Origin of the sequence: Plectonema cf. radiosum LEGE 06105, from assembly GCF_015207665.1 — a bacterium.
Taxonomy (GTDB): Bacteria; Cyanobacteriota; Cyanobacteriia; order Cyanobacteriales; family Nostocaceae; genus Rivularia; species Rivularia radiosa_A.
In genome coordinates this window covers 1-57,671 of record NZ_JADEWL010000026.1, presented here as the reverse complement: position 1 = coordinate 57,671, position 57,671 = coordinate 1, and the positions used below count along the sequence as shown (strand labels likewise).

Sequence of the window (57,671 nt, the reverse complement as noted above, 5' to 3'; positions counted from 1 at the left end):
TCTGCTCAAAGAAAAAATAATAGAATGCAGGAGAAATAAGTTATACATCTTGGCACTTGTAGGTATCGCTGGAACAACAGAAACTGGTGAAATCGATCCCTTATGGGAAATGGGCGATATAGCGCAGGAATTCGGCATTCATTTTCATGTGGATGCAGCTTGGGGTGGTGCGACGATATTTTCCGACAAGCACAAAGGGAAATTGAAAGGGATTGACAAAGCTGATTCTATAACTATTTGTGGACATAAACAGTTATACCTACCCCAGGGTATTAGTGTTTGTTTGTTTAAAGACCCACAGATGTTAAACTTTGCCGAAACCACAGCCCGTTACCAGGCTCAGCGAGATACATTCGATGTAGGACGCTTCACAATTGAGGGGTCACGCTCGGCGATTTCGTTATGCTTACACGGGGCACTTCATATTATCGGTAAAAAGGGATACGAGATTCTAATTAACAATGGCATAGAGAAAGCCCAATATTTTTCCAGATTTATTGAGCAATTAGAACCATTTGAACTGATAATGGAACCAGCCTTAAATATCGTTAATTATCGATATGTCCCTGAAGATTTAAGAGCAAAAGCAACACAAAAATCTTTGAGTGACTATGATATCCAAAGAATTAATCAACAAAATATACAAATACAAAAAGAACAGTTTGAACAAGGACTGACTTTTGTATCTAAGACTACTCTGATGGACAGTTCTTATGATAAAGACAAAGAAATCGTTGTATTTCGGGCTGTTTTATCCAATCCGAATACGACTGCTACAGATTTACAGAGTGTTCTTGAGGATCAATTAAGAATTGCCAATCAAATTGAAGCAAGAAATAAAGAAAAAGGTGATAATTATGCTGCTGCGGAGTATTTTGAAGCAATACATTTGCAGTTGGCAGACAATCTAAAAATAGATATGGGAGAAACTCTAAAAGAATATTTGAAAAAAAATACAATTCCCATTGGAAAACCGATTTCAAACACGCAAATTTATATCCTGGACAAATATGGCAGTCTTCTTCCCCCAGGTGTTACGGGTGAGCTATATGTAGGAGGAGATGGACTAGCACAAGGGTATTTGAATCTGCCCGAGTTAACCCAGGAAAAGTTTATCCCCAATCCGTTTACGAAGGACAATGATAAAACTAAAACGGCAGCAGAAGCAAGATTATATCGCACTGGCGACCTAGCTCGCTGGCTGCCGGATGGCAATATCGAATTTGTAGGGCGTATTGACCATCAAGTTAAAATTCGCGGTTTTCGCATCGAACTCGGAGAAATTGAAGCAGTTGTCAGCCAACACCCAGCAGTGCGAGAAGCTGTAGTACTAGTCAGGGAAGATAAGGTAGATTTTCAACGAATAGTAGCTTATATAGTTGCTCAAAAAGAGCAAACACTGACAATTACTGAACTACGAGAATTTTTAGCATCAAAGTTACCAAACTACATGATTCCAAATGTTTTGCTGACCTTAGAGGCATTACCACTAATGCCTAATGGGAAAGTTGACCGCAAAGCACTACCTATACCCGACCAAGTACGCCCTGAATTAGAAGCAAAATATCTACCACCTCAAACTGAAGTAGAAAAAACGATTGCTAATATTTGGCAAGAAGTTCTTCGTGTTGAAGAAGTTGGTATTCATGATAATTTCTTTGAACTAGGTGGTCATTCATTGCTTTTGGTTCAAGTTCATAGTAAGTTGCAAAAAATATTTCAGCAACTTTCATTAGTTGATATTTTTCAATATCCAACCATCAACTATTTGACCAAATATTTAACAGCTTTACAAAATAAACAACAATTTGTTCAAGAAAATACTCATCAAAACAAAAGTCACACAGCTTCAATGAATCGTCGGAAACAAGCTCGGCAAAATCATCGAACTACAAAGCATAAAGAATAAAGGCTATTCGTTCATTTTATGAAATCAACTGTTCTTAGACTATAAAAGCTCAAGCAAACTTCACAAAAAGGACTGTAAATGGAAAATAAAAATAATTTAATTAATAGCTTTAATGATAAAGATGAAATTGCTATCATCGGTATGTCAGGTCGTTTCCCGGATGCCAATAACATCGATAGTTTTTGGCAAAATCTGCAAAATGGTGTAGAATCAATTTGTTTTTTTACTGATGAAGAATTAGCATCTACAGGAGTAGACCCAGCATTATTGAGCAATCATCAATATGTGAAGGCGGGTACTGTATTAGAAAATATAGAGCTATTTGATGCTTCATTTTTTGGCTTCACCCCTAGAGACGCAGAAATTACAGATCCACAACACCGGATTTTCATAGAATGTGTTTGGGAAGCTTTAGAAAATGCTGGTTATGATTCGGAAACTTACACTGGTCAAATAGGTCTTTTTGCTGGTACTACTGTTAGTAATTACTTATTATCAAATTTATATCCCAATCATGATTTTATAAAATCAGCCGATACATTCCAACTTTTTATTGGCAATGATAAAGACCATTTACCTACACAAATTTCTTATAAGTTAAATCTTAAAGGACCAAGTATAAATATTCAGACCACCTGTTCTACATCACTAGTTGCAGTCCACTTAGCCTGCCAAAGTTTGTTAAATGGCGAAAGCGATATTACGCTTGCTGGTGGTGTTTCGATACAAGTTCCCCAAAAAACTGGTTATTTGTATACTGAAGGAGGGATTAATTCTCCTGACGGACATTGCCGAGCCTTTGATGCTCAAGCTCAAGGAACTATTTTCGGCAGCGGTTTGGGTGTTGTGGTCTTGAAGCGATTAGAGGACGCTGTTGCTGATGGTGACTGTATTCATGCGGTAATTAAAGCTTCAGCTATCAATAATGACGGTTCTTTGAAGGTTGGATATACAGCTCCGAGTGTTGATGGTCAAAGAGAGGTGATTTTAGAAGCACTAGCTTTAGCTGGAGTTGAACCAGAAACCATCAATTATATTGAAGCACATGGAACCGGAACCCCTTTAGGAGACCCGATTGAAATCACGGCTCTTACACAAGCATTCCGTACCAGTACAGATAAAAAAGGCTTCTGTGCCATTGGGTCAGTAAAAACGAATATCGGGCATTTAAATACAGCAGCGGGGGTAACGGGATTAATTAAAACTGTACTAGCACTAAAACACAAACAAATACCTCCGAGCTTACATTTTGAAAAACCCAACCCAGAAATAGATTTCGCCAATAGTCCCTTCTTTGTCAACACCAAATTATCAGAGTGGGAGACAAACGGTACTCCTCGTCGTGCGGGTGTAAGTTCTTTTGGTATTGGCGGGACCAATGCCCATGTAATCTTAGAAGAAGCTCCAAACATTGAAGCTTCAAGTCCTTCGCGTCCTTATCAATTATTATTACTCTCAGCCAAAACCAGTACAGCTTTAGACACTGCAACAGTAAAACTGAGCGATTATTTAGAGCAAAACCCCGATATTACCCTACCTGATGTAGCTTATACCTTACAAGTGGGTCGCCGAGAATTTGACTATCGCCGGGTGGTAATTTGCCAAGACCTAGATGATGCGGTAAAATCGCTTCACAGCCAAGACCCACAAACTATTTTGAGTCACCACTGCAAGCCAGGTCATACTCAGGTTATCTTCATGTTTTCGGGACAAGGCTCACAATATGCAAACATGGGTAGGGAACTATATGAAATAGAACCAATATTTAAACAACACGTAGATAGCTGTGCCGAAATTTTGCAACCACACCTTGGTCTTGATATCCGTTCTTTACTTTACCCCAAACAAGCAGAGATTGAAATTGCTTCAAATCAACTCCAACAAACATCTCTGACTCAACCTGCGTTATTTGTTACAGAATACGCCTTGGCTCAGTTATTAATGTCTTGGGGAGTCCGTCCAGAAGCGATGATTGGTCATAGTATTGGGGAATATGTTGCCGCAACAATTGCAGATGTATTTTCTTTAGAAGATGCCCTAAAAATTGTGGCAAAAAGGGGAGAGTTAATGCAACAAGTACCCACAGGAAGTATGCTGGCAATTAAGATGCCAGAAAAAGACGTACAACAACTGCTCGATGGAAATCAGTTGTATCAAGAATGCTTACAAATTGCAGTAATTAACAGCCCCGAATCCTGTGTAGTTTCCGGAACAAACGAAGCAGTTGCAGCCCTAGAAAAGCAATTATCTGATCAAGAAGTTGAATGTCGGGAGTTACATACGTCTCATGCGTTTCATTCTGTGATGATGGAACCCATCTTAGAAGCATTTAATGAAGTATTTAAAACAGTCAAACTGAATTCACCTTCTATAAGCTTTATTTCTAACGTAACTGGTAATTGGATTACCGAACAACAAGCTAAAAATCCAGATTACTGGTGCCAACATTTACGAAAAACTGTTAGATTCTCGGATGGAATATCGCAATTAATACAGCAATTTGAAGGTGTTTTTCTAGAGGTGGGACCGGGAAGAACTTTAAGCATGTTGACGAGACAGCATTTAGATAGAAATACTAAACAACAGGTATTAACTTCGTTACACCATGTAAAAGAGCAACAATCAGATGTTAAATTTTTATTACAAACATTAGGTCGGTTGTGGCTTGCAGGTATAGAAATAGATTGGTCGGAGTTTTATACGAAAGAGCATCGTCATCGTTTACCTTTACCAACTTATCCCTTTGAACGACAAAGGTACTGGATTGATGCCAAATCCCCTTCCCCTTCTATAAATCAAAAAATAACCATATTAGATAATAAACAAGATATTGCTGACTGGTTTTATGTGCCTTCATGGAAACGCTCTTTACTAGCGGGAGCATCCTCCACTCAAATAAAATCTAAACAAGAAAAATGGCTATTTTTTGTTGATGATTTGGGAATTGGCAAGCAATTAGTTGATGTATTTAAAAATCAAAATAAAAATGTCATTACTGTTCAAAAAGGAGAACAGTTTAGCAAATTAAGTGAAGACATTTATACAATTAATCCATTGCTCGGTGAAGACTATGATATATTGCTTAAAGAATTAGTATCGTTAGGTCAAAAACCGGAACAAATTGCTTATTTATGGAGCGTAAGTCATGATGAAATAAATCAACTAAGTAACTATTTAGAATTCAACAGTTTATTATTTTTAACGCAAAGTCTTAGTAAGCTACAAATTAGCAATAGTTTACAAGTTTGGGTTATATCAAATAATATTCAAGATGTTAATGGTAATGAAAAACTCGATCCAGAGAAAGCAGCAATATTAGGCTTATGTAAAGTCATTCCGCAAGAGTATCCTAATATTGGCTGTCGGTGTATTGATATTAATTTAAATAACCACAGAGACGCAGCGAAAAGTGTTCGTCTTGGGGGTTTCCCCCATGAACAACTTTTCAAGACAAAAGACACAAAGGAAAGACAGGAATATTATGAAAGCCATATTGTTGATAAACTTTTTGATGAGTTAACTTCTGTATCCTCAGATAACGTAGTTGCTTATCGCGATTGCTACCGTTGGGTACAAACATTTGAACCAGTTAGCTTGCAATCAGTAGCTGAAGACGATATACCTTTCAAAAAACAAGGTGTTTATCTGTTTTCTGGTGGATTAGAAAGTATTGAAGTTGTGCTTGCAGAGTATTTAGCAAAAACTTTTCAAGCAAAACTCATATTTATAGAGGATTCTACATTTCCAGAAAAAGATTATTTCTCACAATGGCTTGAAACTCATGCTACTGATGATGAAGTAAGTTGCAAAATTCAACAATTACTAGCATTCGAGAATAACGGTACAGAAGTTTTAATACTGCGTGCAGATAAAACTAATTATGAACAAATACATCAAATCATTACAGATGAACATATTGGACAAATTAACGGGGTTATTTGCTCAACTGGAATTAAGCGCGAACATACATTTGCTTCCATTCCAGAAATCACAAACATCGAATTAGAAAATATATTACAATTACAACATAGTCAAATTTCAGTATTAGAACAAGTCTTACAAAATGTAAGTTTAGATTTTTGTATAGTTTTTTCTTCTTTATCTTCTATTTTAGGAGGATTTGGATTAAGTTTATATTCAGCAAGCAATCAATTTATAGATACTTTTATTAACCGACATAACCGGAATAATTGTTTACCGTGGTATATTATCAATTGGGATAAATTAAAACTGAATGTAAACCAAGAACAAACAGCACTTGAGCAATTACCTGGGTCAGGATTAGCTATTACCCCAACAGAAACTGTAGAAGTATTTAAACGAATATTTTCTTTAAAGTCAGGTACTCAAATTATTCTTTCTACGGTAGATATAAATGTCCGAAAAAATCATATATTTAGTCTAAACAAGAATACAAATTCCCAATCTACTAATCAATTAAATTCATTATCACGTTATTCTCGACCTAGCCTTACTAATTCCTATGTTGAGCCGACAAATTATTTAGAAAAACAAATTACGGAAATATGGCAACAAATACTTGGAATTGCAGAAATTGGTATTTACGATAACTTCTATGAATTAGGAGGAGATTCCCTTAGTGCAACTCAATTAGTTTCTCGATTGCGAAAAAAATTCCCTGTGGACTTACCACTGCGCGAACTTTTATCCGAGGCAATGATACCAGCCAAACAAGCAGAAATGCTCGAGCAAATTCTGTTGTCAAAGATAGAAGAATTATCTGAAGAAGAAGTAGCGGTTCTATTAACTAATTCATAAAATATAAATAATTATTAGCTATGAATACAAAATATTCTAATTTATCACCAGCCAAAAAAGCCCTTTTAGAAAAATGGAAGGGAGGAAAGCTTCAAAATAATGTTATTCCCAAGCGTCAAGACACTCAAAATATTCCCTTATCTTTTTCTCAACAAAGATTGTGGTTTATTGACCAGCTTTATCATGGGAGTCCTTTCTATAATATTCCTATTGCTTTTCATATACAAGGACATCTCAATATTGCAGCATTAGAGCAAAGCTTGAATGAAATTATCAAACGTCATGAAGTTTTGCGGACAAATTTTACCCTTGTAAATGGAGAACCAGTACAACAAATTGCTCCCGAATTGACTTGGGATTTATCTATTATTAACCTGGAACATTTGTCTGGTGAAAATTGGGAATCGCACGTTAAAAAGTTTGCAGCATCCTCCGCGAAAGAACCCTTTAATTTAGCTAAAGGACTGCTAATTAGAGCTACTTTACTGCGATTGAGTCAAGAAGAACAGGTTTTGCTTGTGACCATGCACCACATTATCACAGATGGATGGTCTTGGGGTGTGTTTTTGCACGAACTATCAACGCTGTATGCTGCTTTCTCGACAAATCAACCTTCCCCATTACCCGAACTCCCAATTCAGTATGCAGATTTTTCAATTTGGCAGCGCGATCGCATCCAAGATGAATTTCTCGCAACCCAATTAAATTACTGGAAGCAACAACTCAAGGGTGAGTTACCTATACTCCAATTACCTACAGACCATCCGCGACCTAATGCTACTACTTTCATTGGTGCCAAGCAATACTTTAAATTTTCAGCATCCCTGACTACTGCACTCAGGCAATTAAGTCAGCGAGAAGATAGCACTCTCTTTATGAGTTTGCTGGCAGCATTTAACATATTACTATACCGCTACACAAACCAAGAAGACATCTTGATTGGTTCTCCAATAGCCAACCGCAACCGCGCAGAATTGGAAGGAATGTTGGGTTTGTTTGTTAATACTTTGGTGTTACGTAATAACCTAGATGGAAATCCTAGTTTCTGCGAACTTTTACATCGAGTACGTGAGGTGACTCTTGATGCTTATGCACATCAGGATTTACCTTTTGAGATGCTTGTAGAAGAATTACAACCCGAACGAGATTTAAGTCAAAATCCACTTTACGAGGTTATGTTTGTATTGCAAAATACTCCAACCTCCGTGCATGAAGTATCTGGATTAACCTTTCGTACTTTGGAGTTTGATAGCGGTACATCTCAATTAGATATTTTTCTATCAATGTCTGAATCCGAAGACGGATTAACGGGTTGTTTGGAATACAATACGGATATTTTTGATTCAACAACAATAACCCAATTTATCAACAATTTCCAAACTTTATTAGAAAATGTAGTTGTAAATCCACAACAGCGTCTGAGTGAATTGTCACTTAATACTGCTTCCGAGCAAGAAAAACTATTATTTAAATTTAATCAAACTCGTGCAGATTATCCTCAAGATGCAACTTTACATCAATTATTCGAGCAACAAGTCGAGCAAACTCCTGACTCTTTAGCATTAATTAGCGAATCTGAGGAACTAACTTATCGTCAGCTCAACCATAGAGTTAATCAACTCGCACATTACTTACAAAACCAGGGAGTAACGAAGGACACGCTGATTGCTCTATGCCTGGAACGCTCTATAGATATGGTAGTGGGAATTTTAGCTATTATCAAAACTGGTGGTGCATACATTCCCCTTGATTCCAGCTATCCAGAGTCACGTCTAAATTTCATGCTCGCTGATTCTCAAGCATCGCTGTTAATTACCAAGCATGAGATATTAGAAAAAATATCTTTATCTTCAGCTAAAACCATTTGTTTAGATATTCATAAAGAAAAGATTGCTCAAGAAAGTTTAGAAAACCCCATTAGTATCTCAGAAACTGATAATCTTGCCTATATTATCTATACTTCTGGTTCGACTGGAACACCTAAAGGCGTTCTTGGCACCCATCGCGGTACAGTAAACGGCTTACACTGGCTATGGAAAACATATCCTTTTAGCCAGGGAGAAGTTTGCTGTCAGAAAACAGCGATTAGCTTTGTCGATTCGGTTTGGGAAATTTTTGCTCCTTTACTTCAAGGAGTTCCTACAGTAATCATCAGCAATGCAACTGTACTAGACTTGCAACTATTTATAGAAACTTTAGCGCATCACAAAGTTACTCGTATCATACTTGTACCCTCATTACTGCGCTTACTTCTTGATAATTACAGTCATCTCCTACAGAAATTATCTCAGCTAAAACTTTGGATAACTAGCGGAGAAGCAATTTCTGTAAAATTAGTTCAAAGTTTCCAAGAATTGATGCCAGAAGTAAAGCTGATCAACCTTTACGGTTCATCGGAAGTTTCCGCTAATGCTACTCACTACGACACCAGTTTACTACAAAATCAAGCACACAGTGTTCCCATTGGTCACCCGATTGATAATACTCAAATTTATGTATTGAATCGCGATTTACAACCAACACCTGTAGGAGTTGTTGGTGAACTTTATGTTGGTGGTGATGGGTTAGCAAAAGGCTATTTACACCGTCGGGAATTAACTCAGGAAAGATTTATTAATAACCCCTTTATTCCGGGAAATAAGCTTTATAAAACAGGCGATTTAGTACGATATCTTAAAGATGGAAATCTTGAGTATTTTGGTCGCCATGATGAACAAGTAAAAATCAGAGGTTTTCGAGTAGAATTAGGTGAAATAGCCACAGTAATTACCCAACATCCTGATGTACAAGAATCGGTTGTCATTGCGAGAAATGATGTTCAACAAAATCAGTGTTTGATTGCCTATATTGTAACAAGTAAACAAGATATAGCTGCACAATTGTTGCCCTATTTGCAACATAAATTACTTAGCTATATGGTACCATCTGCTTTTGTTGTAATGGATGCACTCCCACTATCACCTAATGGCAAAGTAGACAAACGTGCGCTAGCCAATAATGAAATTATTCGACAAAATACGAATAAGTCATTTGTTGCTCCCCGAAACTTTACGGAATTAGCTTTAGTAAAAATTTGGGGGAATCTTCTTAATACTAACCCTATTGGAGTGACAGACAACTTTTTTGAGTTGGGTGGTCACTCATTTTTAGCTGTCCGGTTAATGGCTCAAATTCAAGACAGATTTGGGCATAACCTTCCACTATCTACTCTTTTTGAAAATCCCACAATTGAAAAACTAGCAACCATCGTCAGTCAGCCATCTCGTCAAAAATCTGGTTCTCCTCTAGTAGCAATTAACTCTTCTGGCTCCAAGATACCTTTCTTCTGTATACATGGTGCTGGTGGAGGTATTACTCACTACTTTAATTTGTCCAGAAGACTTGGTGAAGATTATCCATTTTATGCTTTGGAAGATAATGTAGAGCAAGACAAACCAGAAATTATTTCAGTAGAAGAAACAGCAACTCGCTATCTGCAAGAAATTCGTAAAGTACAACCAAATGATCCATTACTTTTAGGTGGTCATTGTTACGGTGGTGTACTTGCCTTTGAAATGGCGCAGCAACTACAAAAGCAGGGTCAAACAGTAGGTTTAGTAGTTGTCATCGATGCTATATTACCAGAAACAAGCATTGAACCTACCAATGATGACGATACAAAATTTTTACTCCGCATAGCTGAATCAATAAAAACCGATAATAATATAGACTTTTCAGTACCTTTTGAACAACTTCGAGATTTGCCATTAACTGAGCAACTTCATTTAATTAATCAAAAAGCAAACTTCATCTTTAGCGATGCCGAAATTCAAGATTTTCTCCGTTATTACAAACTTTTCAAAGCTCATGTTCAAGCGATGCGAAATTATGTTCCCCTCTGTTATCCTCAGCCGATAACTCTATTTCGAGCGTCGGAGAAAATAGTTCATGACTTTAATAATCCAGAATGGTATACTGACGACCCTTTATTAGGATGGGGTAAGTATTCTAGTCAACCGATTCAATTTATTGACATCCCTGGAGACCATTTCTCGATTTTCGTTGAACCTCATATTCAAGAATTAGCTAAACAACTGAGAATTTATATCGATAATGCTATGAGCAATTTAAATAAATCATGAAATGAGAGTAAAAATACTTATGAAACTACCCCCAGGACCGAAAACTGCTTGGTTAATACCTCTGCAATTCAATGCCGACCCCTTTGGCTATATGGATGCTATTTCCAAACGTTATGGTGATATAGTTACTTTAATGTCGGGTACTACACCAACAGTTTATGTCAGTAATCCTTTAGGAATAAAGGAGATTTTTACAAATACCAAAGAAATTTCAGCTAGTGGCAAATTAAACCGGGGTTTCGCCTTGATGACGGGAAAACAAGGAGTGCTTCAACTTGATGGTATACGCCACAAACATCGCCGCAAGCTTTTAATGCCTGCTTTTCACGGTGCGCGGATGCAAGCCCACGGAGAGCGAATTTGTGACCTTACACATAAGGTTATGCAACAGCAAGCAATCGGTAAACCTTTCATTGGCTATCCAACAATGGAAGATATCACTCTACGAGTGAGCATAGAAGTTGTGATGGGATGGTCAGAAGGAGAACGCTACAACAGACTCAAGCAACTGCTTTCTAGGGCTTTGAAACAGATGTTATCTCCATCGCTCAAAATTGCTCAAAATCTACCTTTTGGGAGACGAGATTTAGGTCGATGGAGTCCCCAAGGATACTTGCTTTACCTGCGGCGAGAACTTTTTGATTTGCTTTACACCGAAGTCCAAGAGCGTCGTCAGCAAACACAGGATTTAGGCACGGATATTCTCTCTGAACTAGTATTAGCTATTGATGAAGCAGGTAATCTGTTAACGGATGAGGAAATACGAGACTTATTAATCTCACCTCTTTTTGCAGCCCAGGATGCTTCATCAACAGCACTTGCTTGGTCTTTATACTGGATTCATCATTTACCTGATGTTCGCGATCGCCTGTTAAAAGAAATCGATAGTCTTGGTGAAAACCCAGACCCCATGAGCATTTTTGCACTACCGTACTTAAGTGCTGTTTGCAACGAAATTTTACGAATTTACCCTACGCAATTGTTTACGTTTCCCAGGTTGGTAGAATCGACCGTCAAGGTGATGGGCTATGAGTTGAACCCTGGTACAATACTTATTGGTAATATTTACTCAACACATCAGCATGAAGATTTGTACTCAGAGCCAAAAGAATTTCAGCCAGAGCGCTTTTTGAAAAAACAATATTCTTCCTACGAATTTCTACCTTTTGGTGGTGGTTCTCGCGTGTGTATTGGCGGAACTTTTGCCTTGTTTGAAATGAAACTCGTCTTAGCAACTATTCTTTCACATTATGAATTAGAGCTAGTCAGTAATCGCCCAGAACGCCCTAAATTTGGAGGTCTAATTTCTTACCCTGCTAGCGGTGTGAAGATGATTGTGCGTGCTATGCGTCAACATCAAGGACAGTCACAACCATCGGTTGTCGGCTCAGTTTAACTAATAAAGTTAGTTTTCTGTTTAATTAATTTCCTAGTATGAAAATAATACATACTTATGAAACTCAACTTCAAGATTGTCGTTTTTGTTCCTTAGTTTCTAAAGCTAACAAAGAAGACCCAATTGGTACAGCAGGTACTTGCGATTATTGGTTAATTATGGAAATTCCACAACCTTGGCCGCAAGAAATTTTTCAAGAAAATCCTACTATCAAATCATTGGTGGGTTTATTCCAAGAGTTAGTTTCTCAGCATGGGGTTAAGTTAAAACCGATACTAATTGCTCCCGACCGCGAGTATTCTAATCCCGGTTTTACCCGTGTCTTTTACTACTATCGTCCTGCAAAGCTATTTTCTCGATTTGAAAAGCAGGAATTTATTGTTCCAGAGAACAAAGTTGTTGCTCTAGTAACGGCAATATTCAAAAAGTTAATGCAACAACCCAATGATTTACCCGAATTTACACAATATCAACAACAAACCAGTCACATTCGCGAACTCATGGTTTGTACTCATACTCAAGTAGACCTTGCTTGTGGCAGATTTGGAACTCCTTTATATAGACAATTACGTAAAGAATATGCTCCTGCTTCTAATGGTAAATTAAGAATATGGCAAACAACTCACTTTGGTGGACATCAGTTTGCTCCTACATTAATTGATTTACCCCAAGGATGCTTATGGGGACATCTCTCGCGGGATGTATTGGATTTACTAGTACACCGAAATGGTTCAGTCTCAGGTTTACGTGAATACTACCGAGGTTGGACTGGTTTAAGCGAATTTGAGCAAATTGCCGAACGCGAAATTTGGATGGAGTTTGGCTGGAGTTGGCTTAACTACTTGAAAGTAGGCAAGGTACTTGCAATGGAAGAAGTCGCTGAAGGTCAGAAGGCTGACTGGGCAGAAGTACGGATTGATTTTGAGAAGACCGATGGTAGTAAAACAGGTGCTTATGAAGCCAAAGTTGAAGTTTGTGGTGAGGTTATAAGTGCATTTAACTCAGCAAAATATTTGGAATTAGAAGCAGTCAAGCAGTATCGCGTTAGTTGTTTAAACATGATTAAATAAACAGCATAAAAGCATTTTACTTTTCATCAAAAAATCTACCCGATCTAGTTGATTGATAATATTCACCCTAGTGTTAATGCCACATATAAAGTAATAATGTCTACAGCGCAGCAATCCCAACTTACAAATGAAATTCTCAATGGTAATCTTGTTACAATCATGTTCAAGTTATCAATTCCTGGCATCATAGGGATGCTGCTTGTTGGTTTAAACAGTTTCCTGGATGCATTATTTGCTGGTCAATTAATTGGACAAAATGCTTTAGCGGGTATTTCACTTGCACTGCCACTGACATCTATTGTAACTGGATGTGCCGTATCGATTGGGGTAGGCTCTGCTTCTGTTATGAGTAGAGCAATTGGTTCAGGAGATATAGAAACTGAGTCTCAAATTATAGGTAATTTAACAGTAATAAGTATAATCATTTCATTTTTCATTGCTGTAATAGGATATATATTTGGGAATGAATTAATTGCATTCATGGGTGGAGATGGAGAAGTAGCTAAATATGGAGTTGGCTATCTTAAAACATATATAATTGGTTCGATATTTTTCATTCCAGCAGTAGCTTCTAATACGCTTGTCAAATCTGAAGCTAAAATCAGACTTGCAACTGTCTTTTCTTTTATATTTGTAACGACTAACTTCTTTTTAAATATAATATTTGTTAAATTTCTAAACTTTGGTATTCAAGGTATAGCATTAGCGACTAATTTAGCAGCTTTAGCTCATTTTATTGTGAATTTTGCATATTTTATTTTTTATAGTAGAAGTTCAATTACGTCCAATTCTAGAAAGATTAATTTTGGGTTAGATTTAGTATCACCAATCTTATCCGTTGGTGCATCGGTCATGCTCATGCAATTAACGGGGATAATTCAGCAGATAATAATTTTTAAATCTATTGCTGACTACGGAACAGATAGTGACATTGCGTTTGCAGGAGCTACAGTCAGACTATATTTTTTGGTCATTACTCCTTTAAATGGTCTTGTGCAAGCACTACAGCCTGTAATTGGTATAAGTTACGGAGCAAGAAACTATAGAAGACTTAAAAAAGCTTACTTCATTTTTTGTCTTACCGGAACTATATTATTCATTCTGATTTGGCTGACTTTACAAGTGTCTCCAACATTCTTTCTTCGCTGGGTCATACCAAATTTGGATATTACTACAAATAACTCATTCAATTTTAGATTAATTACTTTTACACTTATTACGGCTCCTTTTTTGTCATGCAGCCTCACTTTATTTCAGTCCATAGGTAATGCAAAAATTGCCGCAGGTTTCATAATTTTTAAACAGATAGTTTTGTTTATTCCATTACTGTTATTATTAACTATGATGATTGGTGTCAATGGAGTTTATTATAGTTTTACTATTACAGAAATATTATCTAGCTTAATCATTGGGAGTTTTACATTGATAGAATTTATCAAAATAGAAAAAGTAATTAAAAAAGTATAATTTGGTAATGCATCAATAATTAAAAATAAAAAATTAAAATGAGGCTTATTATGGCAACAATGGGAAAATACTGCAAAGCTTATCCTTTAAATAGGCTACGGAAATTTCATCAATGGAACGAGTACAGTGAAAATACCAGAAAAAAGGTTATCGATACAGATGAAGTTGAGATAAATCGTGAGTTAACTGATGATGACTTTCTTTATCTTCAAGAAAACTATGTAGTTACAGATGGAATTTTCAAAGACGAAAATATAATCTTTGATAATATAACTCCCGAATGGTTAGATTTTTGCAAAAATACGCTTTTATTTGAGGTTCCAGTTTATGAACCTGTGAAGGTAGAAGTATCTGGGATTCAAGACAATGGTGATTCGTAAATATTTAACTCGAAAAACACTTATAAATAAGGAAGTTGCATTATGAATGAGCTTGTACAAAGATTATCACAAAGCGAACACCTCGTTGAAGCCAGCTTGCGACCTTCAGCAACAGCCACTGCACTAATAGAGGTTATGTTCATATTAAATTTACACAGACAAAGAGAGGTGCTGATTTAGGTGTAAAGCTTGATAAAGAACTAAGCTGCTACGCATTTAATTTGTATAGTACTAGCGGGCTGTCCGGCCCGCACTACAAAAACTTGATATTTTTGCTTTATACAATTTAGCTGCACATCAGCTTATCAAGTTTGAACGAAGCTGACTTTGATAATCAAGAAGGTCATGCCTATTTAGTTCGATATCTAACATTAAATTACGTAAAAGTTCGATGTATTGCTGACATTAACCTTGAAAGGTCAAGGACACCTCGAACCAATAGAAGCGTGAAGTTTATTTATGTTAGTGCAAAGTTTACCTAGCCCCTCGGGCTAAAGTAATGAGTGATGAGTAATAAGTAATAAGTAAAGCTCTTTATGGTACAAAGCCTTCTCATTCATGAAGAAAAGAAAAATACACCGTCAATTATTGAAGGCTCTTGTATTACTCATTACTTGTTAATAAATTTTGCTGACCATTATTATTAATTGACTGGAGAAACAAATGCATCAAGAAGAAAAAGAAGACACGACAATTTACAAAGTTGTAGTTAATCATGAAGAACAGTATTCCATCTGGCCATTTGAGCGTGATAATCCGCTTGGTTGGAAAGATACTGGAAAAAATGGACTCAAACAAGAATGTTTAGATTACATAAAAGAAGTCTGGACTGATATGAGACCGCTAAGTCTCCGAAAAAAAATGGAGGAAACAGCATCTAGCACTTAGGTTTCCCGTATTTTTTACTAACACTCACAAGCCTCAATTTTAAGAAACACAGGGAGTAGGGAGTAGGGAACACAGAACAGGGAATCATGGGGGGTATTTGTTTCATTCCTAGCTAGGGGATTTAATAATTTTTATCTTTAACCTGTTCCCTGTTCCCTACCCGTACTAAAAGACTTTTACACCTAACGCTGCGCTACATAAACAGCAAACCTAGCATTATGTAACGGTTGCTCCAATTAGAAATTAGATGCTACGTCGAGACATCGGTTTTGTGTTTGAATGCAAAATATAAATAAATATAATATGACATGAGTTCGTACAATACCTACAGTACGCTGCGCTAGCTACTAATATTGCTTAATTAAAGAATGCATCATTTAATCCTATTTATTGAGAATATTTATCATATCTTGAGAAGATAAACCAACCACTTCAGAAAGTTCTTCTAAACCGTAAAAATGGGGCAGGCTTATTATCGATTTCAAAGCCTGCCCATATATGAGACTCCTAAAATACTTTACGAGATTCTAAATGAGCCTCAATATCCTTCTTGGTACGCCAGATAGGACGTAATTTTTTCTCAGCAAAAAGTTGTAACTGGTCAACAGAATGGGGCGAGCCAGGTTGAGATGAATTACCATAACTCATAAGCGCCATTGCTTGCAGGGGTTTAGAAAACTCAATAGCAGCAACATAAGAATCGCCCGCGACAGGTTGAAATCTACCATTTTCTGAGGGAGCAAAGTTGACGACGCGGAAAATCCCTAAGTCTCCATCGCCACCATTACCTGGTAAATCCACATTCCCATATTTCAACCGGAAAACTTCTCCCCAAGCAACATCTAATTTTCCATAAACTTTTTGTACCTTTGTTGCTGCTGCTTCCAATAATGCTACTGCACTTTCAGGATTAGCTAATCCATCGGGTGTAGTGCGTGGTGACTCTTCCGTCCAAGGTTGACTAAAAGTCTTATCGAAATCTAGTTCTTCTGCCCAGTAAGCAAACAATACCGCTCCCTGACTATCTGCATTCGCTTGTTTATCCCACTTTTCTAAGACTTTTACTGCAAGTTGTCCCAATTCACCACCATATTTCCGCGCTGCTGGAATTAAATCATCTAGAATCCGGTCTGCAAATTCCATACGTGTAGAATGCTTGTATTTAACCATTTCATCAAAGGTAATTTTTTCATCTTCAGCTAACATTGAAGCGGAACTTTGCGCTCGGAAATCCATGAAATTTGGTGCCATATAAGACGGATATTTATCTGGTTTGATAGCGACTGGAAAAGTTGTTGTCCAAGGTGGGTCATTGGCATTTTGTAACCAACCACTCGGAGGGTCAATAATCCGAGGTAAATCCTCATAAGGATGAGTTTTAGTCCATAAAGTTTTTGATGTGTTCCCAGGAATAATACCTTGCCAATACTGAAAATCCCCTTGCTCGCGTACTGGAACTTGTCCGTTAAATAAGTGCATAATATGCCCTTGTCGGTCGGCATACATCACTGTAAACATTGGTAACTGCAAACGTTGGAGTGCTTTTTCAAACTCTGCCAAATTTTGCGATCGCGCCATGTCCCACCACTGTTCCAACACTCCTGGTCGATCGACACCGACAACACGCAGTGCAGTAGCTTTACCATCTTTTTCTGACACAACAGGTCCATGAATAGAACTTTTGACCACTAATGGTTCTTCCCGTAATGTCCCGTCTTGTTGTTTTACTTGCAAAGAAACAGTTTTGGTATCAAAGGGACGAACTTTACCATCAAAACGATAGCCATCACCAGCTAATTCTAGTTGATAAGCATCCCACCCATCATGAGTGTTAACGGTATGAGTCCAACCCAAATTATCGTTGAAAGCAATATTTAAAACAGGAATCCCCACAAGGGATGCTCCATAAGCATCAATTCCCGGTGCAGTAATTTGAGCTTCATACCATAAGTACAAATCCGACCAGGGAAGATGAGGATTTGCCAGCAGCATAGCATTACCAGATGCCGAACGAGAAGGTGCGATCGCCCAGCCATTAGAACCAGCTTTTGATTCCGAACTACTCACACCCGCAACTTGTTCTGGACTAACTACAAATGTAAAGTTGAGTACTCTTTGTAGATGAGCGAGGATGTCTTCTCCTTTAACTGGTAGAACAACTTCAACCTCATCATCAATTGCATTCGGATTTTCTTTGACGTAAGTATTGATACCCTCTGCAAAAGCATCTAAATAACTACGGAAAGATGCATCTTGTGCTTCATACCAAACGCTAGCGCGTTCGGGTACTCCCATTGTCAACATCCAACGGTCAGAGTCTATATAGTCCTCTCCCCAGTATTGGGCTGCACGTCCTCTTGCTTGTCCGTAGAGACGCAGTAATAAATTACCGTGGCTTTGCATTTGCGCCCATCCAAAAGCACGGAATGCACTTATAGCATCCTGACCATAAATATGCGGTATCCCATAGGTATCCCACAATATTTCAGTACTAGGAACCTGAGTTCCTAGAGTTTGGCATCCTAAAATTAATGCAAACAATAGGCTGAGTGTAAATGGTAAAATTCTATTAAGATTTCTTTTAAAAACCTTAAGTATTTCGGATTTACTCCCAGAAGATAAAAGGTAAGCGATAGTAATTAACTGCTGCATAGTTAATAAACACTATGTAAGGTAATTGATGATATTTTCCAAAAAATATCTGTTATGTAGCACATTCATTCAAACATTATTGAGCAGATAGTGATGAATAAGGGATTATAGCCTGCTCGTTAGTGACAACTTGCGTTATGTCGCAAAATTTTTCAATAAAAAAGGCTGATTTGTAAACCTGCCTTGAGTGAGAAAATATCAGTCGAAACTTTTGTTCAAGCGATACTTTCACTTGTACCCTAAAAAATAATAACAGGAATTCTTCTCAAATACTTTTAATTCTTATTTATATTAATGCTGTTCACGTTAACGAAGTGTGCCCCGAAAGGGGCATAGTATCGTGGCTAAAACCCCGTGATTTTAATCCGAGGATGAAAGCTAATCGCAGGTTTTAAACTGCTTATAGAAAAATCTAGCATTTCTTCTACTGACTTAGAACAACAAAATGTTTTAAAAGAGCGAAGCGTGCCGTTAGGTATTGTAAGCGTGCTAAGTAATATCTTTACTATTTTCATCTTCCCTAGTAAGATAAATCCTTCTAAGTAAGCTTCGAGTTTCCGGACTTAACCCCTGAATATATCGCATTTTTTCTGTTATGTAGATTCACCCTTAAAATCTATATACTTTATTTTAGGTAAATGTGTAAATAATTTTGTTTGATTACTTATCTGCCAAAATACCGTTTAACTATGAAAACCCAAGCCCAGGCTGCCGAAGCATTGGTATCTTCTCAAGCACCCATTCTTTCAGTACAAGGTTTGGGTCGAAAAATCGATAAATATTGGATTTGGCGTAACTTAAATTTTGAAGTATTTTCGGGTGAAAAAGTCGCTGTCTTGGGTGCTTCTGGTTCGGGTAAAAGTTTACTTTTACGAACTTTAGCTGGACTTGACCGACTACAAGCAGGTCAAATTATCTTTGAGGGAAAAAGTATTGATGCTTGGTATTTACCTAAATATCGTTCCCAAATTATTTACCTCCATCAGCGTCCGGCTTTATGGTTCGGAACTGTAGAGTTAAATTTACAACAAGTTTATCATCTTAAAGCTAACCACCATAAGGCTTATAATCGCGCTACAATTCTAGATTATTTACAAATTTTACATAAAAAAGATGACTTTTTAAAGCGTCCGGTAAGTGCTATTTCTGGGGGTGAAGCTCAAATAGTCGCTTTTTTACGAGCATTGCAACTCACACCCAAGGTCTTATTGCTTGATGAACCTACCGCATCAGTTAGATAGTGAAACTACCCGCAGTTTGGAATTATTGGTGGCAGCTTGGCAAGCCCAAGACCAACAAAGAGCATATCTTTGGACAAGCCACGACTCAACCCAGTTACAGCGAATTACCAACCGTCAAATTAGTTTGCAGGAATAGGATTGATGGATAAGTATATTTCCATTAGTTACGCTCAACTGGCTTTAGCGACATTATTTATAATCATCAATGTTTGTCTTTCTCTAGGTTTACGATTTGGACTAACCCAGAGTTTGGTAATAGCATCGTTGCGAATGGTGGTACAACTATTGCTCGTAGGTTATGTATTGCAGTGGGTGTTTACCCTGCGTAACCCATTATTGGTATTACTTGTAGCCATTGCCATGACGACCATCGCATCCCTGTCAAGTGTTAACCGTACCCGCAGACGATTTTCTAGTATTTACTGGAACAATTTTATCTGTCTGTTGAGCGCTTCATTTTTAGTTACGGGATTAACGGTAAATGGAATTATTCGCGTTGAACCTTGGTACGACCCGCAATATTTAATTCCTTTATTAGGTATGGTTTTAGGTAATGCGCTGACGGGTACATCTTTAGCGTTAGATAAATTTATGGAAGATTTGAGTAGTAAGCGCGAGCAAATCGAAGCCTTGTTAACGTTAGGGGCTACTCGTTGGGAAGCAGCACACGAAACATTAAAAGAAGCACTGCGAACTGGGATGATTCCCACTATTAATTCCATGATGGTGATGGGATTAGTCAGTTTACCGGGAATGATGACTGGTCAAATATTGGCTGGTGCTAGTCCCACTGATGCCGTGCGCTACCAGATTCTAATTATTTTTACACAAGCTTCCGGAACGGCTTTGGCTACCATAGGAGTGTTGATTTTAGCGTTTTTTGCCGTGTTTAGCCGACAGCATCAGTTGAGTGGGAATTTAATCAGTAATTCGTAACTATGTTCTTATTTGTTACAAATGGAACTGAAGCTGCACAAAAATGAATCCCAGAAGCTAACTGTAAACCAGATTTTATTTGTCATTTGGCAGAAATTGCTGTTTTCTGCGACGGTTCAGTTCACGATAATTCCGAACAAAGAAAGCGAGACACAATTGAACGAGATAGAGATATAGTACCAGCTATACCGTTCTAACCCTGCGACATGATGAAAATTGGCAAGAAAGGTTGGAGTATTTAGCTTCCTTGTAAATTTTGGAGTAAGTATGATGCGTCGTTTTATAATTAGTCTCAAAACAGTTTTGAGCAACACAACTTTACTGGTTGTTAAATTATTTTAAAACCAATAAGCCTAAAAAATTATAGAAAATAAAAGTTAACGTCTGGCGGGGTGGTCCTATGAATCATCAACAAAAATAATTTCCCGTAGCAAATATTTTGTACCCGAACATTTTTTGATCGCTTCCTCAACTCGAACGGAAGGTATTAAAAAGCTCACAGTCTTTGTGTAAGCAAAATTTGGCGCATGAGTTAATCCGAAAAACGAGCTTGCTGAAAGTGTCTTGAGAGCAGATTTTCTACATGGCAATTTTTGCTCTAACTCAACACTCAACGTTTGCGCTATTGCATAAGCCAGCAATGGTGGAACGCTATTACCTATAGCTTTATGTGCCGCAAGCTTACTCGTCCCGAAATCGAACCAGTCTGGAAAACTATGTAACCTCGCTGCTTCGCGAACTGTTATAACTCTCGCTTGTTCGTAGTGAATTGGACGAGAGGAAGTTCTGTTTCCACTTCCAGCACGTAGGGTAGGAGAGAAACCGTTTTTGGAAAGTCGATAAGCCCAAGTCGTCGGTTCTTTCTTCCCAGGTTTGGTATCGGCATATTTTTGTTGGGTGGCTACCGTATGCACAGTTGCTTTACAACCAGTGATAATATCTTTTTGTGAGCTAGATGAATTAGGGAAAATTTTCTCTAGGTATTGGGCATATTCTCCCTTTTCTCTCCATTGAGAATTCCACTCCCAGGTGTCTGTTTGAGGATTGATTGGGATATGGCTAAGATCAGAAATTGCATCCCCCACACTGAACCTTCTATTGCTTTGGTACGGTGCATCAATCTCGCCAAACTTCGACCCCACCCAAATTGCTCGTTGTCGTTTTTGGGGTACACCGTAATGTGATGCTGTGAGCAACCATTTCGATAGAATGTAGTGTTCTTCAATGAGGGCGATCGCATTACCTGTAATGCTCTCAAACTTTTTCGACTCGATGGCAGGAACATTTTCCATCACGAACATTAATGGATTTAGTTCTACCACTAAATTGATAAATTTGATTACTAACTGACTGCGAGCATCATTAACATCTTGTTTACCAGCAACAGAAAACCCTTGACAGGGAGGACCACCAATAATGAGGGCAATTTCTCCATCCCAATCTGGATATTTATTTTGAATAATTTCTCTAATTTCTACGGCTGAAATATCGCCAATATCTCGACATAAAATTAATGTATTAGGGAAATTAATGCGATATAGTTCTAATACTTTGGGATTATTATCTATGGCAACTGCGACTTCAAACCCAGCAGACTGAAAACCCAAGTCCAAACCGCCAACTCCACAAAATAAACTTACTACCAACTTCTTGCTTTTTGATAACATTTTAATGAAAAAAGATAGATTTAGTTCTTATACATATATTATAGAATAAATTCGTAGCCATGTTAATATCATTAGTTATTTTTATTTATTCAAACTATTCTAATTTCTCATCAAAACTTGATTAATAGCTTCTAATCTTCGCCGTTGATCTAAAGCAATACAATTCCATCTCCATCGTTCCGACCACATTGAATATTGTTGTAATTTTGCAGTGTAGTAAGTATTTTGAGAATTAGCACAAATTGAAAATAAACCGACTCGCGAATTACCTGCTTCAAGTTCTCCATTACTTTTACGAAAAGCCTCAACTCTTGCCCATAAAATAGCTTCTTTACTCTTTAACCCTTTCTTCAAAGCGTCAGCGTATCTTTTAGGAAAAGCATCAGATACGCGAGGGGATGCCTGATTCCACTGGTCTAAATTATTGATAAATGCTTCGATATTTTGTTCGGGATTTATACCAGCGATTTGAAGTTTGTTTGCTAATCTAGGAATACGGCTTTTGGTTCTTTTTAAACATAAAGCATCTGCATTTTCTAAATTTGTGCCACCTCTACCTTGGTCGCTACACCACCCCCGATTACCGATTCTATTTCCGGGGTCAAGATGATAGTAGTATAATGAAGTCTTCTTTCCATCGATTGTACAGTTTCCTTCAGCTGCACAAATTGCTAATACACCTATAGAATAATTATTAGCAAATAAATCGTTTAACTTCCTAGTATATGAATTGTTAATTTCTGAGATATTTTCTACGCCATCAGAAACAAACTTAATTGCTGGTTTACTTAGTGCAAAGCTTGTAATTAACAATAGTAATAGGATATTGAGTAAATCCCATTTGTATCCTAATTGAAGTGAATGTTTCATTGTTTCATTGTAATTACGAATGCTTTTATATACTCGCAAATAACTATTCATGTAAATAAACATAATAGTAGTAGCAAAGTACTAAGAAACAGGAATAGCTGTTTTACAATTAGTGGAAAACTACACCATAAATGCAAAGTTTTTTGAAGAATATTTGGTCGCCAAGGTGCTTTCGCTTTCATCTTTCCACCGTGAATTAGCCAGTGAGCAAAGAGGCAAAGTGGGAGTACATCTTTACCTAATTCCTCATGTCCTAAATGCCGATAGCCAACCCCTGTATGATGTATGTTGTATTTACCGTATTTATTACGGGCATATTTTCCTATTCTTATCCAAGGAAACATCGAACATCTATTGCCAGATTGTTTTAGCCAGTGGTAATGCTTACTTCTCCAAGCATCGGATTTAATGTACGAATAATAATCGCTTGAAGAAAGATATTTTTTTGTTTTCATGGATAGTTTTTCTCCTATTAAAAGTTAAAAAATTAAGTTTTTTGCTTGGATAAAAGTTGTTGAAAATATGAAATTGTTATCCGCTTGATAATCTATGTCTTGTTGTAAATAATTCATAAACTCTTGATGCCCTTTCGATGTACGTCCTACCGGGCATCCAGCACTCGCATTATCAACAAACTTTTGGTCGCTTCCGCTATGTTGATTTGCTCCAATTATTGAATATTCCTTTTTATCTCCTTTATCAACTTTGCTATTGCGATTGAAATCCCGGATTATATTGACTGGTGCAACTTGAACTAATGCAATCTCACGACCTTTGTGTTTTCCAATGCGCCAAGCTTTATACTGTCCCGGTACTTTTATTTGCGCTGCACCCGAGGCATTCATAGGTTTTTCTGTATAATAATTACCCGGTTCAATAGATGCTTCCCAAGCTCCAACTAATCGAGGAGTAGGGTTTACTTCAACTAAAAACCGGGAATCATTGAATTTGTTGGGTGCATTGTTATTCCTAACACCTGATGGAAACATACCTTGGACGTAAAACACGTTGTAACGGCGTTCCCCAGTTCGGATTTCCCATTTTTGTTTGCGTGCGTAATCTAAAAGTGCAACAGCTATTTTATCCGCTTCTTTCGGTTGATTTAGGTTTGTCGAAAAACTAATACCAATAATGCGATTTAGCTGAAGTTTACTTTCGACCCACTGGTTAATTCCGGGATGAATTATAGCGATCGCCATTACTAAAGACAATCCAAAACAGCAAATACGCCCTCTTACCTGAGATAATCTAAATTTACGACATGCTTCCTCAGATGCCTTAATTTCTTGGTATTGAATTTCTACTGGGAGGTGTTTTAATAATTCGGACGCTCGAAATGACATAAAGCATTCTTGTTGTAAGCATCTAATAGTGTTCGGCAATTTGATGATTCATCTAATTTCTGAATATTCTTTGGGAGTAAGGGTTCAAAGCGAGTCAAATTTTTTATATCCGAACGAATATCAGTAGTAAGCGTTGCAATGTAAGGTCGGACATTTGGAATTAAAGCAAACGAAGCATATCCAGGACGAGCCATATCAAGGGCAAACACAATAAACACAGTACTGGTAATTAGAAAACTTGACGTAGGAATCCTCACCCAACTCATGTTCTACTTGCTCCCTACAGATTGATATCCACCATCCCCAGTCCAAGTAGTCAAAGGTAAGATAGTTGTCTGTTTTTGCTGTTTAACATCGACAGGTGATTGCTGCCAATTATTAGATTCAACAGTTTGTAGTCGTACAGCCTTATCTAAACTATCTCCCGCACCTGTAGCAACTTGACCAAATCCATTCCAAACACCGTTAGCGACAGGCTTACCAGCATTAACAACGCCATGACCGAATCGGACTGCTGTTGATGTATTTTGCGGTAATTGTCGAGGATTGCGAGTTGCAATTAGTCCTCCTAAAAAGAATTGAGTAACCCAGGAGCCAACAACTAAAGTACCGATACTCATGCTCCAAAAGGCAAATGAACGCCAAGGTTTAAAAGGGTTGGTATGATTGGCAACAGTACCCAAAGTCCCAATTGCAGCACCTGCTCCATTTTCCATTGCTGGGGTTACGCCACGGCTGCATTTTTGACCCCAATTGTAAGCACCCCTAGCGTAGCGTCCGGCATTATAGGCGCGATTATGCCACTGATTGTTACGAGAATATCGGTCGTCATAGTTGTCATCAAATTCTTCATAATGTGTATCTACCACGTTGGTATCTAATTGATGGCTTGAAGCCAATTGTGGTAAATCTCTTCGGTACACTTGTTTTCTAGTCATTGTTACTCCTAATTAATCAATTAAAGTATCGCAATTGTATTATTAGCTCTCTCGTTAACGGTTCATGTTTTATCTCCATCGCAACCCCAAACATCTTCCTGCTCAATTAGTTTTTGGCGAAACTGTTCGGTATCCGTTGGTATAGATGAACCTTCTTCTGCCAAAGGTTTTTTCGCACTCACCGGAAGATATAAATACTGAGGACAGTATTTTTGAACTAGTTGGACGTAGTTGTATTTATCTTTTCCGTCAAGTCGAGTTGCGGGTGCGCCTTGCATCCAAGCCGGAATTTCTATTCTTGTTCTTTCTCTTTCTCCCCCATCTGGGCGAATCAAATAAGCCCAACCAGCACATCGTTTATTACCTTCTACCTTAGTGTCAGTAATAGCTTGAGCATAGAGCCACACTATGGCATCCTTAATAGTTTGCGATTTACCAGCGAGAGCTTTTGCACCACCTAACATAGCCTGAGTATCCCCGTGACTGGCAAAGGAAACGGACATATTAGCCTGCCGTAAAAATTGCACTACTGCTTCCCAGAATTTAGGCATTACGGTAGAGTCAATAGCATCGATTTCGCTCGAATAATTCGACATTTCGTCAAGCGATAAATGCAGGTGATAATCTTCAAATGGTTCGTACTCCTTCGTCTCATCGCCAGCTTCTGCGATTCTCCAAAAAGCAATGCGAGTAAATTCTCGTATAGCATTAGTTGCTTCGACAAAGTTGTAACCGCGTCCAAAAACCTTAATACCTTTCCACTGTTGACCTTTGGCAAAAGGATTAACCATCCAAACCAAATGACCAAGTTTGATATGTTCGGCAATTAAATAACCTAGTTTTGAGGTTTTACCGCTGCCTTTTTCCTTACCAACAATCCCCACCGTGTTTTCGTAAATTAATGATTTAACTTCGGCATATTTCTCTTCTGAGCTACTATGCGGGTTCAATCCATTTGCAGCATTATAATCATTAGATATTGAAGCATCAATATCACTTGTTTGGTAGAAATTTGCAACTTCCTGTAGTGGGAATTTTTTAGCTTTTGCACAAACACTCTGCTGTTGGATTTGGTTGGATATTTGGGTACTTGCCGGTGGTTCTTGATTGTTTTGTAATGGCGGCATTGCTTGAGCATTATTAACTAATTGAACTGCATTCGGGACAACGTTTTGACCCGCAGCTAATAAAAGTCTCTGTTTGGTACTCTGCTTTTTATCAGCTAATTCCCAAAACACTAAACTTGATGTCCCCAATACTGCAATGACAGCACCACCAAATCGTAGAAATGACTTTGCTGGTTCTGGCATTTCTATTTCTACCGTTTGCTGTTGAGTAGAATATGGTGTTGCTGATTGTTGAATTGTGTTACTGCTAAAACTGCTAGCAAACATCCAACTTCCTAATAGCAGAGGTATAGGTGCAAATACTAATTTACTGGGCATTTTTACCCCCTTTCAGTTTTGGTGAGGGTTTATCTTCTAATGGCTCTTGCTCAATTGATCGAGTAGTGGGGGTTGTTTCTGGTTTATCTTGCTGATAATCAGATATCTGTGCATCCTCCGAACTTGCTTTATTCCCAAACCAATCAGTCTTCTCAAGCTCGGATGCAACCGGACTTAATCCCTTTACACGCAAAGCTTCTAACATAGCGGCTTTTACTTCTTCTAAGCGAAGTCGCGTATTTTGGGCAATTGTAACCAAATTGAACCGCTGTGTTGTTTCCCTCCTGCTATTAGAGATAATATTGAGCTTAACCAAACCACTGGCAGCTAATTCCGCTGAGTCAATCGGAATAGTTACCCAAGAACCCGTGCTAGGGTCAACGTATTTAAGTTCTGCTTCTTTTCCTGATGCTCCAAGATTAATCCGTTTTAGTGCTTCAATTTCAGAACCGTGATTAATTACTTCCTCGTGTTGGTTGTAAGCCGGATTTTGGGGATTGTTTTGGCTGGCAATCATGCGATTACTATATCTTGCGCTCGCTTCCAACACCACAGCTTGTAATAAACCAGGATTACTTACTAAGCCTGAGCTATAATCATTGCGAGTCAAATATTCCCGAAAGTTGCTATCAGCTGCATCTAAATTTTGAGACTTTTGCAAAAGTTCGGAATAAGCTTCTTGGGATGGGGAAATTTCTGTAGAACGTTGACCAGAAAGAGTTGTTGCGATCGCATTAATAACAACCAAAATTACTGTTGCAACAAAAATTGACATCAACCAGGGATTAGTTAGTAAAGAATCTAAACTTCCTGACTTAATAATATTGATTAGTCCGGATGTTGCAGCACTTTGAGCTACTTGTCCATGAGGATTTGGCACCCAAACGTCATCAAAATCTTCTTTACTAAGTTGATTGTTTTGATGATTCGATTGTTGATCTTGAATTTGCATGGTTGCTCAAAACCTCCTTTCTATAATGCCTTAAGATAAGTGCTGCAATAAGTCCTCCCAAAATAGTCCCGCCAATCCCACCAAGCATAATTTTGAAGAAAACTGGTTTTGGTGGAGAGGTAACACATACAGTAATTGTTGCAACGGTACAAGTTGTAGTTATTGCCGCAGTCGTTGCAAGAAATCCCCCTTCAGTCATAAAATCGGTAATAATTCGACGCTCATTAACTACAGCTTTATTGATTGTCGGCGCGATTGCTTGTACGGTTGCGGTTACTAATTTAGGTGCAGCTTCAATTACTTCTTCGACGACGGGGATGTTGATGTAATCGTTTCCTGTGTTGAAGGTAGGGCTGCTTTTTGAGATGCCGCTAATCTCGGATGTTCCTCCTCCCCCCAATTCACCGATGTCCCCAAAAAATTTTGCTCAAATTGAGTTTCGATAGTGTCAAAAGCTTTATCAAAACCAGCAACTGTTTGATTTTGATTTATGGATGATTCTTCTGTTCCATTCATAATTAAATCTTGGGTTTGGCGTAAAAAAGCTTCTCTAAACAATGCGTAACCAACCTGAGATATCGATTGGGATTTCAAAAGCAGCTGATAAAGGTCATAGTGATAGCTCCCTGAATTTAATTCTTTTGGTGAACTACCGATACGTTGCTTGAAAAATTCATCTAAGTTAAACCTTTCACCTAAAGCTTTTTGTTGAGTTTGGGCTTCTCGCTGTAGCTGTTGTAGCTCTAATAATCCTTGCTCTATGGTTATTTCTTGATTTTTACACGCTCCAATAAACTCTTGAATTTTCTGTTTATCGTTTGGTGTAACTGCGTTTTTGATAATTTCAATTTTTAATACCTGGCAGATTGATTTGAGTTGCTCTAATGGAATCTCAAGCTGCTGAGCCACCAAAGTTAAATTGATCATCTTCAATTTCCTCCTCTAATTTATCAACTAAAATCTGCACTAAAAAGTGAGCTTTTTCTTCTGCTGTTAAGAATTCCGTAACAAATTGACGCAAACTCATACGGCGTACTGAGGCAATATACTTTTTCAAGCCACCCATACCCAGAACACAACCGATGTAAGCGTTTTGCTGTACGCGCAGAAATTTGTAGGCAACATAAAAATCAGCTAAGGCTTCTAACTCATCACAACTAAAGTAAGTTGCTTTTTTCGGTGGTGTAAGTCCAGCCCACAAGCACCAGTTCTTAACTGTTTGAAGGCTAACTTTACACCGTTTCGCTAATGAACTCTGGGTATAAAGTCGCTGAATATTTTTCATGCCTTCTTCATCCCAATTCGTTTTCAACTACTAGTGACGTGCAACTTTAATTCAAGTTTAGTTGAATTGCAGTTGCGCTACATTTATGATACTTACTATTAAAACGTAAGCTACTTTATTAGAAGGAATATCCCTGTAAATTTCGGGTAATTTAGATGCTAAAAAAATAACCCCAATTAGATTTTTTTGATTGGAATTATAAAGTGTTATCTGAAATTTTTATAGCCCTTTGAAACTGGAATAATATGTGTAAACAGCGTAGTAATATTCCCAGCGTATGATGATAAGATTTACCATAAAACCATCCTTCCACCGTACTCTCGCTGTAACCAGTTAACTTACATAAGGTCATAATAGAAGCTTTCATATAACCCGTTGGACTGCGTTCTCCAGGGTATGGTGCTTCTACATCTGGGTGAATTACGGGAATCCATATTCTACACCATTCATGAGGTGACATTGGTTCTAATATTGCCAAAAATATCTGTTGGTTATTTGGTTGGCTTTTTGTTTCATTTAAGATAAATTTTGCTAACCAACGCGGAATATTAAGAGTTTGATTGGGTTTCATAGAACAAGGAAAGGCAGGTTGTTAAATCTCATAAAGGATAGGGAGTTTCTTAACGAAACTCCCACGGATAGACAAACTTTACACAGCTTTTAATTCTTTCTTTTTACGGTTTGATTCACAGACAGCATTCATCCAATTCTGTATCGCTATAATTTCAGATTCACCGTTAACCACGGCTCTGACTACGTTCTTATCATAAGAATCAGCAGTGTACTTAGGATGAGCAGACAGAGGTGAAGCCCAAGCAAGACACATAGTCTTTACCAATTCATCAACCTTGCTGCTATCAAGCTGACTGGGACGGTCAATATCGTGCGATCGCAGCCACTTCTTGATTAATTCAACTGGATAATCAAGTAGGGTACGAATTTGTTTTACTCGCAAGTCTTGAGTGTCTGCAATTATTACTGGTTCTGTTATCTGTGGTGGTGATTCTTCAACTGTCGCTAACCAGGACTTTAATTCCAAAGCCAATTCTTTGCCAGGATTAAGAAAAGTTTTATCGGTAACAGCAGGACAGCGACTTTTACTAATGGCCAAAATGTGGGTATAGTCTAGCTCTCCGGCGACATCAAATTCATATTCTACGCCGCTTGCTTGTATTGGTGATGTGCCTACTTTTTTAGGACTATAAGAAGATTTAGCGTTCTTTTGATTCTCCTCTATCAGCCACTCGGTTTTGCTTCGCATTGTCGCTATGATGTGACATTTTGACCCAATCATGGCATCAATTAATTTACGCTCTAAGGGGCGGACTTTTGCCCATCCGTCGAATCTACCACCTGCTAACTCTAGTTCACGTTCACCACGCATGAGTTAACAAGTCGATAATTATGATGTCATATCCCATCTCTTCAGCTTGGCGAATTGCTTCTATGTATTTTGCTGGGTGGTGATTTGTAAGTTCGCAGGTATCAAAATTAAATAAATCGGCGTACTTACTTGCACTACCTCTTTCTGTGTCAATTAAAGCAATGCGATTACCAAGATTAGAAGCGATGGATAGTGCTGAGTATGTCTTTCCAGAACCGGATGCTCCGCTTAAAGCAAGCCTTATTTTTAAGTTCGATTTTGTTGCTTTCTTGAACATTGTTATTACGCTTCAAAAGCTTAATTGTTGATTTCAAAAAATGGAAACTCGTCCTACAGAACCCACAGAGGCGATTGTTTCACCGTTTATGTGATTCCCTGTTCTTTATTGTTTTAGTACAGAGAACAAAGCCTTACTTTTATGAAGCGGTTTGTACTTTCTCAATCGTTCCCATTCTTCGCTAATCAATTCGTCGAAGGGTTTATCTAATAATTCTTCGCAATTTCCGTTGTTTGTATCCGGGGTAGATGTAATTTGTGTGGCTTCTATTGGAGAAACTTCTACCATCCACAAAGACCATACTGCGTCAGATATGGAATTACACGGCACTTGCAGCTGATGTTGAGATGATGCTCTTACTACCCACCATTTACCGTCAGTGCAACCAACTTCGCCTAGCTTCACCGAGTTGTAGTAAATACCTGAGTCGTGCAAGTCAAATCCAAACTTTTTGCATTCAGTAGCAATCTGCGCCATCTGTTCGTTATCAGTATTAACTGGCTCTACTTCTTGCTGTTGTTTCGGTAATGTTCCTTTTTTGTAATGCCAGATGATGTAGTCGTAGCACTTCATCCAAGTGTTTGCTCGGTGAATTTCTACGTCATTTATTACTACTACCCAGCGTTGCGTTACAAAATCGCTATGGTCATGGGTAATGTTAGCGATTAATTTGTCGTCAACGTGGATTTCATGGTCGTAAAATGATATCTCAACTGTTTTAAAAATCTCCGACCTTACACCCTTGTGTTGTTCTTCTAAAAAACTCTTGAGTTCTGCTTGTGAAGCAGCTTGTTTCGTGATAGCTTCATCATCCGAGCAATTTAACTTTGAAATGGGAAATGCTTGCAATGACCTAGCTGTGTACGCCATAATAATATTCTCCTCTAAAGGGGGAAGAAAGGCGAATCGCACTAGTTTGGCAGACGAGGCGATCGCCTTTTGTTTTCTATCATAGAAATAATGTAATTCATATGCGTCGCAAAAGCAATAGCTGTGTCGCAAAATTACTTTTTGTAAAATGAGGAATTATAATTCAGTAAAAGCATTGCAACGCAAGACATAGAGGAATATGAAGCTTGATACGCAAATAAACTTTCGCACTAGTAGCGAAATCAAAGAAGAAATAGAAAATATTGCCAAAAGTAAAGGTGTAAGACCATCACAGCTCCTTAACGAAATAGTGGCGGATTTTGTTAAGCGGCAAGAAAATACAAAGTCGGAAAAACCAGACCTTGATAAAGTCTATGAACTACTTTCTCGGCAAGGACAACGGCTTGAGCTATTAGAGAGGCAGCAGCAAGAAATGGCAAAAAAATCAGCAGCCTGAGAGAAGAGAATCAATCTCTCAGGCAACAACGTGACCGTGTTTTACAAATCATGAAAGAAAGCCCGCCTCCGTCAAACGACAAGGCGGGTTAAATTTTATTATCCTATTAGTAACGCATTGCATTGCTTTGCGTTACAATCAAGTTTATAGCAAAAGAATAAATATCAAGCGTATAAATTCTGCAACGAGGATAAGAACCCCGTGGCAGATTTAACGTCAACAAAAAGTTTTTTGAGATGGCATAAGCTCATTTGCCACAATCTTGCTATGTCTCAAGATAGGAGAATATATGTCTAAGCTCGATGTGACTAAGTACGATGGAGTATTGGTTGTTGACTCTCGGTTGATTGCTCAAGAACTAGGAATCAAACATAAAAATTTTTTGGCAACTTTAAATAAGTATATTGATGAGATAGAAGAAGATTGGGGACAGGTCGCGTTTGAAACGGAGACTGTCACAAATTCAGTTGGGGCAAGTAATTATCTAAAATATGCTCTTTTAAACGAACAGCAAGCAACGTTGTTAATGACCTACAGTCGAAACACCGATCCAGTCAGAAGATGTAAACGCCAACTGGTTAAAGCGTTTGATAAAGCAAAGGTAATTCAAGGTATAGAATTAGATTTGAGAATTGTGGAGATAGAAAGTAATTTGGAAAAAGCGCTGAGTGCAATAAACTCATTAAGCTCTATTAACGCTCAACTTCAATCCCAGATACAAAATTTACTCCCAGCTTCAAAAGTAAACTATATTCCACCAGGATGGGATGCCGAACTATGGAACAAACTGCCTCCACAAGATAAACGTCACTTCCGTTTTCTGCATCGTCACCGTGGTTTTAGACCTGATTACCGTAGCAAGGTGCCTTTACAAGAACTCACAGAGCAATTCAAACAGAAGCAGAAAGACGAATTAAAAACTGCTGTGGTCGAGGTATCACCTGAAGAAAAACAGAGACTCGAAGCCTTGCGGCTTGAAGCTTTAAAGCTATTAAGGGAAGAAGGAGATGTCTAGTGACTAGTTTTACTTCCGCAACATTGGGAGAAATTAATCCCCCAATCAACATCCTCAAAGAGTTTCTTGCCACATTCAACCGCCGTCAGAAGTGCAAGGCTGCAATACTGTCGTGGCTTGATGGAAAGCACTATTACGGCAACTCTTGGATCAGAATTACTTTTGAAAATCTGGCTGATATTTTGGGCTACTGTCGAGAAACAATCAGCAAACACATGAAGGAGTTGATATTTGATGGACTTGTAGAAGATAAACCATCTCATCGTTTCCCTAAAGATACCGCATCGGAATATAGATTAAATCTGCAAAATATTTCAGAAACCATAGAGTTTAATCGATGCGAAATAATTGACACAAACCCGCTAAATATTTCAGGTGAATGTGCGAATAATCCGCCAACATCTAAAACTTACTTAAAGTTTTCTGAAAACAATAACACTGCTGCTGAGGAAGATAAAGTTGATGAACCAGAAGAAGAAACCCAAATACCTCGCTACGATGAGAAATTGGAAGAAAGTGACTCGAATCAAAACACAGACTCGGGTGCTGATAAATTTCCCCCATCGCAAGTCAAAGTCATTACAACTTCAGAAAAGCCTGTGAAGCCAGAGATAAAAGAAGTTTGTGCTGAGTTGAAGCGATTACGAATCAATCCAGACCCTTGCTTGGGAGTAATTAAGAAGTATTGGGATAATGTGAATAGTGCGATCGCCCGAGTTAAAGAGGCAATTCATGAAGGGTGGTGCGATAATCCTACGGGTTTGTTTATAGCTACTTGCAAAAATGGGGAGAAGCCGAAAAATACCGTTACGGATGATGTAAGTGTTTGGTTTGAATGGGCTAGAAGAGAAAGAATAGTAATTGCGATGTCTCAAGGAATGGTTTATACACCAGATGGGGAGGCTGTGGAAATCAAGGAGATGATGCAGCGATGTCCGAAGAAGGATTAGCCAACCTATAAGAAAGTTGAGATCAAGCAAATATTTTGATGTTAACAGCCTAGGAGTAGTCCGTCGTAGACAATGAATATTACCTTCGGCTTTACTAAAATAATCTTTGTTTCCATTTTCATAGGCGATCGCACTCAAATTAAATTGAAGTTCCCCCAAACAAAAAAAGCTCACTCTTTACCAGAGGGATTTTCAAGCTTTTTTGATATGCCGTCTTGCGGCGGCACGCAGTGCTATCGCTCTTACTAGGTACAAACGGCTTTAATCTACTATCCTATATCACCATTTTTACACTTTATTAAATCGACGTTCCTTACTCCTGAGTAGATTTTTTTCTAATTACCGAAAAAATGAGCTAATCGGTAACAGGTAAGCAATATTTGCAAAATGTAAACTTTTGTAAAGATTAGCAGCTTTTGCGTAAAAGTCTCAAGTGCGGGAAGATACCAGAGTAGAGATTCTCTCATGCGTAACCAGAAGTACTAATGAGCAACGATTTTCACGAGAGAGATAGCGCTCTCAACCTGCAATTACAGCAGCTTGTGGAGGAGGTAAAGCAATTTTCGGCTACTGATGATAGTCCAATCATCAGAGCCAAACGACGGATAGCTTTAAATCGACTGGTTAATGCTATTCAGTTTTCTGGACGATTGAGTAAGCAAGCTAAGTGGTTGGGATTACCTAATTATCAAGATTATTATAATGAGGCTTTACAGAAAACTTTGATAGAAATTTGTGAAAAAATTAACCAATATAATCCACAATATCCTGTGATGGCATGGGTAAATCAAATTTTTAAGTGGCGATTTGAGGATGTAGTTATAAAGGAAAAGAAAAAAGGACTGACTCAGGTTCCTAAAAATCAAGAAATGTCTGCTGTTTTATCTTTAGATAATCTTCAAGAAGAATTAATTATTGAGGATAATATATCTGATGAAGAACAGCTGAAGCAAATAATAGAAGTTGATACAGAAAATTATTTGACGAATGAAATAATTCAGGGGCATCCCCAAGCTAGTTTAAAAGCAATTTTACTATTATTATTAGCAGGAAAGAAATGGAAGGAAATATCTGAAGAACTAGGTATTCCTATGACGACAGTTTCTAGTTTTTATCAGCGTCGGGTGCGTAAAATAGTTGCTTATATTAAGAAATATATATAGAGGATTGTTAACCTAGTGGTCAAATCCAGGAGATTTTATGAATAGTATAACGAATACCCTTACTTTCACTGTTCCTTTGTCTTTTGAAGCTCATTCTCTTGCTCAAAAATACCGTCAAGGTATTTCTAATCAAGCAAAAGCTGAACAGGTTTATCTTAATACTTTGGCTGTGTATGCAGTAGATAATTATCTACGTTGTATGGGGTTTGAAACTGATTGGGAACACAGTTATAGCCGTGATAATGTAGCCATGAGAATCATGGATGTGGCTGATTTGACAGTCAAAAGTATTGGCAAATTAGAATGTCGTCCTGTTTTAGCAGATGCTGGTATTTTACAAATTCCACCAGAGGTTTGGGAAGATAGAGTTGGTTATGTGGCTGTGCAATTAAACCCTGCTTTAAAGTCAGCAAATATTTTAGGTTTTACACGTCATGCTGTGGCTGAAGTTCCTCTAAATAAGTTGCAATCTTTGTCAGATTTTTTGCTTTATTTGAGTGAATTGGAAGTAGTTGAATCTCAGCAGGAAGAAAAATTATCAAGTATTGTGAAAGTAGGACAATGGTTAGAGGGATTAGTTGATAGTGGTTGGGAAAATATTGATCAACTTTTAAAGCCTCAACAATTGGGATTGGCTTTTAAAAAAGAGATGAGTGTGACGCGGGGACAAGCAATTGATTTGGGGATGCAAATCGATAAACTTTCCCTTGCTTTGGTGGTTAAAATTACCTCAGAACCTCATAGCGAAGAAGTTGATATTTTAATTCAAGTTCATCCGATGGGAGAAATTACTTTACCAGAAGGGGTGAAGTTAATTATTAGTGATGAATCAGGAGAAACTGTTTTGGAAGCTACATCAAGAGATGAGGATAATTGGATTCAAAGGGAATTTAGTGCTGAGTTGCGAGAAAAGTTCAAGATAACCATTACTTTTGGTGATTCGATGTTGACTAAAGATTTTGAAGTGTAATTTAATAATTCCAGATTGAATACAAACCTATTGATAACTGACAATGAACAAATTTATCGCCCTTGTTTCTACTTTACTACTTTTACCTTATCCAACATTCGCTGTAGAAATTGCTTCTAATCCTTCTTCTCAAAATGCTTCTGAAAGTTCCTATTGTCAATTGGAAGCAGAAAGTGATGAGTTGTCAGAAAAGCAGTTACAAAGTCTTGCGAGTAAAATCACAGTTAAAGTTACTGGGGATAATAATGGTGGTTCGGGAACTTTACTTGCTAAACAAGGTAATTCCTATTTAGTTCTTACTAATGCTCATGTTGTCAGAGGTGTGAATTCTATCAATTTAAAAACTGGTGATGGGAAAACTTATCCAGCAGAAATTGTGAAACAAACAAATTTTGAAAAATCAGATTTGGCTCTGTTGAAATTTCAAAGTAGTTCTAATTATTGCGTAGTTGAGGTAGGAGAAGTTCCCGATAAAGATATGCCAGTTTTAGCGGCTGGATTTTCTGGGGAGAAGGGTGAAATAGTATTTCGGACGGGGCAAGTTAAACAAGTTCTTGGACAAAGTTTAAAGGAAGGTTATCAAATTGGTTATAGCAGCGATATTGAGCAGGGAATGAGTGGTGGACCAATTATTAACAGTTTGGGAATGATTGTTGGGGTTAATGGTAGGGGTGCTTATCCGATTTTAAATAGTGGTTATGTTTATCAAAATGGTTCCCGTCCGAGTGAGGCAGAAATTCAGGAAATGCGGAAGTTGAGTTGGGGTATTCCTGCTTCTACTTTTTTAGCTCAAGTAAATGGGGAAATTTTGACTGCTTATAGTTTACCTTTACCAAAATCACAGCCTACCATACCCACAACGCAGTTAACTGGATGGTTGGGGGAATTGGAACAAAAAGCCAAACAAATCACCGTCAGAATTGATAGTAGTAGTACGGGCAATGGTTCAGGGGTAATTATCGCTAAAAATGGGGATACTTATACAGTATTAACAGCAGCGCACGTTGTTTGTGAAAGAGAAAATGCTACCAAGCCATGTGGAAACTATAACTATCAAATACTAGCGCCAGATGGTAAACAATATCCGGTAGATAAAAGCACAATTAAAACAGAAGAGGGCGTAGATTTAGGGGTGGTTAAATTTATTGCACCGAATCAAAATTACCAACTAGCGACCCTAGCAAACTATAACCCCAATAATTTTGAATATATGTTAACTGCTGGCTATCCTAAATTAGGGAATAATTCACCTTGGCGGTTGACAATGGGGCAGATTTTTGAAAAAGAACGTGGATTACTACAGTCTAACCAATCAGATTTTCAAACTGATAGTTCTAGCCAATTACAAACAGCAAGTTCCTTAACCGGAGGATATGAATTAGTTTATAGCAGCATCACTTATGGTGGCATGAGTGGGGGTCCTGTATTAGATTCTCTAGGACGAGTGATAGGGATTCATGGACGTGCAGAGGGAGAACAAGCTTTTGATGAGAAAACCGGAGATAGGGGTACTAGTGATGGAAAAGTTCAACTAGGTTATAGTCTAGGTATTCCAACCACTACCTTTTTAGGACTAGCAACCAGATTGGGAGTACAAGCGCAAAAATTAGAAACCAAGGCTGCACCGCAATTAAAAGCCGAACAAAGAAAGTCTATTCAAGCAGCGATATTAACAACTGATGTTTCCAAAGGAAATGCAACAGCCAGCCAATGGATAGAAAGAGGAAATCAGCTGTGGCGTTTGGCTCGTTATCAAGAAGCAGTCACAGCATTTGATGAAGCAATCGATCTGAAACCAGCATTTGTTTACTTAGCTTATTATGGCAAGGGTTTAGCTTTGGGATCGAGTGGAGAAGTTCCAGAAGCAATAGAAGCATTAAAGTCAGCAACCAAACTCAAACCAGACTTTGTAGCTGCTTGGCAATTATTAAGTACAGCTTATCGTGAATTCCAGCAGCCAGAAAAGGGATTAGTAGCAATAGAAAAAGCAATTCAACTCCAGCCGAAAAACCCAAATTTGTACAATGAAAAACAGGAACTATTAAAGAATTTAAAACGATATGCAGAAGCAGAAGCAGCAATAAATAAAGCAATTGACCTCAATCCCCGCACCGCATTTTACAACAATCGAGGTCTGATTTACAAAGAGCAGAAGAAATGGGAATTAACACTTGCCAATTTCAACAAAGCTATTGAGATTAATCCTCAGTATGCTGATGCTTACATCAATCGGGGAAATCTTTACTATGAGCAAAAGCAATGGGAATTAGCACTCGACAATTTCAACAAAGCCATTGAGATTAATCCTCAGTATGCTCAAGCTTATTACAATCGGGGAAATCTTTACTATGAGCAGAAGCAATGGGAATTAGCACTCGACAATTTCAACAAAACCATTGAGATTAATCCTCAGTATGCTCAAGCTTACATCAATCGGGGGAATCTTTACTATGAGCAAAAGCAATGGGAATTAGCACTCGCCAATTTCGACAAAGCTATTGAGATTAATCCTAAGTATGCTCAAGTTTACAACAATCGAGGTATTCTTTACAAAGATCAGAAGCAATGGGAATTAGCATTCGCCAATTTCGACAAAGCTATTGAGATTAATCCTCAGTATGCTGAAGCTTACATCAGTCGCGGTGTTCTTTACAAAGAGCAGAAGAAATGGAAATTAGCACTTGCTGATTACACAAAAGCCATTGAGATTAATCCTCAGTATGCTAAAGCTTACAACAATCGGGGTAATCTTTACTCTGAGCAGAAGCAATGGGAATTAGCACTTGCTGATTACAACAAAGCCATTGCTATTAATCCTCAATTTGCTGAAGCTTACTACAATCGGGGCCTTTTTTACGCTGAGCAGAAAAAATGGAATTTAGCCCTAGCTGATTTTAATAAAATTCTTCAAGTCGCTAGCCCAGAATATCCCGGTGGTTATTTCGGTAGAGGAATGGTTTACGCGCTGACAGGTGAAAAACAAAAAGCTATTCCAGATTTGCAAAGAGCAGCGCAACTTTTCTATGCTCAAGGTAATAGTGCTGCTTATGAGCAAGCAATGAATTTATTAAAATCATTACAATAATCATGATAACTAACTCAGGTAGAAGCATTATTTCACTGACTACTACCTGAATCGTTTCTCAAAACACTTCCATATATTTTCCTTTATTCATAAATAATCAACTTTTAGAATTCTCTTCCTCTCCTGCGTAAAATCACTTACTCGCAACAGTAATAGGAATAGAAGCAATCAAAAAGGTTGCATCACCTCGAATAAAGATTTAACAAAGGGAAGAATTATGTTGAAAAAAATCACTGCATCTGTGTTAACTTCCATTGGTTTATTAACCCTTAACGCAAGCCCTTCACTAGCAAAAAATACCGTTAATTTTACTAATCATCAAACCCTTTATCCTTCAACTTGCGGTGTCGTGATTGAAGCTGAAAAATATACCTGCGATTACGCAGTCATGGGAGCTTTTGATGATGCTAGTGCCAATATTAAATTATGCAGCGATGATGCTTGTATAATCCTCATGCTTTCTCCTTACCAACTTGGTAATATCGCCAATGAGGAAGATTTTCGAGTCAGGCAAATAGCTCTGCAAAAAGGAAGTTCAATTATTGCACAATGGAATGTGTCTATGTATTGTGGTTTTAATGCTACTGGTATGGGATGTATTGGTGAATCAGATGATGGGGGAGAAATAGCTGTTTATATGGAATAGAATTTTTAGTAAATTTATGTAACAAATGCGCTGATTTACGTAAAATACTACTAAATAAGCAGAAATCTAATTGTAAGTATTTTTCCGGATAGGAGTGGTGACGACGATGAAAAAGTTGGTTGTCCTCAAGCTGGATGGTCAGTTGGGTGAGGGGGTTCGTGTTAGTTTGGAAATAGGTAAGGATGGTTTGCCTCCTTTTGTTGAACTGAGTGATAACCAATTAAGATTACCTCCTATCCCTACCCTACCTGAGATATATCAGCGCTGGTGCAGAAGTTATCGCAGTTTGGATGGACACCGGATTAAACCGAAACAAGAGCAAATTTCTAATGTTCGGTTTAAATCTCTTAAAGATGAATGCGAGCAATTAGCTGATACTATCAAGCAGAATTTTCTTAGTTGGTTGCAAGCTGACTCGTTTCGTTTGATTAAGGAGCAATGTTTGATTCATTTATCTCCTGATGATGAGGTGCGGTTTATTATTCGCACTACTGATAATCAATTACGGAAGCTTCCTTGGCATCTATGGGATTTATTTGAGCATTATCCCTATGCAGAGATAGGATTTAGTTGTAATACTGCTCAACGTTTTACCAAAAAATATCGCCCTCATGTGAGAATTTTGATTATTTTGGGCAATAGTGATGGTATTAATGTTGCTAATGATGAGAAACTGTTAAAGCAATACTGTAAAAATGCAGAGCTAGTTGTTTTAGTTGAACCTTCACCGTCAGAATTAAATGAATATCTTTGGGATGAAAAAGGTTGGGATATTCTCTTTTTTTCTGGGCATAGTCGAACTGAAGAAAGTCAAGGAAGGATATTTCTCAACCGCAGCGATAGTTTAACAATGCAGGATTTGCGGGAAGGATTAAAAACGGCAGTTAGGCAGGGTTTACAGTTAGCTTTTTTTAATTCTTGCGATGGTTTAGGAATTGCCAGCGAGTTAGAAAATTTGTATATTCCGCAAGTAATTGTGATGCGGGAACCTGTCCCGGATAAGGTAGCAAACCAGTTTTTAAAATACCTTTTTCAAGAGTTTACTGGGGGAAAATCTCTCTATCAATCGGTAAATATTGCTCGCAAAAAATTACAGGGGTTCGAGAAAGATTATCCCTGCGCTAGTTGGCTACCTGTGATTGTGCAAAATCTGTTAGAAACACCTCCAACTTGGCAGAGTTTGGGAGCAATTGCGAATTGTCCCTATCGCGGTTTAGCTGCTTTCCAGGAGGAGGATGCACCCTACTTTTTTGGACGGGAAGCTGTCACATATCAGTTAGTTAATGCGGTGAAGCAAAAACCACTGATTGCGGTTGTTGGTGCTTCTGGTAGTGGTAAATCTTCGGTTGTTTTTGCAGGGTTGATTCCGCAATTAAAGCAAGATAGAAATAGGGATTGGCAAATTGTTTCTTTTCGTCCGGGGAATAATCCATTTGAGTCTTTAGCTATTGCTTTTAGTTCAATATTAGCTAAGGTTAATCCTTCGGGAAACGATTTAACCACAGAAACAGAGGTTTTCAATTTATCCAATTCTCTTATAGAAACAGAAGATAGGGAAGTTGGGCTTGAAGATTGTCATCAACAAAAGTTAACGGAATTAGAATTAGAAATAGATTTAAAAGCGAGTAATTTAGCATTATTTAATACTATTGAAAAAATTATTAAAGATGCACCCAAAACACATCTAGTTCTAATTGCTGATCAATTTGAAGAACTTTATACCCTTTATCATTATACTGAAGAAAGGCAAACATTTTTAGATAATCTCTTGAATGCAGTTGATAAGGCTCCCAATTTTACTTTGATTTTAACTTTACGAGCAGACTTTTATGGAGAGGCTTTATCCTACCGTCGATTAGCGGATGCATTGCAAGATGTTCATATAAATTTGGGTGCGATGAATGCTCAAGAATTAGAAGCAGTAATAACACAACCTGCGGCAATTTATAATGTGCAGTTAGAAGAGGGTTTAACTCAACGTTTAGTTGATGCAGTTTTGCAATCTCCTAATCATTTACCTCTGCTGGAATTTACTTTAACTCAGTTGTGGCAAAAACAATATCAGGGATATCTAACTCATCAAGCATATACAGAAATTGGTGGTGTGGAAACTGCATTAGCAAACCATGCGGAAGAAATTTATGCTCAATTAAATACAACAGATAAAGATAGGGTACAAAAAATATTTATTCAGTTAGTACAACCAGGAGAAGCAAGTACAGATATTCGTCGTTTGGCGATTCGTGGGGAAGTAAAAGACGAAAATTGGGATTTAGTCACTCGGTTAGCGGATGCGCGATTAGTAGTGACAAATTTTAATCAAATTACGGGAATTGAGACTGTGGAAATTATCCACGAAGCGCTAATTAAAAACTGGCGCAGGTTTGGGCAATGGATGAGAATTGATGGAGATTTTCGCCGTTGGCAAGAACAATTACGGGTAATAATTAAACAGTGGGAAAATAGCGATAATGATATTGGAGGATTGTTAAGGGGAAAGCCTTTAATTGATGCGGAAGATTGGTTATTAAAGCGTAGTCATCAAATTAGCGATGATGAACAAGGTTTTATTAATTTAAGTTTGGAGTTACAGGAGAAAGAGGAAGAAGTAAAAAGTGCTGCACGTAAGCGTACTTTTATCTGGTTAACTGGTGGTTTAGTCACAGCTTTACTATTAGCTGGAATAGCTTTATTTCAATGGCGACAAGCAGAATATCAACGCGAACAAGCACAAATTAATGAACTAAAAACTTTGAGTATTTCGGCTAAAGTTCTCATCAAATCAGGGAATGATATTGAAGGATTAACTTCGATACTAAAAAATAGTCAATCTCTAGATAAATTAGATACTTTAGACACTAAAACTAAAATAGGTTTACTAACTTCTCTACTGGAAAGTTTGAATCAAATCCGAGAATATAATAAGCTAGAAGGACTAGAAGGACATAAAGGTACAGTTACTAGCGTTAAGCACAGTCCAAATGGTCAGCTTTTAGCCTCAGCCAGCCAAGATGGTAAAATTAAAATTTGGCAGCGAGATGGAAAGTTTGTACAAACATTAACAGGACATAAACAAGGAGTTTTTAGCGTTACTTTTAGTAGTGATGGTAAGTTTCTCATTGCTGCCAGCTTTGATAATACTATTACTTTCTGGAGATATAATTCTCAAAGTAATTTATTTGAAAAATCTCCTTTGTTAACCGTTACAGATACTGAAACTGATACTAAAATAATAAGGTCATTTGCGTTAAGCCCTAATAACCAGATTCTTGCTACTGGATATCAAAATGGTCAAGTTAAACTGCAAACATTAAAGGGTGAAAAACTTCAAAAAAATCAGCAAGAAATTCAGGCACATAATGCCAAAATATGGAGTTTGAATTTTAGTCCAGATGGTAAAACTTTCGCCACTGCTTCTGCTGACAAGACAGTTAAACTTTGGAACCTAGATGGAAAAGTATTAAAAACTCTCAAAAGTCATGAAGATGAGGTTCTGAGTGTTGTATTTAGCCCAGATGGGAAATCATTAGCTTCTGGAAGTAAAGATAACACCATTAGTTTAAATAATTTAGGTCAATTATATGAGCTTAAAGGTCATACAAATGAAGTTTTAGATGTGCGCTTTAGTGGGGATGGTAAATTATTAGCTTCTGCTGGTGCTGATGATACAGTCATAGTTTGGAGTACTCAAGGTGAATCAAAACAAAAAATTTATACTTTTAAAGGACATGGGGGTAAAGCATCGGAAGTCAGTTTTAGTCCAGATGGACAAACTTTAGCCACTGCAAGTGCTGATAAAGCTGTTAAACTGTGGCGTTTTGATGGCATTTTACCAAGTTTTGAGGGGAACAGTGTTAGTGTCAGCCCCGACAGCAAAATTATCGCGACGGGAAATAAACAAGGTGTAATTACTTTGGGACAAAAAGATGGTAGTTTAATTAGAAGTTTTAAAGCACATGAAACAGAAATTATTAAGGTGCATTTTAGTCCAGATGGGAAAGTGATTGTTTCTATCGGTAAGGACAATCAAATTAAACTTTGGAATTTAGAAGGTAAATTACTCAAAAGTTGGCAGGGACATGAGGATAATAATAGCAGCGGTGTTTTTGAGCCTATCAGGGATATTAGTTTTAGTCCAGATGGTAAAATTCTAGTTAGTATTGGGGAAATTGATGTAAAATTGTGGGATTTGTCAGGTAATGTGTTGCATAATTGGCAAGTTGACAATCAATTTATGACCAGTATTAACTTTAGTCCAGATGGGAAAACTGTAATAGCTGCTGTTGATAATACAGTTAAAATCTGGAATCTGAATGGTAAATTATTATCAACATTATCAGGACATACTGAAAATATTGCATCTGTTAGTTTAAGTCCAGATGGCAAAATGATAGCGACTGCTGGTAATGATCAAACAGTGAAGCTTTGGGATATGTCTGGGAAGTTATTAATAAATATACCCCATAGCAATAATGTTTACAGCGTTGGTTTTAGCCCAGATAGTCAAATGCTAATTTCAGCAAGTGGAAGTAATATCAATTTCTGGGGTTTGGATGGGAAGTTAATTAATAGTTTGCAAGCGGGAGAAAGTTCCATAAAAGATGTAAGTTTTAGTCCTGATGGAAAGATGTTTACTTCAGTGGATATGAAAAAGAATATAATTTTGTGGAGTTTGGATATTGATAATTTACAACAGCTTAGTTGTAATTGGTTGCATGATTATTTGGCTAATAATTCTACTCTTAATGAGGATGAGAGAAGGATTTGTGAGAATATGTCTCGTTAAATTCATTTTTTGTTTGTAGTGAGGACTTCAGTCCTCAAAACTTAAAATAAGGACTAAAGTCCTTACTACGAACTTAAGATAATATGCAAGTTGCGTAACTCCTGTATGATTCTGGTATAATTACGAATATAGCTGAACTAAAAATATACTTTTACTACTTAAAAATATGTCACGATTAAAGTTAGTTTTAACTTGCTTAAGTTTGGCTGCTCTTAGTAATTTTATTGTAAATGTTCCAAGTGTTAAAGCTTCTTCCGTAGCGGTTCAAGAAGTACAAACCAAGGCAAAGTATTGGTTTGATCAAGGAATAATGAAATTTAATGAAGGAAATTATCAAGAAGCGTTGGAGGCTTTTACAAAAGCTATTAATATTGATTCTGGGTATGCTGAGGCTTATTATCGTCGCGGTTTAATTCATGCTAAATATCCTCAAAATCAACCATTAAATATTGATGGAACAGTAAAGGGTTGTGAAAGAGTTGACACTTATCGAATTATCTGTCCGGTTTCGGTTCAAAATAAGGTTCAAGAAACTAAGCGCAATTCAATTACCGATTTTACCAAAGCAATTCAACTGAATCCCCAATATACAGCAGCTTATCATCAAAGGGGATTGCTTCAAGAAAACGGGGAGAGTAAATTACAAGACTTGGAAATGGCGGTAAATCTTTATTATTCAAAAATTCCGGTTTATTTGAAGGAAAATAAATATGAGACAGCAGCTAAGATTTTGCAAGCTGTTGAGGAAATAAATATTGCTAAAAAATCTGTGAATCCGCAGATTTTTGAGGTAAAGACTTCATCAGACAGAAATCCCATAGGTTCCTCAACAGATTCTCCTAACAAAAAATCACCTGAAGATTTAATTGATGAAGCTTTTCAAGTTTTGAATAAGGGTGATGTGCAAACTGCTCTCCAGAAGTTGGAGGAAGCTGGGAGGATTTATCAGGAGAGGAAAAATGAGGGTAGATATCAAGAAATGCAGAGGATGATTGCGGAGATTAAGGGAAAGGTTAAATAGTATCTGCTGAATTATCATCAGTGATTGATATATCACAAAATCGGCTGAAAATGACTCTGCTAAAAAGCGACGACAGACGTTATCGAACACAGACAGGCATTATATCAGCAAATTTTCTAAGTCTACTTTATAAAATACTGAGTTGTTTCATTGAAAATCAGCTACTCAATTTTGATTAACCTTATTTAATAAAGTTAAAACTTCTTGAAATGCTGTTATGTCTTTTTGCTTTTGGTAAATTTCTGCCGCTAGTTGTAAATCAGCTATTGCCCCTTTTTTATCTCCCATTTTTAAGCGAATTAAACCTCGTGTTTTATAAATTTTTGCATATTTTACGTCAATCAATTCAGTATAACTATTTGTTCCTTCTTTTCGGTCAGCAAAAGATACTAAAACAAGCCCTTGATTGAGATAATTATGAGCATAGCCTTGATTGATTTTAATGGCTTGATCATAGTCTTTTATTGCCCCTAATTTATCACCTGATTGGAAACGAGCAATTCCTCTATAAAAATAAGCTTCAGCATAGTTAGGCTTGTGTTTAATAGCCTCTGTATAATCTTTAATGGCTTCTTTATAATTTTCCACTTCAGCGAGAATAAGACCTCGATTAAGGTAAATAAAAGGAGATGGCTTGATTTTTATTACTTCGTTGTACGCTTCAATCGCTTGCGAATATTGTTTTAATTCATACAATAATTGACCACGCCAGCCATCAAGAACAAAATCTTTTAATTTATTATTATCATACTGTTCATTATTCAATTTAATAGCTTCTTCAATTGAAGATAAAGCTTCTAAATATTTTTTCAACCTATACAAAACTTCTCCTCTATCACGCCATGCTTCGTAAAAATTAGGTTGATATTTCACAGCTTTATCTAAAGCATATAAAGCTTCTAAATACCTCTTTTGATATTTTAATGATAAACTTTTTGCATAATAAACTTTTCCTAATATTAATGGTGGCTCTAGGTTAATTATTTCATCGAATGCTGCATTCGCTTCCTCAAATTTTCCTAAACGCCACAAATGATTTCCTCTTCTAAACAAAGTTTCTACAACTTTTGGCTTGTCTTTAGTAATATCATTCGTGAAATTAATATTTGCAGCATAAGTAATAGAAAAATCATTGGTTTGAGATGGAGGCGTAGACTCAATGTTTAACCATTGTGCATTTAATTTAAGCTCACTAGTTAGGCTAAGAAAAGTGCTAATTGGAATACCTAAACTGTATCCTAAATTTAATTCAATTCCAAGATATTCAATTTCTTCTGGTTTTTCAGCATTTTTAGTATAAAATCTCTCACCTTCTGTTTTTCCATGAATCCCAATCAAACGCCCTTGAGTATCTAATAAAGGGCCTCCACTCATGCCACCATAAGTAATATTAGTATAAATCAGTTCATAGCCTCTAGTAAATGAGAGAGAATTAATTGTATCGAATGAACCTCTTTCTTGGCTAAATATTAATCCAGGACTCGCTAGCCAGCTAGGATTTTCATTCTTATAAGGATTTGACCAACCAGCAACAAACATCCCTCTGAATTCTTCTAGTGGATAATTTGCTAAGGTCGCAACTGGATAGTTTTCTTGACTAGTAAATTCAAGTATTGCTATATCTAGACTAGGAGATTTTTTTACTTTGCTAGAGTTCACGGAGTAACGCTTATTATCCAAGGTGACAATTTGGTATTTTCTAACTTTCTCATATTGAACTACATGAGCGCAAGTTAATACATAATAGGTATTGTTATGTTTGCCAATAATTACTCCAGAGCCATTGCCTTGAAAGCTATTACCATCAGAACCTAAATCATCAATTTTTACAGTGATTTGCTGGGCAATCCTGTTAATATCTATTTCTGTTGATTTAAGAGGTGATGCTGAATAAGTTGATTGATTAAGAAAAGATGATGTGTTGTTGACCGAAATTTCCTGAAACTGTCTTAATAAATTAAGTGCCTGTTGGTATCCTGGTAGATTGTTCTGTTGCCGATAAAGTTGACCTGCTGTTTCTATATCAGCTATTGCTCCTTTTTCATCCCCTAATTTGGCACGAGCAATAGCTCTATTTTGATAAATGTCTGCATCATCAGGATAATATTTTAGAGCTTGGGTGTAGTTTTCTATGGCTTTATGCATATTACCCAATTCATAATATATAATCCCTCGCTTTTGATAAATTTCTCCATCAGGATTATATTTTAGTGCTTGGTCGTAATCAGCTAGGGCTAAATTCCATTTTTTCTGTTCATAGTAAATATGACCACGATTTTTGTATGCTTCATCAAATAAAGGATAGATATCAATAGACTTGCTAAAATCAAGTAGAGCTAAATCCCATTTTTTCTGTTCATAGTAAAGCTTCCCTCTATTGTAGTAAAATATAGCCTGTGGACTAATTTTAATCGCCTTAGTTATTGCAGATTCTGCTTCTTTATACTGTTTTAAACCCCTTAAAATTTCAAATTTATCATTATAAAGTATAGGGTTTTTTGGTTGAAGTTTAATTGCTTTATCTATAGCACTCAGACTCTCTTCATAGCGATACAAATTTGCTAATGCTTCTGCTATGCCTCTCCAAGCTAATATATCATCATATTTGGATTTGATTGCTTGTTGAAAGACTGCTATAGCCTCCTTATATTTTTTTTGAAAATTTAGTACCCTTGCTTTCTGAGTATAAGCGAGGTAAACGAAAGAAGGATTAAGTTTAATAGCTTTATCAAAAGCAGATATTGCTTCATCAAATTGGTTGATTCGCCAGAGTTGATTCCCTCTTTCTAACCACTGTGATGCAGGAGCATTCCCTTGAGGAACGTTTGTGGCAAACGTATTGGCAAAAGATGCAAGTTGTTGTGCATCAAGTTTTGGAGGTACAGATTGTTCAATTTTGAGTGACTTAAAATTGATGTGAAATCTACTAGCAGAACCTAGAAATGTAGTTATGGGGATGCCCAAACTGAATCCTGTTTCAACCAAACCCCGACTACCACTATCTCCTGTTTTCTCATCAAAAGCTTCTCCCCCTTCTACAAGTCCATGAATACCAATGACTCTTCCCTGAGAGTCTAATACTGGGCTTCCTCCCATTCCTGCATCAGTAAGGTTGGTATATACTAACTCATAACCTCCGATTAAAGAACTTGTGCCAGAAATGTTATCTGGAAAATAAGACTGAATTGCTAATAATCCCCATTTCTGATCAAAGATTAAGCCGGGACTAAAATACCATTTACTTTGCTCACCAGATCCAGGATACCCAGTAACAAAAACTTCTCGAATTTTATTTAATTGATAATTTCCTAAAATTGCGACTTGATAGGTTTCTTTACTTATAAACTGTACTATTGCTAAATCAACACTTTCTTCTGTTTTAATCGTGCTTTTCTCTACTGGATATTTTTTTCCATCTGGCGCTAAGATTTGATAGTTATAGTTTTCACATTGTTGAGTACCACCTTTTCTCTCACAAACAACCTGCGCTGCTGTTAATACTGTATAAGTATCACCATTTTTAGCAATAATTACTCCCGAACCATTAGCTTCACTACTACTATCAATTCTGACACTAAACTGTTTAGCTTTTTCTTCTAAATGCTTTAACCATCCTGTCAGTACTGGTTGCGGTAGTCCATCAGGCATTCTTGGTAAAGGCAAAGAATAAGCAGTCAGAATTTCTGGCTTCACCTGTGCTAATAAGGTGGAAATAGGTATTCCCCAACTGAGTTTTCGCATTTGTTGAATTTGTTCTTTACTCGGACGGGAACCATCCTGATAAACGTAACCACTATTTAAAATCGGATAAGCACCCCGACCATTAACCCCAATAATCATTCCTTGACTGCTAATAATTGGTCCACCACTCATCCCTTGTTCTATATTGCTGGTGTAGCCAATTTGATATCCTTCCTTAAGGGGTTGAGAAATTTGTTGAACTTTACCATGACTAAATACTATTTTTCCCTTCTCCCCAGAAAATCCCGCAGCAGTAACTGGCATTTCAGTATTGGGAAGAGAATCGGCAACATCTTCATTTCTAGGGCAGTAAATTTCATTGCTTTGAAATTGTAATAATGCCAAATCAAATTTCTCAAACTTAGAATTAGGCACAATTTGTGCAGTATGAGTTTTCCCATCAACCGTTTTGAGGTTGATATAATTAACCCCTCTGACAACATGGGAATTAGTGAGAACTAAATACGTATTTCCTTTTTTAGCAAGTAGCGTACCCGAACCCCCATTATTATCACCAATCACTTTGACTGTAATGCGACTAGCGATAGTTTCTAATTGTTTTTCTGAAAACTCCTCAGCGAGAGCATTCTTTTCTGGGACAATCTCGCAGTTTGAATTTTGGGATACTGTTTGGGCTTTAGAAGTAAGTGTAATAGCAAAATTAGGAAACTGGAATAGTAAAATTGAGGTAATTATGGCAATGTTTTTATTCATATTCATGTTGAAGAATTATGGAAAAAAATCAGATGATACTTGAAAAGATAAGTAGACGCGATATATCGCGTCTCTACATATCAGGTAACTAGCTAGGGATATTTTCCAGAGGAGCTTTATTGAAAAACTCTTTCATGTCAACATATACTTGTTGACCTGAACTTTGGTATAAAAATATGTTTGTGTCACCACCAAGTATACCCTTAAGCTGTTCAAATATTAACTGAGGATTGCTACCCGGTCGAATCGTAAATAGTTGATTTGCAGCACTACAAGTTTCCCCTTGATTCGGAATACTACAAATTACCGGATAGCCATTATTTATTCCATGAGTCAGATAGTTTAAACCACCATTATCATAAAATTGTTGGAACCTTTGAGTGACTACTTCACACCTTTTTTGAGGACTGAAGGCAGGAGGAAAAACTTGTGATTTCCAACCAATTATACGTATATGACCTTTCCGTTCGGGAACCCAAGCAACCGTAGCTGGAATTTTTTCACCGCTCGCTTTATCAAATATTTCTCTGCATAAAAAAGTGACTTTATCTGGCTGAGAGTTAGTAGCAACAGGTTGACTCAAAGCTGGAGAGATACTAACAGCCAATGTTGCCAATGAAGTTAAGGCAGTGAGTGCTAAAGCAATGGAAGATAATTGACGTTGCATAGTTTTAACCCTTCAAGAAAGTAAGATTGATGATGTAATAAAAAAACGATAAAAATGACCTAAATTAGTCATTTAAGGTTGAGCAGTTGCCCGTAAGCTATAATCTCCAATTTCACCTCTGTCAAGGGAATTAGCCATTATGAGAAAAACTCCATCTGCTGGTAAAGTGACAGCAATTTGAGCATTAAAATCACCCGGTCCTCTATCGTCATTCTCCGCAATTGGGGTGAGTTGCTCACCTTCGGCAGACTCAACCACCTGATATAAACTTAAAACTGGGTTAATCTTTTGACTCGTCATCTCAATCACGACCTGTTGACCTTTCTTACCTTGAAATTGGTAAACATCAGCAAAACTGCCATCTTTGAGAATGCGATCGCCATTACTCAAACTGCCATTAATGACTTGACCATTGAGTGTAATTGTCCGAACCGATGGTTCTTGAGTTCGTGTAAATAGAGTAGAAACTGGAGAAACATCGTTTTTTCTCGCTGCAAGGATAAAAGACTGTACCTGGGAGACAGGAATAGAAAAATTCATCCCAGTATTTAACTTTTCAACCCCTGACATCCCCGATGTATTCACACCAATAACTTGACCTTGGGAATTGAGCAGGGGACCACCGGAATTACCCCCCATAATTACAGCATCGTGTTGAATTTCCCCATTATTAGGGTCAATGCGAGTGATATTACCGGAGGTAAATGTATCGGAAAATTTTGCATCCAGAGGAGTACCCAGAGTAAAAACGCGATCGCCTACTTTTGCACTACCAGGAGCAGCTAAAGCAAGGGTACGCAAATTTTGTTGTCTATGAATTTTCAGAACTGCTAAATCTAAACCACCTTTAGCAAAACCCATCACATCTGCACTAAATTTTCTCCCATCAGGAAAAACCACTGTCACTACTTGAGGAAATTCAGCAGGGTTATAGGTTTTTGCTTCTTCTTCGCTTTCTGGTGGTGGCTTGATTACATGAGCATTAGTAATAATCAACCCATCCTGACTAATAACAAAACCGCTCCCATGTCCCGTTTCTGTTTTTACTGTCACCGCCGCAGGGCTAGCTTTTTGGTATACTCTCCGGTTAAGTTGTTCCTCAGCAGTTTGAGCTAAAACACGGTTAGAGTGACCTGTTTCCCTTCCGTTCAGCGATAGTACTTGCTCGATGGTACTGATACCTATTAGAGTAAAAACACTACACAGGGTTAGAATAATAAATCTTGAGAATCGCTTGTACATCATCGCTTTGTATTTATTGTGTAAATTCCCCATTCATAGTCAAAAAGTCAGATTTTTAGATAATTGCGACTGAAATCACAATATCATGCTGAATTATCTCTGTAAAAATCTTTAAAATAGTTAATATTGAAGGTATTCTACTGATGTTGCCCTTAATTATTGAACGCTTTAGTGCATTCATTCTGAACCTCCTTAAAATAGCTTTCTAGTAGAATTACGGTATGGGGAGGAATTTTTTACGCAAGCTCTAAACTTTTTTCTGAGTTATTGCTAAATTACTACGGGATTTACCAAAATTAGCCGCAATACTGAAGTATATTCTTTGTGTCAACGATGTATAAACTATTATAGTTGTATATCCAAGAATATCTAAGTATTTTTGTTGTTTGGTCAAACATCTAGAAAATTATATTTTTCGCTTGAGGCTATTTAATCGCAATATAAATATATTTACTAAAGTATAAAGTTTTCATAAACGCACAAAATATATGCGTACAAACACTAGACAAAATGTAACTTATGGTTAATTATTAAACAGTATTAATCAATGACATGAAATAAAAATCTAGGAGAATTAAAACTCAGGGTGTAGTTAGTCGAAGCGAGTTATTTTACTGGCTAATTTTCTCCGTTGCTACTTGAAAATCAATAATATTTAGCTTCTACCAAAGCAAAAGAATGACTTCTAAACCTACAAATTAAGTTTAGTTGTTAATTCTTTATGTATCGAATAAATGCTAAGTCCCAATCATTTCAGATTGGAGATAATTTGTTTGGCTTTAAACCCATAACTACTTATTTATCTATTTCTACCTAATGAGAATGTCTGACAATATTTTGAATCAAGACACTAATTTGCCTGGTGCTGCTGTATTATTGACAAGCGAGCAATCACCTAATCCCATTACTGGACAATTGGATAAGCCTTGGGATGAAGCAGTAACAGGGCTTGGAGTACCTGTGTTACCGCATGATATTGAAGATATAGAAATAGAAAAGAAAGTTGATAATGGTAGTTTGAGTTATTCAATACAGGAACCGTATAGCCAAACAAAGGAAGATAATTACGATTTTCTGCTTAGTGTTGATAGCTACCAAGATGGGCTACTTGTAGGTAATTTAGATAGTACCAATTTAACATTTTCTTCTAACAGTAATTTAACTGTTTCTAGGGCTGACTCATCTTCTCCAATTCTATATTTTCCAACTAATACAGTCGATACAAATTCTGTATTTCCGCAGCAAGTATCTGCTCCAGTAGTCGGTCAACTGCTGGGTGATACCATAATCGTACCTGGCAGAGTCGGGGAAAGAACCACCCTTCGTTTCAAATGGACAGAGCGGGAAGCCGCATATAACAATGAAGTTGGTGTTTTTGTCGTTGATGAATTGGGTCGGGTTGATGGTATTGCACCAGGAGAATCAGGATATGCTCAAGCTGCGATAACAAGTGCTTCTCGACAAATAATTTTTTCGAGTGGTGAAGGAGCGGGAGCGCAACGTGAGTTAACCTTCAATGCTGAAGAACGTCTGGGCTTTTATATTATTCAAAACAATACCACTGACCAATGGCTGCTATTAAATCCTGAAAATAATCTTGAAAAAGGTCTTTTAGCTTTCTTCTCAATCGAGAATGTGAACCCAGATAAATTTGACCATGTGTTTACACAAACACCTAGCAATGCCATAGTGCAATTTTTCTGGGAAGATTTAACTGGAGGGGGAAATAAAGATTTTAATGATGTTGTATTTACCATCAGTGAATCTCGAAAAGCTTTGGGCATTCCAGGACAAGTTGGGCAAAAGGTGACAACAAAATTTACCTGGACAGACCGCGAAGCTGCTTATAATAATGAGCTAGGTTTATTTGTTGTTGATGATGCAACAGGAAGAATTGGTAATCTTTTACCGACAGACCCAGGTTATGCACAAGCTGCATTAAATAATGGTTCCCGTCAAATAATCTTTGCTAGCAGCGAAACGGAAGGTGCAGTTAAAAATCTCGAACTTCCATCGGGCAAATATATTGGATTTTATTTGATTCAAAATTCCACAACCGAGCATTTTTTACGGCAAAATCCTGAAAATAAAAGTGGGAATGGACCTTCAGCATTTTTCCTATTTCCTGGAGCAAATCCAGATCAGTTTGACCATGTTGTCGAATTACCTCCCGACCAGTTTGCTTGGGAAGATTTGACTGGAGGAGGAGATAAGGATTTTGATGACCTTGTGTTTCGCTATGAATTCGGTTCCGCAAATGGTGATGAAAATCCCGAACCGGATCGAAATTCTCCAGTCATTGTATCTGGACTAATTCGTGATACCGCTCCTGGGGGTTTTACTAATATAGATAAAATTACTAGCGACCCATCAATTGCAGGAAGAGTTACAGATAAGAACCCAATTACAGAATTTCGTGCTGGGATTAACAATGCACCTACTGTTAATATTTTGGATGCATTGCAAGCTGATGGGAGCTTTAATTTAAGTCCCGAACGCTTGAATCAAATTTTTGGTGCAAATTTAACAGATGGTTCCTATACAGTAAATCTGCAAGCGAAAGATAATTTCGGTAATGCTTCCAGCGTCATTGGTGTCACTTTTACCCTTGATACCCAAATCCAAACACCAATCATAGATTTAGCAGCCGATAATGATACTGGTATTAGTAACATTGATAATATTACCCGCGATCGCACTCCGACAATTACAGGTAATACAGAAAATGGTGCGATAGTCCAGCTTTATAATGGTTCAACGTTGTTAGGGGAAACCACAGCAAACAGTACAGGTATTTGGCAAATCACTACAGGTGAGTTGAGTGATGGTACCCAGAATTTTACTGCAATCGCAACTGATATTGCTGGTAATGTTAGTTCTCCTTCATTACCTTTAAATGTTGTCATCGATACTGTTAACCCAGTAATTAATCTTACCGACCCAATTGACACAACTCCCTTGCAAACTGGTGCGAGATTGATGGGTAATGTAGATGGGACTGGTTCAGATATCGCTGCTGTTAGTTATCGGTTCGATAATTTACCAGAGATACCTTTGGTGTTTAATGCTGGGGGAGAGTTTGACCAAGTAATTGATTTTACAGGAATTGACAACGGCGATCGCACCCTCGCAATTACAACTACAGATATTGCTGGTAACAGTACCATCAATCAGTTTAATGTAAATGTTGGTGGTGGCGGTACGGTAGAAAATAATGCTCCCGAAATAATCAGTCAACCAGAAACCGATTATATTATTCTGCGTAATAGCAACACGCAAATTAAGGGAATTGCATTAGGAACAACTCAAGCAGGTTTGGCAGAAATTCAAGGTCAAGCATTCTTGGATTTTGACAGAAATGGTTTGCGTTCAAAAGAAGCTGGTTTAGATGGCTTTGTAGTGGAATTAGTTAATTCAACTACAGGGGAAATTATCGGAACCCAGATTACTCGCAGTTTCGATGTGAATGGGGATGGTAAAGTTGACCCCTTTACAGAACAGGGATTATACAAATTTACCAATCTCCAAGCAGGAAGTTACCAAGTTAGACAAATTTTCCAGGATGATTGGAGTTTAACTTTACCAGCCTCTTCTACATATAATTTGACTTTAAATGGTGGTGAGAGAAGAAAGGAAATTAATTTTGGCAATGCACAAAATTATGTTTACGAAGTCCTGGGAATCGACGCAGATAACGATACTCTTACCTATAGTTTAGTTTCCGCACCTCCAGGAGCAACAATTGACAGTCAAACAGGTAAATTAATTTGGACACCACCTGCGACTGGGGAATATGCTTTTAAGATCAAAGTTGCAGATGGGAAAGGTGGGGAAGATATTCAAGAGTATAAATTAAATGTTTTCGACCCAAATCGTTTACCCAGTATCTCTTCTAATCCTATTGGGAATGCAACTGTTGGAGAAAATTACACCTACCAAATTATTGCCGATAATCCCGATTTAGATGGTTTAAATTTCCAATTAAATCAAGCACCCCAGGGAATGACAATTTCCCCTGATGGTTTAATTCAGTGGACACCGCAAGGGAATCAAATCGGCGCTCAACAAGTAAAATTATTAGTTAAAGATGACCGAGGTGGTGAAGTTGAACAGGTATTTACGATTTTGACCCAAGGAATACCTGCAAATCCCCAACCATCAGGTAATTATGCACCTGTAATTACGAGTAATTTTGTAGGAGATGCTATAGTTTCGCAACAGTATATCTATGATATTGATGCGGTTGATGCAGATGGAGATACACTAAGCTATTCACTAGTAAATGCTCCACAGAATATGGTTATAGACCCAAGATCTGGAGTGATTACATGGAATACTTCAAGTCAAACATTAGGAACCTACAACGTAACTGTTCAGGTTAAGGATAATCGCGAGGGAATTGATAACCAAACTTTTAGTGTAAACTTAACAAATTCAGCACCTGGAACAATTGAAGGCTTTAAATTTAACGATTTGAATGCAAATGGTATTTGGGATATTGGTTTTACACCCACTACTGGTTCTCCTGCAAATGCCACCCTCACAGGTAATTCTGTTCTACTAGAAAACAATACAACAAGACTTGAAGTCAAAGGAGGATTAGCAAACAATGGCTTAGTTCCTTTTGATGGTTATTTTAGATACACAGATACAGCGAGCAATGAAGAGGTTACTTGGTCAATAGACCCTGTACTTCGTTTTTCTGATGGTATCACAACAGTTCTAAGTAATAGCTCAAGTGGTGGATTTGGCTCTCCAAATGTCATCGGTGATGGGGTTGTCAGGAGTACAAGCACAACTAATGGAATTGTAGTTCAAGCAGACACAACACTGATTGGTACAAACGCAAGGACAACTTTTACATTTACCGGAAATCAGCTTGATGGTACAACATTCATTTTTTATGCCGAGAATGATATTTTTAGCTTTTCGGACGATACAGCTGCTTTTACAGGGTCAATTGCTGGCAATGATTTAGCCTTGTTTATGTATGACACCGCAGCAGGTGGTCTTTCGGTTCGGATGACAACCGAGACTGGACCTGGTTCTAAATTAATTTCATTTGGTTCTGGAACGTGGACAGGTTTTGGACAAGCACTAGAACAAGGGAATTTATCTGTTCTTTCTTCAAACGGTTCAAACTTCGTTAAGACTGGTGATATCGGGAATGCATTTGCATTTGAACTGACTGGTTCAAGTGCCAGTTTAGTCATTAATTAGACATCTCCGGAATATAAATAAAATCTGGTAAAATAATATTCAAGCAACCTTTACAAAGGTTAAAAATATGAATTTAATGCTAGGGTACATCGAAAAGCATCCCCAAGAAGCACAAAGATTAGTA

Annotated in this window: 40 protein-coding genes (1 of these 40 running past the window's edge); 22 read left to right on the top strand and 18 right to left on the bottom strand. The window is 37.4% G+C overall.

The window, feature by feature from the left end; genetic code table 11:
- From IQ247_RS10910 to IQ247_RS10870, 8 genes are all read left to right on the top strand, one after another.
- Window positions 1-1,909, top strand: partial view of an aminotransferase class V-fold PLP-dependent enzyme gene (locus tag IQ247_RS10910; RefSeq protein ID WP_193919792.1) — the final stretch only. The gene continues 3,413 nt to the left of window position 1, outside the view; 1,909 of the gene's 5,322 nt are visible here — the last part of the coding sequence; its start codon lies beyond the left edge, outside the window; it ends in the stop codon at window positions 1,907-1,909.
- Between the two features lie 78 nt (window positions 1,910-1,987).
- A complete protein-coding gene (locus tag IQ247_RS10905; RefSeq protein ID WP_193919791.1) occupies window positions 1,988-6,688 on the top strand; it encodes a type I polyketide synthase in 4,701 nt (1,566 codons plus the stop codon).
- Window positions 6,689-6,708: 20 nt separating this feature from the next.
- Entirely contained in the window at window positions 6,709-10,809 is a 4,101-nt protein-coding gene (locus tag IQ247_RS10900; RefSeq protein WP_193919790.1) for a non-ribosomal peptide synthetase, read from the top strand.
- A 19-nt stretch (window positions 10,810-10,828) separates the two neighbouring features.
- Complete coding sequence (locus tag IQ247_RS10895; RefSeq protein WP_193919789.1) at window positions 10,829-12,205, top strand: cytochrome P450; 1,377 nt, start codon at window positions 10,829-10,831, stop codon at window positions 12,203-12,205.
- Between the two features lie 38 nt (window positions 12,206-12,243).
- Window positions 12,244-13,275: a ferredoxin family protein gene (locus IQ247_RS10890; RefSeq protein ID WP_193919788.1), complete on the top strand. Its 1,032-nt coding sequence runs from the start codon at window positions 12,244-12,246 to the stop codon at window positions 13,273-13,275.
- Window positions 13,276-13,371: 96 nt separating this feature from the next.
- Window positions 13,372-14,742, top strand: a complete 1,371-nt coding sequence (locus IQ247_RS10885) for an MATE family efflux transporter (RefSeq protein ID WP_193919787.1) — start codon at window positions 13,372-13,374, stop codon at window positions 14,740-14,742.
- A 50-nt stretch (window positions 14,743-14,792) separates the two neighbouring features.
- A complete protein-coding gene (locus IQ247_RS10880; protein WP_193919785.1) occupies window positions 14,793-15,122 on the top strand; it encodes a hypothetical protein in 330 nt (109 codons plus the stop codon).
- Window positions 15,123-15,785: 663 nt separating this feature from the next.
- Complete coding sequence (locus tag IQ247_RS10870; RefSeq protein WP_193919783.1) at window positions 15,786-16,010, top strand: MbtH family protein; 225 nt, start codon at window positions 15,786-15,788, stop codon at window positions 16,008-16,010.
- Between the two features lie 507 nt (window positions 16,011-16,517).
- Here the strand turns inward: IQ247_RS10870 and IQ247_RS10865 are convergent.
- A complete protein-coding gene (locus tag IQ247_RS10865) occupies window positions 16,518-18,662 on the bottom strand; it encodes an acylase (RefSeq protein ID WP_193919774.1) in 2,145 nt (714 codons plus the stop codon).
- 689 nt (window positions 18,663-19,351) lie between these two features.
- Here IQ247_RS10865 and IQ247_RS10860 point away from each other — a divergent pair.
- The 3 genes from IQ247_RS10860 to IQ247_RS10855 are packed head-to-tail and all read left to right on the top strand — an operon-like array spanning window position 19,352 to window position 20,839.
- Window positions 19,352-19,903, top strand: coding sequence for an ABC transporter ATP-binding protein (locus IQ247_RS10860; RefSeq protein WP_228059647.1), 552 nt, complete (start codon window positions 19,352-19,354; stop codon window positions 19,901-19,903).
- Window positions 19,878-20,039 (top strand): hypothetical protein, encoded by a 162-nt coding sequence (locus IQ247_RS32510; RefSeq protein ID WP_228059646.1) that lies wholly within the window; start codon window positions 19,878-19,880, stop codon window positions 20,037-20,039. Before IQ247_RS10860 ends, IQ247_RS32510 begins: the two co-directional genes overlap by 26 nt.
- Before the next feature lie 5 nt (window positions 20,040-20,044).
- A complete protein-coding gene (locus IQ247_RS10855; protein ID WP_228059645.1) occupies window positions 20,045-20,839 on the top strand; it encodes an ABC transporter permease in 795 nt (264 codons plus the stop codon).
- Window positions 20,840-21,237: 398 nt separating this feature from the next.
- On the opposite strand, the gene IQ247_RS10850 is transcribed toward IQ247_RS10855, so the two are convergent.
- The 8 genes from IQ247_RS10850 to IQ247_RS10815 all read right to left on the bottom strand — a co-directional run bounded on the left by IQ247_RS10850 (window position 21,238) and on the right by IQ247_RS10815 (window position 28,054).
- Window positions 21,238-22,506 (bottom strand): DNA cytosine methyltransferase, encoded by a 1,269-nt coding sequence (locus IQ247_RS10850; protein WP_193919770.1) that lies wholly within the window; start codon window positions 22,504-22,506, stop codon window positions 21,238-21,240.
- 99 nt (window positions 22,507-22,605) lie between these two features.
- The gene (locus IQ247_RS10845) at window positions 22,606-23,376 is read right to left on the bottom strand and encodes a hypothetical protein (protein ID WP_193919768.1); all 771 of its coding nucleotides are present in this window, start codon (window positions 23,374-23,376) and stop codon (window positions 22,606-22,608) included.
- A gap of 47 nt (window positions 23,377-23,423) precedes the next feature.
- A complete protein-coding gene (locus tag IQ247_RS10840) occupies window positions 23,424-23,720 on the bottom strand; it encodes a general secretion pathway protein GspF (RefSeq protein ID WP_193919798.1) in 297 nt (98 codons plus the stop codon).
- Between the two features lie 135 nt (window positions 23,721-23,855).
- Window positions 23,856-24,719, bottom strand: coding sequence for a hypothetical protein (locus IQ247_RS10835; RefSeq protein ID WP_193919766.1), 864 nt, complete (start codon window positions 24,717-24,719; stop codon window positions 23,856-23,858).
- Window positions 24,692-24,985 carry a hypothetical protein gene (locus IQ247_RS10830; RefSeq protein WP_193919764.1) on the bottom strand — a complete coding sequence of 98 codons (294 nt, stop codon included), beginning with the start codon at window positions 24,983-24,985 and terminating at the stop codon, window positions 24,692-24,694. Before IQ247_RS10830 ends, IQ247_RS10835 begins: the two co-directional genes overlap by 28 nt.
- Before the next feature lie 3 nt (window positions 24,986-24,988).
- Window positions 24,989-25,657, bottom strand: coding sequence for a hypothetical protein (locus IQ247_RS10825; RefSeq protein WP_193919762.1), 669 nt, complete (start codon window positions 25,655-25,657; stop codon window positions 24,989-24,991).
- A gap of 62 nt (window positions 25,658-25,719) precedes the next feature.
- Window positions 25,720-27,102: a hypothetical protein gene (locus IQ247_RS10820; RefSeq protein ID WP_193919760.1), complete on the bottom strand. Its 1,383-nt coding sequence runs from the start codon at window positions 27,100-27,102 to the stop codon at window positions 25,720-25,722.
- Window positions 27,092-28,054, bottom strand: a complete 963-nt coding sequence (locus tag IQ247_RS10815) for a hypothetical protein (RefSeq protein WP_193919758.1) — start codon at window positions 28,052-28,054, stop codon at window positions 27,092-27,094. Before IQ247_RS10815 ends, IQ247_RS10820 begins: the two co-directional genes overlap by 11 nt.
- A 92-nt stretch (window positions 28,055-28,146) precedes the next feature.
- Here IQ247_RS10815 and IQ247_RS10810 point away from each other — a divergent pair, with 92 nt between their 5' ends.
- Window positions 28,147-28,383: a hypothetical protein gene (locus IQ247_RS10810; RefSeq protein WP_193919756.1), complete on the top strand. Its 237-nt coding sequence runs from the start codon at window positions 28,147-28,149 to the stop codon at window positions 28,381-28,383.
- Here the strand turns inward: IQ247_RS10810 and IQ247_RS10805 are convergent.
- The 6 genes from IQ247_RS10805 to IQ247_RS10780 all read right to left on the bottom strand — a co-directional run bounded on the left by IQ247_RS10805 (window position 28,352) and on the right by IQ247_RS10780 (window position 31,870).
- Window positions 28,352-28,981 carry a hypothetical protein gene (locus tag IQ247_RS10805; RefSeq protein WP_228059644.1) on the bottom strand — a complete coding sequence of 210 codons (630 nt, stop codon included), beginning with the start codon at window positions 28,979-28,981 and terminating at the stop codon, window positions 28,352-28,354. The two genes, IQ247_RS10810 and IQ247_RS10805, sit on opposite strands and share 32 nt — an antisense overlap.
- Complete coding sequence (locus IQ247_RS10800; RefSeq protein WP_193919754.1) at window positions 28,947-29,339, bottom strand: hypothetical protein; 393 nt, start codon at window positions 29,337-29,339, stop codon at window positions 28,947-28,949. The genes IQ247_RS10805 and IQ247_RS10800 overlap by 35 nt, the downstream gene beginning before the upstream one ends.
- Window positions 29,340-29,535: 196 nt before the next feature.
- Window positions 29,536-29,910, bottom strand: coding sequence for a hypothetical protein (locus IQ247_RS10795; protein ID WP_193919752.1), 375 nt, complete (start codon window positions 29,908-29,910; stop codon window positions 29,536-29,538).
- 78 nt (window positions 29,911-29,988) lie between these two features.
- The gene (locus IQ247_RS10790; RefSeq protein ID WP_193919750.1) at window positions 29,989-30,723 is read right to left on the bottom strand and encodes an AAA family ATPase; all 735 of its coding nucleotides are present in this window, start codon (window positions 30,721-30,723) and stop codon (window positions 29,989-29,991) included.
- Window positions 30,713-31,000, bottom strand: a complete 288-nt coding sequence (locus IQ247_RS33105; RefSeq protein ID WP_193919748.1) for an AAA family ATPase — start codon at window positions 30,998-31,000, stop codon at window positions 30,713-30,715. The genes IQ247_RS10790 and IQ247_RS33105 overlap by 11 nt, the downstream gene beginning before the upstream one ends.
- 105 nt (window positions 31,001-31,105) lie before the next feature.
- Window positions 31,106-31,870: a hypothetical protein gene (locus IQ247_RS10780; RefSeq protein WP_228059643.1), complete on the bottom strand. Its 765-nt coding sequence runs from the start codon at window positions 31,868-31,870 to the stop codon at window positions 31,106-31,108.
- A 199-nt stretch (window positions 31,871-32,069) separates the two neighbouring features.
- On the opposite strand from IQ247_RS10780, the gene IQ247_RS10775 reads away from it, so the two are divergent.
- The 9 genes from IQ247_RS10775 to IQ247_RS10735 all read left to right on the top strand — a co-directional run bounded on the left by IQ247_RS10775 (window position 32,070) and on the right by IQ247_RS10735 (window position 45,963).
- Entirely contained in the window at window positions 32,070-32,327 is a 258-nt protein-coding gene (locus tag IQ247_RS10775; RefSeq protein WP_193919746.1) for a hypothetical protein, read from the top strand.
- A 289-nt stretch (window positions 32,328-32,616) separates the two neighbouring features.
- Window positions 32,617-33,342 carry a Rha family transcriptional regulator gene (locus tag IQ247_RS32505; RefSeq protein ID WP_228059642.1) on the top strand — a complete coding sequence of 242 codons (726 nt, stop codon included), beginning with the start codon at window positions 32,617-32,619 and terminating at the stop codon, window positions 33,340-33,342.
- Complete coding sequence (locus tag IQ247_RS32500) at window positions 33,342-34,292, top strand: helix-turn-helix domain-containing protein (protein WP_228059641.1); 951 nt, start codon at window positions 33,342-33,344, stop codon at window positions 34,290-34,292. The genes IQ247_RS32505 and IQ247_RS32500 overlap by 1 nt, the downstream gene beginning before the upstream one ends.
- Window positions 34,293-34,777: 485 nt before the next feature.
- Window positions 34,778-35,455, top strand: coding sequence for a sigma-70 RNA polymerase sigma factor region 4 domain-containing protein (locus IQ247_RS10760; protein ID WP_193919744.1), 678 nt, complete (start codon window positions 34,778-34,780; stop codon window positions 35,453-35,455).
- Between the two features lie 37 nt (window positions 35,456-35,492).
- Window positions 35,493-36,425 carry a DUF1822 family protein gene (locus IQ247_RS10755; protein WP_193919742.1) on the top strand — a complete coding sequence of 311 codons (933 nt, stop codon included), beginning with the start codon at window positions 35,493-35,495 and terminating at the stop codon, window positions 36,423-36,425.
- A 43-nt stretch (window positions 36,426-36,468) separates the two neighbouring features.
- Entirely contained in the window at window positions 36,469-39,510 is a 3,042-nt protein-coding gene (locus tag IQ247_RS10750; protein WP_193919741.1) for a serine protease, read from the top strand.
- A 217-nt stretch (window positions 39,511-39,727) separates the two neighbouring features.
- Complete coding sequence (locus tag IQ247_RS10745; protein WP_193919739.1) at window positions 39,728-40,156, top strand: hypothetical protein; 429 nt, start codon at window positions 39,728-39,730, stop codon at window positions 40,154-40,156.
- A 106-nt stretch (window positions 40,157-40,262) separates the two neighbouring features.
- Window positions 40,263-44,942 (top strand): nSTAND1 domain-containing NTPase, encoded by a 4,680-nt coding sequence (locus tag IQ247_RS10740; protein ID WP_193919738.1) that lies wholly within the window; start codon window positions 40,263-40,265, stop codon window positions 44,940-44,942.
- A 166-nt stretch (window positions 44,943-45,108) separates the two neighbouring features.
- Window positions 45,109-45,963, top strand: coding sequence for a tetratricopeptide repeat protein (locus tag IQ247_RS10735; protein WP_193919737.1), 855 nt, complete (start codon window positions 45,109-45,111; stop codon window positions 45,961-45,963).
- Between the two features lie 165 nt (window positions 45,964-46,128).
- Here IQ247_RS10735 and IQ247_RS10730 read toward each other — a convergent pair whose 3' ends face one another.
- The 3 genes from IQ247_RS10730 to IQ247_RS10720 form a co-directional block, all read right to left on the bottom strand.
- Window positions 46,129-50,418 carry a tetratricopeptide repeat protein gene (locus tag IQ247_RS10730; protein ID WP_193919736.1) on the bottom strand — a complete coding sequence of 1,430 codons (4,290 nt, stop codon included), beginning with the start codon at window positions 50,416-50,418 and terminating at the stop codon, window positions 46,129-46,131.
- Window positions 50,419-50,506: 88 nt separating this feature from the next.
- Window positions 50,507-51,085: a COP23 domain-containing protein gene (locus tag IQ247_RS10725; RefSeq protein ID WP_193919735.1), complete on the bottom strand. Its 579-nt coding sequence runs from the start codon at window positions 51,083-51,085 to the stop codon at window positions 50,507-50,509.
- Between the two features lie 72 nt (window positions 51,086-51,157).
- Window positions 51,158-52,330: a S1C family serine protease gene (locus tag IQ247_RS10720; RefSeq protein WP_193919734.1), complete on the bottom strand. Its 1,173-nt coding sequence runs from the start codon at window positions 52,328-52,330 to the stop codon at window positions 51,158-51,160.
- Between the two features lie 819 nt (window positions 52,331-53,149).
- Between IQ247_RS10720 and IQ247_RS10715 the strand changes: the two genes are divergently transcribed.
- Window positions 53,150-57,547: a DUF4114 domain-containing protein gene (locus IQ247_RS10715; protein ID WP_193919733.1), complete on the top strand. Its 4,398-nt coding sequence runs from the start codon at window positions 53,150-53,152 to the stop codon at window positions 57,545-57,547.
- The last annotated feature ends 124 nt before the right edge of the window (window positions 57,548-57,671 follow it).

What these genes read in the sequence shown, in the direction of transcription:
- IQ247_RS10905 (WP_193919791.1), top strand. Translation starts at nt 1,988, where the DNA reads ATGGAAAATAAAAATAATTTAATTAATAGCTTTAATGATAAAGATGAA.
- IQ247_RS10900 (WP_193919790.1), top strand. Translation starts at nt 6,709, where the DNA reads ATGAATACAAAATATTCTAATTTATCACCAGCCAAAAAAGCCCTTTTA.
- IQ247_RS10895 (WP_193919789.1), top strand. Translation starts at nt 10,829, where the DNA reads ATGAAACTACCCCCAGGACCGAAAACTGCTTGGTTAATACCTCTGCAA.
- IQ247_RS10890 (WP_193919788.1), top strand. Translation starts at nt 12,244, where the DNA reads ATGAAAATAATACATACTTATGAAACTCAACTTCAAGATTGTCGTTTT.
- IQ247_RS10885 (WP_193919787.1), top strand. Translation starts at nt 13,372, where the DNA reads ATGTCTACAGCGCAGCAATCCCAACTTACAAATGAAATTCTCAATGGT.
- IQ247_RS10880 (WP_193919785.1), top strand. Translation starts at nt 14,793, where the DNA reads ATGGCAACAATGGGAAAATACTGCAAAGCTTATCCTTTAAATAGGCTA.
- IQ247_RS10870 (WP_193919783.1), top strand. Translation starts at nt 15,786, where the DNA reads ATGCATCAAGAAGAAAAAGAAGACACGACAATTTACAAAGTTGTAGTT.
- IQ247_RS10865 (WP_193919774.1), bottom strand. Translation starts at nt 18,662, where the DNA reads ATGCAGCAGTTAATTACTATCGCTTACCTTTTATCTTCTGGGAGTAAA.
- IQ247_RS10860 (WP_228059647.1), top strand. Translation starts at nt 19,352, where the DNA reads ATGAAAACCCAAGCCCAGGCTGCCGAAGCATTGGTATCTTCTCAAGCA.
- IQ247_RS32510 (WP_228059646.1), top strand. Translation starts at nt 19,878, where the DNA reads ATGAACCTACCGCATCAGTTAGATAGTGAAACTACCCGCAGTTTGGAA.
- IQ247_RS10855 (WP_228059645.1), top strand. Translation starts at nt 20,045, where the DNA reads ATGGATAAGTATATTTCCATTAGTTACGCTCAACTGGCTTTAGCGACA.
- IQ247_RS10850 (WP_193919770.1), bottom strand. Translation starts at nt 22,506, where the DNA reads ATGTTATCAAAAAGCAAGAAGTTGGTAGTAAGTTTATTTTGTGGAGTT.
- IQ247_RS10845 (WP_193919768.1), bottom strand. Translation starts at nt 23,376, where the DNA reads ATGAAACATTCACTTCAATTAGGATACAAATGGGATTTACTCAATATC.
- IQ247_RS10840 (WP_193919798.1), bottom strand. Translation starts at nt 23,720, where the DNA reads ATGTTTCCTTGGATAAGAATAGGAAAATATGCCCGTAATAAATACGGT.
- IQ247_RS10835 (WP_193919766.1), bottom strand. Translation starts at nt 24,719, where the DNA reads ATGTCATTTCGAGCGTCCGAATTATTAAAACACCTCCCAGTAGAAATT.
- IQ247_RS10830 (WP_193919764.1), bottom strand. Translation starts at nt 24,985, where the DNA reads ATGAGTTGGGTGAGGATTCCTACGTCAAGTTTTCTAATTACCAGTACT.
- IQ247_RS10825 (WP_193919762.1), bottom strand. Translation starts at nt 25,657, where the DNA reads ATGACTAGAAAACAAGTGTACCGAAGAGATTTACCACAATTGGCTTCA.
- IQ247_RS10820 (WP_193919760.1), bottom strand. Translation starts at nt 27,102, where the DNA reads ATGCCCAGTAAATTAGTATTTGCACCTATACCTCTGCTATTAGGAAGT.
- IQ247_RS10815 (WP_193919758.1), bottom strand. Translation starts at nt 28,054, where the DNA reads ATGCAAATTCAAGATCAACAATCGAATCATCAAAACAATCAACTTAGT.
- IQ247_RS10805 (WP_228059644.1), bottom strand. Translation starts at nt 28,981, where the DNA reads ATGATCAATTTAACTTTGGTGGCTCAGCAGCTTGAGATTCCATTAGAG.
- IQ247_RS10800 (WP_193919754.1), bottom strand. Translation starts at nt 29,339, where the DNA reads ATGAAAAATATTCAGCGACTTTATACCCAGAGTTCATTAGCGAAACGG.
- IQ247_RS10795 (WP_193919752.1), bottom strand. Translation starts at nt 29,910, where the DNA reads ATGAAACCCAATCAAACTCTTAATATTCCGCGTTGGTTAGCAAAATTT.
- IQ247_RS10790 (WP_193919750.1), bottom strand. Translation starts at nt 30,723, where the DNA reads ATGCGTGGTGAACGTGAACTAGAGTTAGCAGGTGGTAGATTCGACGGA.
- IQ247_RS33105 (WP_193919748.1), bottom strand. Translation starts at nt 31,000, where the DNA reads ATGTTCAAGAAAGCAACAAAATCGAACTTAAAAATAAGGCTTGCTTTA.
- IQ247_RS10780 (WP_228059643.1), bottom strand. Translation starts at nt 31,870, where the DNA reads ATGGCGTACACAGCTAGGTCATTGCAAGCATTTCCCATTTCAAAGTTA.
- IQ247_RS10775 (WP_193919746.1), top strand. Translation starts at nt 32,070, where the DNA reads ATGAAGCTTGATACGCAAATAAACTTTCGCACTAGTAGCGAAATCAAA.
- IQ247_RS32505 (WP_228059642.1), top strand. Translation starts at nt 32,617, where the DNA reads ATGTCTAAGCTCGATGTGACTAAGTACGATGGAGTATTGGTTGTTGAC.
- IQ247_RS10760 (WP_193919744.1), top strand. Translation starts at nt 34,778, where the DNA reads ATGAGCAACGATTTTCACGAGAGAGATAGCGCTCTCAACCTGCAATTA.
- IQ247_RS10755 (WP_193919742.1), top strand. Translation starts at nt 35,493, where the DNA reads ATGAATAGTATAACGAATACCCTTACTTTCACTGTTCCTTTGTCTTTT.
- IQ247_RS10750 (WP_193919741.1), top strand. Translation starts at nt 36,469, where the DNA reads ATGAACAAATTTATCGCCCTTGTTTCTACTTTACTACTTTTACCTTAT.
- IQ247_RS10745 (WP_193919739.1), top strand. Translation starts at nt 39,728, where the DNA reads ATGTTGAAAAAAATCACTGCATCTGTGTTAACTTCCATTGGTTTATTA.
- IQ247_RS10740 (WP_193919738.1), top strand. Translation starts at nt 40,263, where the DNA reads ATGAAAAAGTTGGTTGTCCTCAAGCTGGATGGTCAGTTGGGTGAGGGG.
- IQ247_RS10735 (WP_193919737.1), top strand. Translation starts at nt 45,109, where the DNA reads ATGTCACGATTAAAGTTAGTTTTAACTTGCTTAAGTTTGGCTGCTCTT.
- IQ247_RS10730 (WP_193919736.1), bottom strand. Translation starts at nt 50,418, where the DNA reads ATGAATAAAAACATTGCCATAATTACCTCAATTTTACTATTCCAGTTT.
- IQ247_RS10725 (WP_193919735.1), bottom strand. Translation starts at nt 51,085, where the DNA reads ATGCAACGTCAATTATCTTCCATTGCTTTAGCACTCACTGCCTTAACT.
- IQ247_RS10720 (WP_193919734.1), bottom strand. Translation starts at nt 52,330, where the DNA reads ATGATGTACAAGCGATTCTCAAGATTTATTATTCTAACCCTGTGTAGT.
- IQ247_RS10715 (WP_193919733.1), top strand. Translation starts at nt 53,150, where the DNA reads ATGTCTGACAATATTTTGAATCAAGACACTAATTTGCCTGGTGCTGCT.